The sequence below is a fragment of the Streptomyces qinglanensis genome, assembly GCF_900111245.1.
In the GTDB taxonomy this organism is placed as follows: Bacteria; Actinomycetota; Actinomycetes; order Streptomycetales; family Streptomycetaceae; genus Streptomyces; species Streptomyces qinglanensis.
In genome coordinates, this window is record NZ_FOGO01000019.1 from 56,305 (window position 1) to 113,975 (window position 57,671).

The following is a 57,671-nucleotide window of genomic DNA, read 5'->3' on the forward strand; positions in this document are numbered from 1 at the left end:
CACGACCTCGCCGGCGGCCACCGAATGGACCGGAGTGTTCATCCCCGCGTGGAAGTCGATCCCGGTGTGGCTGCCGGACGACCACATGCCGCCGCCCTGCTGGTAGCCGGTCGAGACATAGGAGCCCTCGACGGGCAGCACGTAGGCGTTGAGCTTCGCGCGCTCGGCCTCCCGGGCCGCCTTGCGCTTGGCCTCGCGCTCCTTCTCCGCCTTCTCGGCAGCAGCCTTGCGCCTGGCCTCGTCGGCCTTCCGCTTGGCCTCCGCCTTCGCCTCGGCGGCCGCCTCCTTGGCCTCGGACTCGGCCTTGGCCTGCTCGGCCCGGAGGGCCTGCGCGGACGCCTGCTCGTCCAGCGTCGCCGAGATCGGGCCGCCGACGGCCTCGCTCACCTCCGCGTTCTGCTGGAGCGGCGCGTGGTTCTGCCCGCCGCTCGCGGCGAAGGCGGGGGAGGCGATGGACCCGACGACGCCCACGGTGGCGAGGCCGGCTATGCCGGCCGCCCCGCCCGCGGTCCTGCGGGTCTTGCTCGGACGCCGGTGCTTGCCGGTGGCACGGGTGAACGCCATAGGGCGGCGTACTCCTTTCCTTCCTTCTCGCCTACCGGGTTAGCTGACGGGTTCGGAGCAGGAAGGTCTCCTACGGACCGCCTCTTGCGAGGCCGTCCGATTCACCCCAATGGGACGTGGGTCCCCGGTCCCCCTCGGCCACTGCCTCGGGGATTCGGCGATCGCGGTCCGTCGGCCGCGGGTGCGGTCACTTCTGACGGACAGCGGCAACGACGCTAATCGGGGCCAACTCCGAGCGGCAAACGCATCCCTGGTTTTGTCACGTACGCCACACTCCAACTCGCCAGCAACCGCGACGAAAGCGGACATCGCAAGGGGCCCGGAAGGAGTAGTTCCTCCGCCCGGGCCCCACTTCCACCCCTGGCACGCGCCCGTCGGCGAGTGCTCAGCCGCCGGTGACCACCTTGACCTCGCCGATGCCCAACTCCCGTACCGGATCGGCGATCTGGGACGCGTCGCCGACGAGCACCGTCACCAGCCGGTCGGCGGGCAGCGCGCTGACGGCCGCCGCCGTGGCCTCCACCGTGCCGGTCTCGGCCAGTTGGGCGTAGAGCCGGCCCTGGAAGTCGTCGGGCAGGTGCTCCTCGACCTGGTCGGCCAGCGTCTCCGCGACGGCCTGGGCCGTCTCGTAGCGCAGCGGAGCGACCCCCACCAGGTTCTGCACGGCCACGTCCCGCTCCTCGTCGGTCAGCCCCTCCGCCGCCAGCGTCCGCAGCACCTGCCACAGATCGGCCAGCGCGGGACCGGTCACGTCGGTGGCGACCGAGCCGCTGATGGCCAGCAGCGCGGCCCCGCTGCCGTCCTCCGCCGAACGCAGCACATGCCCGAACGCGCGGACGCCGTAGGTGTAGCCCTTCTCCTCGCGCAGCACCCGGTCCAGCCGGGAGGTGAGGGTGCCCCCCAAGCAGTAGACGCCCAGCAGTTGCGCGGGCCACACCCGGTCGTGCCGGTCCGCTCCGACCCGCCCGATCAGCAACTGCGTCTGCACCGCACCGGGCCGGTCCACGATGACGACCCGGCCGGTGTCGTCGGCGGTGATCGGCGGCATCGCACGCGAGTCGACCACAGCACCCGTCCAGCCGCCCAGCGTCTCGGCGAGCGCCGCCTCGACGCCGCCGTCGCGGAGCCCGTCCAGATCGCCGACCACCACGGCGGTCGCCGTCGCGGGGCGCACATGGGCCTCGTAGAAGGCGCGTACCGCCGCCGCGTCGATGCGCCGCACCGTCTCCTCGGTGCCCTGCCGGGGCCGCGACATCCGCGCCTCGGCCGGGAACAGCTCGCGGGAGAGCTCCTTGGCCGCGCGGCGGGCGGGATTGGCCAGCTCGTGCGGGATCTCGTCCAGCCGGTTGGCCACCAGCCGCTCGATCTCGCTGTCGGGGAACGCCGGGGCGCGCAGCGCGTCCGCGAGCAGCCCCAGCGCCTTGTGCAACCGCGACACGGGCACCTCGAGCGACACCCGCACACCGGCGTGGTCGGCGTTCGCGTCGAGCGTGGCACCGCAGCGCTCCAGCTCCGCGGCGAACTCCTCCGCCGTGTGCTTGTCCGTGCCCTCGCTCAGCGCCCGGGCCATGATGGTGGCGACACCGTCCAGCCCCTCCGGCTCGGCGTCCAGCGGCGCGCGCAGGTCCACCTCGACGGCGACGACCTCCTGGCCGGGCCGGTGGCAGCTCAGCACCGTCAGCCCGTTGGAGAGCGTGCCGCGCTCGGGGGTGGGGAAGGCCCACGGCTTGGGAGCACCGCCGGCCGGCCGGGGGTGGAACTCCATGCTCTCGCCTGCTGCCGCCGCGATGCCCGCGGGGCTCGTGCTCGCCGGTGTCTCGCTCACTGCCCGGTCTCCTCGTCGTCGTTCGCCAGCGGTTCGTACACGAGCACGGCACGGTTGTCCGCACGCAGCCGCTCCGCCGCCACCTGCCGCACCTCCTCGCGGGTCACGTCCAGGACGCGCCGCACCGCGGTGAGCGCGAGCTGGGGATCGCCGAAGAGCACCGCGTACCGGCACAGTTCGTCGGCCCGGCCGCCGACCGTGCCGAGCCGGTCCAGCCACTCGCGCTCCAGCTGGGCCTGGGCCCGCTCCATCTCCTCCTCGCTGGGCCCCTCCTCGGCGAAGCGGCGCAGCTCCTCGTCCACCGCCACCTGGATGTCGGCGGTCTCCGCGCCGCTGGACGCCTTGATGTCCAGCCAGCCCAGCGAGGGGGCGCCCGCCAGCCGCAGCAGCCCGAAACCGGCCGCCACGGCCGTACGGTCGTGCCGCACCAGCCGGGTGTAGAGCCGGGAGGACTCGCCGCCGCCGAGCGCGGTCAGCGCCAGGTCGGCGGCGTCCGCCTCGCGGGTGCCGTCGTGCGGCAGGCGGTAGCCGTTCATCAGCGCGCGGGAGGGCACGTCCTCCTCGACGACCTCCCGCTGCTCCTCCCCGACCGGGTCCGGGAGCGCACCGTCCCGCGGGGGGCGCTTGCCGTCGTGGCCGGGGATGGAACCGAAGTACTTCTCGATCCAGGCCAGCGTCGTGTCCGGGTCGATGTCGCCGACCACCGAGAGGACGGCGTTGTTGGGCGCGTAGTAGGTGCGGAAGAACTCCCGTGCGTCCTCCAGCGAGGCCGCGTCCAGGTCGGCCATGGAACCGATCGGGGTGTGGTGGTAGGGGTGGCCCTCGGGGTAGACCATGGCCGTCATGCGTTCGAACGCGGTGCCGTAGGGCACGTTGTCGTAGCGCTGGCGGCGCTCGTTCTTGACCACGTCGCGCTGGTTCTCCATGGACTCCTCGTCCAGCGCGGCCAGCAGCGAACCCATCCGGTCCGCCTCCAGCCACAGGGCGAGCTCCAGCTCGTGGGCCGGCATGGTCTCGAAGTAGTTGGTGCGCTCGAAGCTGGTCGTGCCGTTGAGCGAGCCGCCCGCACCCTGCACCAGCTCGAAGTGGCCGTTGCCCTGGACCTGCGCCGAGCCCTGGAACATCAGGTGCTCGAAGAGGTGGGCCAGGCCGGTGCGGCCCTCGGCCTCGTGGCGGGAACCGACGTCGTACCAGAGGCAGACAGCGGCGACGGGGGTCAGATGATCCTCGGAGAGCACCACCCGCAGGCCGTTGGCCAGCCGGTGCTCCGTCGCTGTCAGCCCACCGGTGGCCGGCGGGGGCGTGGCCGTGTGACCCATGGGCGTGGAGTCCCTTCGCTCGCGGGATGTCCCGGCCCGACGCCGGGAACTGCCGCCGCCGCGCGTCTCACGCGACCGGCGGCCCTGTCACTGTATGCAACCACGCCGACAAGGTGCGAAGTTCCCGTACGGTCTACCGAGCGACCGCCCTGTCAGTGCGGCGGTCCACAATGGTCGACCGGGACCCGTCCGGTCGGCCGACCGCAGGGCCCGTACCAGCCACAGCCGACAGCACAAGAGCGACCGCACGAAGCCGAAGGAGCCGCAGCCGCGATGGCCCGCCGCAGTAAAAGCCGTACACCGGCACCGGAGCCGGGAGAGGACTTCGAGGAGCGCATCGTCGACATCGACGTCGTCGACGAGATGCAGGGCTCCTACCTGGAGTATGCGTATTCGGTCATCTACTCGCGCGCGCTCCCCGACGCCCGCGACGGGATGAAGCCCGTGCAGCGCCGGATCCTGTACCAGATGCACGAGATGGGGCTGCGCCCCGACAGGTCGTACGTGAAGTGCGCGCGCGTGGTGGGCGAGGTGATGGGAAAGCTCCACCCGCACGGCGACTCCCCCATCTACGACGCGCTCGTGCGCATGGCGCAGGACTTCTCGATGCGCCTGCCGCTCGTGGACGGGCACGGGAACTTCGGTTCACTGGGCAACGACGACCCGCCGGCGGCGATGCGGTACACCGAGTGCCGCTCCGCGCCGGCCGCGGGACTGATGGTCGAGTCGATCGACGAGGAGACCGTCGACTTCGGCGCCAACTACGACGGCAGCGAGGAGGAGCCCGTCACGCTGCCGGCGGCCTACCCCAACCTGCTGGTCAACGGCTCCTCGGGGATCGCGGTCGGGATGGCGACGAACATGCCCCCGCACAACCTGGGCGAGGTCGTCGCGGCGGCCCGGCATCTGATCAAGCATCCGGGTGCCGACCTGGAGACCCTGATGGGTTTCATCCCCGGTCCCGATCTGCCGACCGGCGGCAAGATCGTCGGCCGGGAGGGCATCAGGGACGCCTACGTCTCCGGACGCGGCACCTTCAAGATCCGGGCGACGGTGTCGATCGAGCAGGTCACCGCCCGGCGCAAGGGCATCGTGGTCACCGAACTGCCGTTCGCCGTCGGTCCCGAGAAGGTCATCTCCAAGATCAAGGACCTGGTCAACGCGAAAAAGCTCCAGGGCATCGCGGACGTCAAGGACCTCACCGACCGCGAGCACGGGCTCCGGCTGGTCATCGAGGTCAAGAACGGCTTCAACCCGGAGGCCGTGCTCTCCCAGCTCTACAAGCTGACGCCGATGGAGGAGTCCTTCGGCATCAACAACGTCGCGCTGGTGGACGGCCAGCCCCTCACCCTCGGCCTCAAGGAGCTGCTGGAGGTCTACGTCGACCACCGCTTCTCCGTGGTGCGCCGGCGCAGCGAGTTCCGGCGCGGCAAGCGGCGCGACCGGCTGCACCTGGTGGAGGGCCTGCTGGTGGCGCTCGTCGACATCGACGAGGTCATCAGAATCATCCGGTCGAGTGAGAACGCCGCCGAGGCAAAGACCTCGCTCATCTCCCGGTTCGGCCTCAGCGAGATCCAGACCCAGTACATCCTGGACACTCCGCTGCGTCGGCTGACCAAGTTCGACCGGATCGAGCTGGAGGACGAGCGGGACCGGCTCAAGGGCGAGATCGAGCAGTTGACGCGCATCCTGGAGTCGGACGCGGAGCTGCGCAAGCTGGTCTCCACGGAGCTCTCCGCCATCGCCAAGAAGTACAGCACGCCGCGCCGCACCGAGCTGCTGGACTCCGCCGAGGCCCCGGTCACCTCCGTTCCGCTGGAGGTCGCCGACGACCCCTGCCGGGTGCTGCTCTCCTCCACCGGCCTGCTCGCCCGCACGGCCAACGGCGAAGCCGAGTTCGGCCAGGCCCCCAAGCGCGTCAAACACGACGTGATCGTCTCCGCCGTGCCCGCCACCACCCGCGGCGAGGTCGGCGCCGTGACCTCGACCGGCCGCCTGCTACGGCTGCAAGTGGTGGACCTGCCCCAGCTCCCGGAGTCGACCACCTCGCCCAACCTGGCGGGCGGGGCGCAGATCTCGGAATTCCTCACCCTGGAGTCCGACGAGACGCTGATCTGCCTGACGACGCTGGACGAGTCCTCTCCCGGCCTGGCGATCGGCACCCAGCAGGGCATCGTCAAGCGCGTGGTCCCCGACTATCCGGCCAACCGCGGTGAGCTGGAGGTCATCACCCTCAAGGAAGGCGACCGCATCGTCGGAGGCGCCGAACTGCGCACCGGTGAGGAGGACCTGGTCTTCATCACCGACGACGCGCAACTGCTGCGCTTCCAGGCCGGCCAGGTGCGCCCGCAGGGCCGCCCCGCGGGCGGGGTCGCGGGCATCAAGCTCGCCCAGGACGTGCAGGTGCTCTTCTTCGGCGCCGTCGACCCGGCCTCCGAGGCGGCGGTGTTCACCGCGGCCGGTGCGGAAGGCACCCTCGACGACTCGCTGAGCACCGCGAAGCTCACCCTGTTCGACCAGTACCCGCGCAAGGGCCGGGCGACGGGCGGCGTGCGCTGCCAGCGCTTCCTCAAGGGCGAGGACCGGCTGCGGCTGGCCTGGGCCGGCACCACACCCGCGCTGGCGGCGACCAAGAGCGGCGCCCCCGCCGAGCTGCCCGAACCCGATCCCCGCAGGGACGGGTCGGGGCTGCCGCTGAAGAAGCCGGTCGCCGCGGTGGCCGGACCCGTGTAGCAGAACGTCCGGCAGTACGGCTTCCGGGAGTGCGGGCTCCCGGGACCGGCTGGTGCGTACCGGGGCCCGGGGCCGGAGGCGAGTGGCGCAGCCACCGGCTCCGGCCCCGGGCCCCGCGCTCTTCCACGGCCGCGTCGCGCCTTCGCAGGCCCGTCCGCCGATCCGTCCTGCACCGTCCGTCCGCCGATCCGTCCTGCACCATCCGTCCTCCGGCGTCCGCCGTCCTCGTTCCGCGCCACGCGCCGGTCCGGGAGGGCGACCCTCACGCTGCGGCTCGGGTCAGCGCTGCGACCCGGATTCCGCCGTGGACAACCTCTGCACTGCCCTGCCCTCCGTGGCACTCAGCTCCTGGGTTCGCACGACGGACAGCAGTTCCAGCCGCTCGGCTCCCGGGCTTCCGGGCGGAGCGCTGAACCACAGCAGGCGTTGGCGTCCGTCCTCGCTGAGGAGGTTGTAACAGTCGAGTTCGATGACGCCGAGCACGGGGTGGACGATCCTCTTGTGGTCCATGCGGCGCACCGCGACGTCGTGGGTGTCCCAGAGGGCCGCGAACTCCTGGCTGCGGCGGCGCAGCACGGCGACCATCTTCGTGACCTCCGGGTCCCGGCCCCGCCGGGCGGCCGCTGCCTGGAGGTCGGCCACGAACACCCGGGAGTGCTGCGGGTGGTCCTCGGGCGGGTAGATGTCGCGCGCCTGCGGGTCGGTGAACCAGCGGTACACGAAGCTCGCCGACGGACCGCGGTGTGCCGGGGAACTGCCGAGCAGGGTCGAGGCCAGGTCGTTCTCCACCAAGGTTTCGTGCAGGTCGGTGATGACGCGCGCGGGAGTGTCGGACAGCCGGTCCAGGAGTCCGAGGAGCGCGGGCTGCACGTGTGCCGATGGTCCGGGTACGGACGGCGGGACCGGCCGTTCGGCCAGGTGGAACAGGTGGGCGCGCTCGTCGCCGTTCAGGCACAGGGTCCGGGCGAGGGCGGCCAGGGTCTGGGCCGAGGGCTGCGCCCCGTTCTTCGTGCTGCCGCGTTCCAGTTCGGTGTAGTAGTCGGCTGACAGTCCCGCCAACTGGGCGACTTCCTCGCGGCGCAGCCCGGGGACGCGCCGCCGCGGGCCCTGGGGGAGACCGACCTCGGCGGGACGGATGCGGTCGCGGCGTGTCCTGAGGAAGGCGCCGAGTTCTGGAAGGTTCACCCCTCCATGGTCGCTCGCCCGCGGGAGCGCAGCCAGGGGATGGCATCCCCTGGGTAACCGCAGCCCTGGCAAGGGCTGGGCGACCGGCCGATCGTGGAGAACCCGGCAGGGCAGCGGCGAAGCCGCGGCCCCACCCCCATCCACCACAGGAGTCAGCCATGCCTGCCCCCACCGCCCTCGGCGGGACCGCTGCCTCGGCGCAGCCCTCCGCCTCGTCCCGTGTCGCGCTCGTCACCGGCGGCTCGCGCGGCATCGGCCGCCGGACCGTCGGCCGGCTGGCCGCCGACGGATACGCCGTCGTGGTCGGCTACGCCGGCAACCGGGACGAGGCCGAGGCAGCCGTGCAGGAGGCCGTCACCAGTGGTGGCCGGGCGACGGCGATACGCGCCGACGTCGCCGACGAACATGCGGTCGCGGCCCTGTTCGACACGGCCGAAGCAGAGTTCGGCGGGGTCGACGTCGTCGTGCACGCGGCCGGGCGGATGCACCTGGCACCGATCGCCGAGCTGGACCTGGCCGACCTGGACGGCCTGCACCGCACCAACATCCGCGGCACGTTCGTCGTCGTGCAGCAGGCCGCCCGCCGGGTGCGCCCCGGCGGTGCGATCGTGACGTTCTCCACGTCCGTGCTGGGGCTCGCCTTCCCCCGCTACGGCGCGTACGCCGCCGGCAAGGGCGCGGTCGAGGCGCTGACGCTGATCCTGGCCCGGGAGCTGCGGGGCCGGGACATCACCGCCAACGCCGTCGCGCCCGGCCCCACGGCCACCGACCTGTTCCTGGACGGGAAGGACGAGGAGACCGTCGCCCGCCTGGCAGCCCAGCCTCCGCTGGAGCGCCTCGGTACCCCGGCCGACATCGCCGAGGTCGTGGCGTTCCTGGCCGCACCGGCCGGCCACTGGATCAACGGACAGGTCGTCCGCGCCAACGGCGGGATCGTCTGAACCGTCCGCGGCCACTCCACCGACTGACGAAAGGCCCTCCGGCGTCACCGGCCCCTGCTGGAAATCCGGGCAGGCGTCTGGCCGCGCTCGTCCTCGGACGCCGATGTGGCCGAGGCCGCTGAAGCCGTCGCGCGCCTGGTCGCGATGGAGCAAAGGCACCCGCCCCCTGCGCACCCGCACAGACCCCAGCCGGGACGGCAGCGAAATCGTCTCCGCGGTCGCCGACCGCGTCCGCGCCGACTTCTTCCGCCGTATCGGACTGGACAGCCTGCTCACCGCAGGCCGCTCCCTGTAACGCCCCGCTGAGAAGAGGAACGACCAGCCATGCCTTTCGCGAACTTCAAGGTCCCCGAGAAGACCCTCACCCCGAAGCAGAAGGAGGAGATCGTCACCCGCACCACCGAGCTGTACGTCGAGCTCTACGGCGAGCGCGCCCGCAACAACACCATGGTGCTGGTCGAAGAGGTCGCCGACGGCGGCTGGGGCATCTCCGGCACCGTGCTGACCCTCGCCCTGCTCGGCGAGGCGGCACCGACCGACACCAGCGACACCAGCGACGCCTGACCGCACCGACCGGCCGTCATTCGGCCATGGCAGCACCTTGGGACCGAGGACCGCCGGGTCGAGCCGCTTGTCCATGCTCAGGCAGTGTGCGGCTGGTGTCTGCCGGGACACCGGCTACCCGGCGAACTCCTGGACGGCGCCGGGCTCGTCGTACGGGCCGGACCCGTCCTCGCCGTACGGGCCGTACGAGTCGGGCTCGGGGTACGAGTAGGGCTCGGGGTACGGGGGCTCGTCGCCTCCGTACCCGCCGTCGTCCTCCGGGGCGCGGTCGACGAAGCGGAGCACTCCCCACAGGGCCTGTTCGTCCGGGGCTTCGGGACCGGCGGTGCAGGCGTGGAGACCGCGGAGCAGCGCCGCACCGTCCACACCGGAGCCGATCAGCACCAGTTCCGTCCCGCGGTGCCCGGACCGTGGCCTGGGCTCGGGTGCGAACCGGAGGAAGCCGCCCACCGCGTGCACCTCGTAGCGGTGCTCGGGGTCCGCCGCGCCGAAATCCACATAGCCCTTGATCCGGTACAGACCCGCGGGCCTGGTGTCCAGGAACTCCAGGAAGCGGCGCGGATCCAGCGCCCGGTCCGCGGCGAACTCCACCGACTCGTAGAGGTCGTGCAGATGGTCGTGGTGGCTGTCGCCGCCCTCGCACGGGCGCCCCGCAGCGGGAGGTCCGTGTCCGGCATCGGAGGGCCCCGCACCGGAGTACCCGTCGTCGTCATCGGTGCCGTACAGCAGCGAGTCGAACGAGAGCTGTTCGACAGGCGGCCGCGCACGCCGCACCCGGTCGAACAGCAGCGCCGGATCGACGCGGCCGAAGGACGCGGGCACGACGGGTGTACCGGGACTGAGGCGGCGCAACTGCGTGTGGAGAGCCTCCCGGTGGTCGTCGGTGACCCGGTCGGCCTTGTTGAGGACGAGCAGGTCCGCCGCGCCGGCGTGGCGCTCCAGTTCGGGATGACGGACCCGGACCGACTCGAACTCGGCCGCGTCGACGACCTCCACGAGACCGCCGTAGACGATGTGCGGGCTCGAGCTGGCCAGCACCATCCGGATCAGCGTCTCCGGTTCGGCCACCCCGCTGGCCTCGATCACGATGACGTCCATCCCGGCGGCGGGCCGCGCGAGCACGTCGAGGACCTCGTCCATGTCGCTGGTGTCCACCGCGCAGCACAGGCAGCCGTCTCCCAGGGAGACCATCGCGTCCACCTGGCCGGAGACCGCCATGGCGTCGATCTCGATGCTTCCGAAATCGTTCACGATCGCGCCGATGCGGGTGCCCCTGGCGGTGCGCAGCAGATGGTTGAGGAGCGTGGTCTTCCCGGAGCCGAGGAATCCGGCCAGCACCACGACCGGGATCCGGCCGCCCACCGCGCCCCGCCGCGCTCCGCTTTCCGTGACGCCCACGCCTGACGAACCTCCTGCCTCCTGCCGCTCCGGCGGCTTCGCGGATCCCCTCCCGCGGCCGCGGAACGCGAGCCGATCGTATCGAAGCGGACTCGGTCGCGCTCTGCGCAGGGCACCCCCGGCCGTCCGGAGCACAGGCCCGAGCGCACGGAGAGACGAGCGCACGGGAACGCGTCCGCGCACGGTACGGCGCCCCAGGTTAGGCTCGCCTGCGTGAGCACGTGTGCGACCGCCTCCCGGGACCTGGCCGAGCCTCTCGCGGGCACGGCGGCGACAGCCCGCACCTGGTTGCTGATCGAGCAGCCGGGCCCCTGGGGAAGGAAGGCGCTGACCCAGAGCCGGCTGGACCCGGACCTCGGGCAGGCGCTCGACGCGGCGGCGAGCGCGCACGGCGGCCGGGTCGCCCTGATCCGCCGTCCCGGACGGCACGCCGAGAGCGCCACCACCGCGCAGCACCGGGTGTTCCTCGCCCGCACGGACCCCGGCGACTCGTGGATCCGTACGACGACGCTCCGGGGCGACGGCTTGGCGGCGCTGCGCGAACTGGACTTCGCGGCGCTGGACACCGCTCCCCCGGGTGCGCGGTCCGCGCCGCGGAACACCGCACTTCCGGGCCCCGGCTGGGAGCCGTACGAGGGCGATCCCCTGGCCCTGGTGTGCACGAACGGCAGGCGCGACCGCTGCTGCGCCCTGCTCGGCAGGCCGCTGGCGGCCGAACTGGTGGCGTCCGGCGGGGCGGACGTCTGGGAGATCACCCATATCGGCGGCCACCGGTTCGCACCGACCCTGCTGGTGCTGCCCTACGGCTACGCGTACGGGCGGCTCACCGCGACGGCGGTGAAGGGCGTGGTGGACGCTGTCCGGGACGGTCTCGTGCTGACGGACGGCTGCCGCGGCCGGTCGGCCTGGGACCGTCCGGGACAGACGGCGGACCTGGCGGTACGTGCGCGCACCGGCGAAGCGGCCGCGCACGCGCTGACCGTGTCCGCGGTACGCCAGGAGCCCGCGCGGCACGGCTGCGAGGAGCAGCGCTGGCAGGTGACCGTCACACACATCGACGGGCGCCGCTGGAACGTGGCGCTGCGCGAGCGCGCCGAGGGCCCTCCCCTTCCGGCGAGCTGCGGCGCCGCACCGGCTGCACCGGTGCGCATGGACGTGGTCCGGTTCGAGGAACTGCCGGCCCCACGCACCACGTGAGGGGCCGGCGGCGACGGCAGAGGCGGACCGGACCGGGACCGTGCCGGTCCGGCCGATCCGGTGCGGCCGTCGGCACGGGTCGGTACCGTCCGGGACGTCCTCCGTCCGGGGGGCCTGCCGCCCGTCCCCGCCCGCCATGAGGTTGCCCGTGACCACCACCGGCATGTCTCCGCCCCGCAGCGACTCCGTCCCGGAACCGCCCGGCCCCCGTCCTCCGGGACGTCCGCGCCCGCTGCGCACCCCCGGCCGGCCCCGGCGGGTCTCGTCCCAGGTGCTGCTCATGCAGTTGGCGGTCGTCACGGGCGTGACGGCCGTGGCGACCGGGCTGTTCCTGGCGCCGTTCAGCGACCAGCTCGACGACCAGGCGTCGCGCCGCGCCCTGGCCATCGCCCAGGCGACCGCGGCGGAGCCGGGGCTGGACGACCTGCTGACCGGCGGCGCGGGCCCGCAGCCGAAGGGCCCGGTCCAGCGCCTCGCCGAGCGCGTCCGCCGGGCCACCGGTGCCAGCTACATCGTCGTACTGGACACCCGGGGTATCCGCTGGTCGCACCCGGAGCCGGACCGCATCGGCCACCGTGTCTCCACCGACCCCGGCCCCGCGCTGGCCGGCCGGGAGGTGCACCACATCGACGAGGGCACGCTGGGCAGATCGGCCCGGGGCAAGGTGCCGCTGCGGAACGCGGCGGGGAAGGTCGTCGGAGCCGTCTCGGTCGGCATCGCCTACGACAGCGTGCGCGACCGCTTCGTCCGCGCCCTGCCCGGTCTGCTCGCCTACGCGGGCGGCGCGCTGGGGGTGGGCGCGCTCGCCGCGCTGCTCGTCTTCCGCAGGCTGCAGAAACGCACCCACGACGTGGCGTTCTCCGACATCACGGCCCTGCTGGCCGAGCGGGAAGCCGTCCTGCACGGCATCCGCGAGGGTGTGGTCGCGCTGGACGCGGCCGGGCGACTGCGGCTGGTCAACGACGAGGCGCAGCGGCTGCTCGACCTGGGCCGGCAGCACCTGGGGATGTCCCCGCACCAAGCCCTGGGCCCCGGTAGGACGGCCGACGTGCTGGCCGGTGAGATTCCGGGGCCGGATCTGCTGACCGTCAGCGGTGGCCGGGTGCTGGTCGCCAACCGGATGCCGACCGACGACGGCGGTGCCGTCGCCACCCTGCGCGACCGGACCGAACTGGAACTCCTCGGCCGGGAACTGGACGGCTCGCAGGGTCTGATCGACGCCCTGCGCGCTCAGGACCACGAGCACGCCAACCGGATGCACATCCTGCTCGGACTGCTGCAACTGGGCCTGGTCGAGGACGCGGTGGACTGTCTGAGCGATGCCGTCGGTGTGCACCGGGCGACGGCCGAGGAGATCTCCGAGCACCTCCGCGACCCGATGCTCGCCGCCCTGCTCGTCGGCAAGGCCACGGTGGCCGCCGAGCGCCGCCTCTCCCTGCGCATCGCGCCCGGCACGCTGCTGCCCGACCGGCTGGTGGACCCTCCGGAGCTGGCCACGGTCCTGGGCAACCTGGTCGACAACGCCCTGGACGCGGCCGCCGGCTCGCCCGGCGGCCGCGTGACGGTGGGGCTCACCCCTGACGAGGGGCCACGCCGGACGGGGCTCACGCTGCGGGTGGCCGACAGCGGCCCCGGTGTCCCCGCCGAGCACCGGGAGGCCGTCTTCGCCGAGGGCTGGTCCACCAAGGAGCCGCCCGCGCACGGCCGCCGGGGGCTCGGGCTCGCGCTCGTCCGGCGGCTCGCCGAACGGCACGGCGGCAGTGCGCGGGTGGGCGAGAGCCCCGACGGCGGTGCCGAGTTCACCGTCGACCTGCCGGAGGCCCTGCATCCGCGGGCGACCGCGGCCGACCGTGGACCGCGCCGGGGCGAGCCGCCCGCCGGATGAGGCAGCCGCGCCCGGCGCGACGCCCTCGACCGGGCGGCGTCAGGAGGGGGATCACACCGCGCCCGCTCCCGTGAGGGAACGCACCTCGGACTCGGCATACCGTGCCGGGTCCGCGTCGCCGCGGGAGAGCAGGGTGCCCAGCCAGCCGGCGAGGAAGCCCAGCGGGATGGAGACGAGGCCGGGGTTCTCCAACGGGAAACAGGCGAAGTCCCGGCCGGGGAACAGGGCCTGCGGGCTGCCCGAGACGACCGGTGAGAACACCACCAGGACAACCGCGGGCAGCAGCCCGCCGTAGACCGACCAGACGGCACCGCGTGTGGTGAACCGCCGCCAGAAGAGGGCGTACAGCAGGACCGGCAGATTGGCCGAGGCCGCGACGGCGAAGGCGAGCCCCACCAGGAACGCCACGTTCAGCTCCTGCGCGAGCAGGCTCAGCCCGATGGCGACGGCCCCGACGGCCACGGCGGCGACGCGGGCGACGGAGACCTCGTCCGTCCGGTTGCCGTCGCCACGCTGCCGCTTCCGGCCGCCGCCACGCTGCCGCGGGAAGGGCGGGGAACCGGCGGGGTCACCCCGCCCGGCGGCGGTACCGGGCCGGGCGAACGACGCGTACAGGTCGTGTGCCGCGGCGGCCGAGGCGGCCAGGGTGATCCCCGCGACCACGGCCAGGATCGTGGCGAACGCGACGGCGGCGACCAGGGCCGTCAGGGCGGCTCCCCCGGTGGAGTCAGCGCCGCCGCCCAGCTCGGCGGAGAGCAGTGGGACGGCCGTGTTCCCCGCTGGGCTCGACCGGCGCACGGCGTCCGGGCCCACCAGCGCGGCCGCGCCGGTGCCGAGCACGATGGTCATCAGGTAGAAGCTCCCGATGAGGCCGATCGCCCACACCACCGACCGGCGGGCCGCCCGCGCGGTCGGCACGGTGTAGAAGCGGGCCAGGATGTGCGGAAGCCCGGCCGTGCCCAGCACGAGCGCCAGGCCGAGGCTGACGAAGTCGAGCCGGGAGGCCCACCCGGCTCCGCCGTAGCGCAGACCGGGGGCGAGGAAGTCCGCGCCGTGGCCGCTGCGTCCGGCAGCACTGGTCAGCAGTTGGGCCAGGTCGCCGCCGAAGCGCAGCAGCACCAGGATGCTGAGCGTGAGCGCACCGCCCATCAGCAGCACCGCCTTGACGATCTGGATCCAGGTCGTCGCCCGCATCCCGCCGCAGATGACGTAGAAGACCATGAGCGCGCCCACACCCAGCACCGTCCAGGTGTGCGCGGCCGCCCCGTGGCTGCCCAGCAGGAGCGCCACCAGGCTGCCCGCGCCCACCATCTGCGCCACCAGGTACAGCACCGAGACCACCACCGAGGAGCACCCCAGCGCGATCCGCACGGGCCGTTCGCGCATCCGTACCGCGACCACGTCGGCGAGGGTGTAGCGCCCGCAGTTGCGCACCAGTTCGGCGACAAGCAGCAGCACGAGCAGCCACGCCACCAGGAAGCCGACGGAGTACAGCATCCCGTCGTAGCCGTAGAGCGCGATCAGTCCGGCTATGCCGAGGAAGGAGGCGGCGGACATGTAGTCACCGGCGAGGGCGAAACCATTCTCCAGAGGGGTGAAGAGGCGACTCCCGGCGTAGAACTCCTCTGCCGAGCCGCGCCGTCTGCTGCCGGCCCAGCTCGTGATGGCCAGGGTGGCGGCCACGACGGCGCTGAACAGCAGCAGCGTCAGGGTCTGATGATGGCCGCTCACCTCGCGGCCTCCCCGGCCGTTCCGGAAGCGGCCCCGCCGGGCCCGGCCGCCGCGACCGCGCTGCGGGCCATGTCCTGGGTCTCCCAGCGCAGTTCGAGCGCGAGCCGGTCCCTGCGCAGTCGGGCGTGGCGCGTGTAGAGCCAGGTCAGCAGGAATGTGGTGGCGAACTGCGCGAGACCGGCGACCATTCCCACGTTCAGCACCCCGGCCACGGATCTCGCCATCAGACCGGGTGCGCAGACCGCGAGCACCACATAGCCGAGATACCACAGCAGGAACGCCGCGCTGACGGGCAGCGCGAAGCGCCGGTAGCGGCGGCGTACCTGCTGGAAGGCGGCACTGCGCTGGACGGTGGGATAGACGCCGTACGCGGCAGGCGGCGCCGGCTCCCGCCGCGGAGGAGGTGGACCGGCCTGCTGGAGCGGGGTACCGGGAGGAGTGCCGTGGACCTCGGCCCCGCCCGTGGCCAGGACGTCGTACCAGGGATCGTCGATGCGCATGCCCCAGAATGCGCGCATCCTGAAGATCACCTTCAGCGCAATCCCACCCCTTCACTCCTTCAGGTGAAACCTGGTTCTGGAGTGCAGGGGTGGGGCGCCGCAGGCCGGTGTGCCCTCGGTACCGGCCGATGTGCCGCCGGTGCCGGCGGGCGTGCTGCCGGTGCCGGCGGGCGTGCTGCCGGTGCCGGCCGGTGTGCTGCCGGTCAGACGTCGATGCGGGAGCGGTCCAGCGTGGAGGCGGAGGAGCTGATGAACTCCCGGCGCGGGGCCACTTCGCTGCCCATCAGCAAGGAGAACGCCTCCTCGGCCGCTTCCAGATCGCTGATGTTGATCCGCCGCAGCGTGCGGTGGCGCGGGTCCATGGTGGTCTCCGCGAGCTGGTCGGCGTCCATCTCGCCCAGGCCCTTGTAGCGCTGGATGGACTCCTTGTAGCGGACCTTCTTCCTCTCCAGCTCCAGCAGCGTCTGGCGCAGCTCGTTGTCCGAATAGGTGTACAGGTACTTGTCCTGCCCCTTCTTCGGGTTGATCAGCTCGATGCGGTGCAGCGGCGGCACCGCGGAGAAGACCCTGCCCTCCTCGACCATCGGCCGCATGTAGCGCTGGAAGAGGGTCAGCAGCAGGCAGCGGATATGGGCGCCGTCCACGTCCGCGTCGGCCAGGAAGATGACCTTGCCGTACCGGGCCTGGTCGATGTCGAAGGTCCGTCCGGACCCGGCTCCTATCACCTGGATGATCGAGGAGCACTCGGCGTTCTTGAGCATGTCGGAGACCGACGACTTCTGCACGTTGAGGATCTTGCCGCGGATGGGCAGCAGCGCCTGGAACTCGGAGTTGCGGGCCACCTTGGCCGTCCCCAGCGCGGAGTCGCCCTCGACGATGAACACCTCGGTGCGGTCGATGTCGTCCGCGCGGCAGTCGGCCAGCTTGGCCGGCAGCGCGGAGGACTCCAGCGCGGTCTTCCTGCGCTGCGCCTCCTTGTGCTGCCGCGCGGCGACCCGGGTGCGGGCCGCGGCGGCGATCTTCTCCAGCACCGCCCGGGCCTGCGCCTTGGCGTCCCTCTTGGAGGAGGTCAGGAACGCCTTCAGCTCCTTGGCCACGACCTGGGTGACGATGCGCGAGGCGGCCGAGGTGCCCAGCACCTCCTTGGTCTGCCCCTCGAACTGGGGCTCCGCCAGCCGGACCGTCACCACGGCGGTCAGCCCCTCCAACGCGTCGTCCTTGACGACGTCGTCGTCGGCGACCTTCAGCAACCGGTGCGTACGCAGCGCCTCGTTGACCGTCTTGGTGACCGAACGCTCGAACCCGGAGACGTGGGTACCGCCCTTGGGGGTGGCGATGATGTTGACGAACGACTTGAGCGTCGTGTCGTACCCCGTCCCCCAGCGCAGCGCGATGTCGACGCCCAGCTCGCGCTGCACCTCGGTGGGGATCATGTGCCCGCGGTCGTCCAGCACCGGCACGGTCTCCTTGAAGGTGCCCTTGCCCTGCAGCCGCAGCCCGTCGCAGACCGCCCGGTCCGGCGCGAGGTACTCGCAGAACTCGCTGATACCGCCGTCGTAGTGGAACGTCTCCTCCGCGACGCCTTCGTCCTCCAGGCGGCGCTCGTCCCGCACGACGATCGTCAGTCCGGGTACCAGGAAGGCCGTCTGGCGGGCCCGCGCGTGCAGCGTCTCCAGTGACAGCTTGGCGTCCTTGAGGAAGATCTGCCGGTCCCCCCAGTAGCGCACCCGGGTCCCCGTACGGGTCTTGGGGACCTTCTTGCCCTTGAGCAGCCCGCTCGAGGGGTCGAACGGCGCGTCGGGCCCGGACTCGGTGAAGATGCCGGGCACACCGCGGCGGAAGCTGATGCTGTGGGTCCTGCCGTGGAGGTCGACCTCGACGTCCAGCCGGGAGGAGAGCGCGTTGACGACCGAGGCGCCCACGCCGTGCAGACCGCCGGAGGCCGCATAGGCACCGCCCCCGAACTTGCCGCCGGCATGCAGCTTGGTCATCACGACCTCGACCCCGGAGAGCCCGGTCTTGGGCTCCACATCCACCGGGATGCCGCGGCCGTTGTCGCCGACCTCGACCGAGCCGTCGTCGTGCAGGGTGACCTCGATGCGGTCGCAGTAGCCGCCCAGGGCTTCGTCGACCGAGTTGTCGATGATCTCCCAGAGGCAGTGCATCAGGCCGCGACTGTCCGTCGAGCCGATGTACATGCCGGGCCGCTTGCGGACGGCCTCGAGCCCCTCCAGAACGAGCAGATGCCGCGCTGTGTAATTGGAACCGCCCTCGCGGTCTGCCCCGGTCAGCAGTGCGGTGGACGGCACGGACATGTCGGCGGTCACGCGGTTCGCTCCTCGCTGAATTCTGCATGAGACGGCTGGGTTGCCGCGTCAGAGGGTACCGAGGCCCAAGAGGGCACGTGGCGTGCGACCCAGCGGACGGAACAGGAGAACTGCCATGCTATCCCACGTTCGATATCCTGTTCGATAAGAGCTCGGGTGCCGTACACATCACGTTCCCATCGAGGCATGAACCATTTAGGCTCCGGGCACGTCCTCCACAACGCCGGGTTGAACGGCTCGGAGTCGGAGGACGACACAACGCCACGAAACAGACCTGCCAGCGCCACTGGCAGAGCCGGCCACCACCCACCGTCACAGACCGAACGACAGACCGAACACATCGACGGACCACCGACGGAAAGCCCCCAACCCCTGCAATACGGCCCATTCGCCGCCACCCGGCAACAATCCGGCCTCCCGGCCAAAAAAGTTCGGGAATGAAGGCCAGTGCGGGAACGTTTTCGGCCTGGTTGGATGTTGACCCTGGTACGACAGCTCGTCGAGCTAGAGAAGAGGCGACGTGACTACAGTTCTGACCCCCGCGACTCCGCTGACGGCAGCCGACCGCTGTGACCGGTGCAACGCTCAGGCGTACCTGCGCGTTGTCCTCGTGAGCGGCGGAGAGCTGCTGTTCTGCGCCCACCATGGCCGCAAGTTCGAGCCGGAGCTCAAGAAGATCGCCGCGGAGATACAGGACGAGACGGAGAAGCTCACCGCGACTCCCGCGACCGCAGGCGAAGACGAACGCTGACCTGCTGAACCGACGCTTCGCGTCCACGTCCGAAACGACGCTTCGCGTCCACGTCCGGAACGACGCTTCGCGTCCACGTCCGACGAGCTTCCCCGGCGCAGGCCGGATCCGGCGGACGGTCCTCCCGACCTTCGGGAGGACCGTCCGCCCTCGTCATTCGCGGCCCCGGACCCGACGGGAGCACCCACAGCACCGCCGCGTGACGCCTGCCCCTCCTGCGTGACGCCTGCCCACGTCGCGTGAGCCCTGTCCACCCGCCTCCGGTCAACGACACAGCGTGCCGCTCTCGTCCGGACGGGTGACAAGGTCGGCGCCCGGCCGAGGTGCGCCACCGCTCGCGGGCCTCGCGCCCCGTCACCTCGCCCGCTCCGGCCCCCGGGCCCGGAGCCCCGCGGGAGCGCGCCTCGCGGCCCCTTCAGCTCCCGGCTGGGGCAGGGGCGCCGTCCTGGTCCCCGATGAAGGATCCGACCGCGGAGATCCGCGTATAGACGCCCGGACGTCCCGCCTGACCACAGCCGATCCCCCACGAGACGAGTCCCACGAGCTTGCCCCGGGCGACCAGCGGACCCCCGCTGTCCCCCTGGCAGGCGTCCTTGCCGCCCTGCTTCAACCCGGCACACATCATGGTCGCCGGGTCGTAGGTTCCGTCCAGGGAACCGGGATAGGCCCGTCGGCAGTCCGCATCCGGCAGGACGTTCACCCGTGCGGCGTGCAGGGTGGTCGCGTAATCCGCACGGCCGGTGGTGTCGCCCCAGCCGTAGACCGAGGCCGGTGTGCCGGCCCGGTAGCCGGGATCACCTTCCTGGGCCAACGGAAGGACGGACTCCCGCGGCACGGAGGACGCCAGGTGCAGCACCGCGATGTCGCCTCTGTTGGATGTCGGGTCGTAGTCCGGGTTGACCCTCGACGACTCGACTGCGATCTCCTTGCCCGCCGTGCTCGTCAGATCCCCGCGCCCGGTGATCACGCGCAGGTCGTCGACCTGGGAGGAGTCGGCCCCCAACACCTCACGGCTGAGGCAGTGCGCCGCCGTGACCGCCGTGCGCGGTCCGACCAGAGCGCCACCGCAGAACTGGCCGGAGCGCCGCGGCCCGAACCGGGCCCGGCTGGAGAGCGCCACCACCCACGGATGCGCCTCGGCACTCACCGGGGAGCCTCCGATGACGACCTTGCCGGGACTCGCGTCGTGGGCGGGGGACTGCGCGACGGACTGCGGAGCCACCGAAGCGAGCAGCACCGCTATGAGCGCTGCCCCCAGGACGAGGGGGCGACTTCCGGGACGCCCCCCGACGCGGCGGGCTCCTGTTCGCTTACAGCGCATCGATCGCATGAGACCGGCCTCCTGACCGTACGGAACTCTCTGGCTACCCAGGGTGTTCCGGGTGCACGCGACTCGCATCCCGGGAGACCCGGGACGAGCGCTGAACATTCATACAGGTGAGCGGACGCCGCGCCCGGCTCGACAGGCGCCGGACCGGCACTGCGGGGTCTTCACCGGCGTTGCAGGTTCTGCGCTGCCGGGCGCGCGCCGCCGGATCTGCGCCACCGGCGCGGCGGACACCGCCTGGCGGGACGGGGGGGGGGAGCTCACGGATGGAGCCCGGCAGCACTGAGGCCGGTGAACCCCTGATTCGGGTTCACCGGCCTCGTGTTCCGCCGTATCCGGTCCTACCGCCGCGACCGGATCTCCGTGCTTCTGTGATTCCGTGATTCCGTGCTTGCGGCAACGGGTGGTTCCCGCGATGCGGACCGCCCGTGGACGCCCCGGTCGGCGGCTGCGCCGTCGGTCCGCAGCCGTCCGCCGGTCCAGCAGTCCGTCAGTCCAGGTAGTCGCGCAGGACCTGGGACCTGGAGGGGTGTCGCAGCTTGGACATGGTCTTCGACTCGATCTGCCGGATACGCTCCCGCGTGACGCCGTAGACCTTGCCGATCTCGTCGAGCGTCTTGGGCTGGCCGTCGGTCAGACCGAAACGCATCGAGACGACGCCCGCCTCGCGCTCGCTGAGCGTGTCGAGCACAGAGTGCAGCTGCTCCTGCAGGAGCGTGAAGCTGACCGCGTCCGCCGGGACGACCGCCTCGGAGTCCTCGATCAGATCGCCGAACTCGCTGTCCCCGTCCTCGCCCAGCGGAGTGTGCAGCGAGATCGGCTCCCGGCCGTACTTCTGGACCTCGACGACCTTCTCGGGCGTCATGTCCAGCTCCTTGGCCAGCTCCTCCGGGGTGGGCTCGCGGCCCAGGTCCTGGAGCATCTGGCGCTGCACACGGGCGAGCTTGTTGATGACCTCGACCATGTGCACCGGGATCCGGATGGTGCGGGCCTGATCGGCCATGGCGCGGGTGATGGCCTGGCGGATCCACCACGTCGCGTACGTCGAGAACTTGTAGCCCTTGGTGTAGTCGAACTTCTCGACCGCACGGATCAGACCCAGGTTGCCCTCCTGGATCAGGTCCAGGAACAGCATCCCGCGGCCCGTGTAGCGCTTGGCCAGCGAGACCACCAGACGGAGGTTGGCCTCCAGCAGGTGGTTCTTGGCGCGGCGCCCGTCCTCGGCGATGATCTCCAGCTCCCGCTGGAGCTTGGGGGCCAGCTTCTCCTCGACGGCCAGCTTGTCCTCCGCGAAGAGACCGGCCTCGATCCGCTTGGCGAGTTCGACCTCCTGCTCCGCGTTGAGGAGCGGCACCTTGCCGATCTGCTTGAGGTAGTCCTTGACCGGGTCGGCCGTGGCGCCCGCGGCGGCGACCTGCTGGGCCGGCGCGTCGTCCTCGTCATCGTCGGAGATGACGAAGCCCTCGTTCTCGTTCTTGATCTCCGCGGCAGGACCGTCCTCAGGGCCCGGCTTGCCGGCGGGCTTGGGAGCGATGTCCTCCACCAGCTCCTCGTCGCCCTCCAGGAGTTCGTCGACGACGTCGGACTTCTTGGCCGCGGTCTTCTTGGGCGCGGCCGCCTTCTTGGCTGCGGTCTTCTTCGCCGCGGTCTTCTTGGCGGCAGCCTTCTTCGCAGGCTTCGGCGCGACGTCCTCCCCGGCGGCACCCTGTTCCGGGGCGGCAGCCGCGACAGGAGCCGAGGCAGCAGCCGGGGCAACCGGAGCCGCACTCGCCGGAGCGGCCTTCTTGGCCGGTGCGGGCTTGGCAGCGACCGTCTTGGTGGCGGTGCGCTTGGGCTGGGTCTTCGCTGCGACGCTCTTGCGGGTGCGCTTGGGCGCCTCGGCTGCACTCACCATCAGCGTCACACCCTCCTCGTCGAGGATCTGGTTGAGGCTGCGCAGAACGTTCTTCCACTGGGTTGGCGGAATCTGGTCAGCCTCGAAGGCCCGGCGCACGTCGTCGCCGGCGATCTGCCCCTCAGCCTTCCCTCGCTCGATGAGCGCCATCACGGACTCGGATTCGGCGATCTCCGCGGGGAGAGTACGGGATGTGCTGGCCGACACGAACAACCTCTCGGAACGATGGAAACGGCGGGCCGCCGGCGGAGATGAACCGACGGCGCGGGCGGAGCAGTGGAGAAATATCGGGCACGAACAAGAGCCCCGGACGGAGCGCCCGTATTCCCTCCTCCGCTGTCACCTCTTGAGTCATCGCAGGGGAACGGGAAGCGTTACGCCCAATTCACGTGGCCCGAGTCACACCGCATACACCTCATACGTGTGAACATCTGGATGAAAAGGTTACCCCGACGCACTGCCGTGTCCCGTACGGGACCGTGCGACTGCGCCCCCGGGCCCGGAACCGGGCCGCGGACGGGCAGCGGACGAGCTCGAACGGGCACTGACGGACAGGGAACGACTCCCCGAACGGGCCCGGACGGACAGGACCGCGCACACGGAGACCTCATGAATCCGACACGTGATCCACTCCAGATCTCCGCACGGGGGTGCGGACGTCCGGTCCGGCAGCGTCACCCGGCATCGGCCGTTCCGGCGCTCGGCGCCGCGCCCCGGAAGCGAGCCCGGACGGCACCTCCCGGCAGTACCGCCGGAGCACCGTCCCGCAGCGCGTCCCGCAGGCGTCCGAGGGGCCGATGGACGCGAGAGCAGCGCCCGCGCTCCACGGCCGGCCTTCTCGGGCAGGACACCTTGCCGGTTTCCGGTGGATCCGCGATCCGTGCTTCCGGCAGCCGGAGCCGTCCGACCGAGCCGTACCGGGTCGGCCGGAACGGACCGGAACGGAACGACGGGGTCTGGCGGGAGCAGCCTGGGACGGGCGGGACGCACTGCGGCCGCCGGTGCGTGCAGGCCCGTTGCGCATCCGCGAAGGGACTGGCGTCGTGCCGCGGCCCGTCGGCCTACGGCACGACGGGCTCCCTCGTGCACGCGCCCCGCCGGACCTCGGCACACGGTCGTGCGGACCGACGAGCGGCCGAGCCGGGCTGCGGACGGGAGCCGGTCGGGACGCCCCGAACGGATCGGCACGAAGCTCCGGCACCAGGTCCGGATCGGCACCCGGACGGACCTGCACGGAAGCCACCACCCCGACCCCGCGCGCAGTTGGCCGGGCCCGGCGTTCGGCACAACGGGATGTTCCTGGCAGGAACCGGGACCACTGCACGAACGAGGACGCCGTACGGCTCCGGAGCCGCAGGCCGCGACGAGCCGGAGCCGACGAGAGACACCGACGTGCCTGACCCGGGGGGACCGCGTCGGGGTCGCGGGGCCGATGGCACGGGGCCCAGGAAACGAGCTGCCCGCCGAGGGAGGTGCGACCCGGCCGGAGACGTGGGGACAGTGGACGGCGACCGGCGGTCTCGCCCGCGCGTCGGAGCAGCCCCGCCGACCGGGCAGACTGCTCCGGGCCGGGTGGCGTCGACGGGGTGAAGGGCGCACCACGGTGCGGAGCACCGGGCGGGCGCTTGGGGGCTCGACACCGGGTGGTCGGCCCCGAGCGCGCCCGCACCGGTCAGTGCTCGCGCGGGGCGGGCACCACATGGTCCGCCCCGCCGGGGGCACCGGCACCGCCAGGCTGACCCGGCTGCCCCGCCCCGGCGGGCACCCCATGGGTTCCCGGCTGTGCGGCCTGCGCCGGCTGCGCGGACTGGCCGGAAGCGGCTTGAGCGGGCGCACCCTGCGCGGGCTGCGCGGCGGCCACGGATTCGGCGTTCCCGCCCAGGACCTGGCGCATGGCGGACTCGGCGACAGCCGCTTCACCCGAGACGAGCGCGTCGACGACCCGGCGGTGGTGGGTGACGGTGTCCTCGGTCGGGTGGTCACAGCAGGCGGTCGGACCGCCCGACACCTGCAACGCGGAGGAGACGATGCCGGAGAGGTGCTCCAGCATCCGGTTGCCTGCCGCCTGCAGGATGAGCCCGTGGAACTCCGCGTCGGCGCGGGAGAAGGTGAGGGTGTCGCCCTGCGTGTGCGCGTGCCCCATGATCTCCACCATGTCGCCGAGGCGCTGATGGACGTCGTCGTGGCTCTCTCCGGCTGCGAGCCGGGCAGCGAGGGGCTCGATGGCCCAGCGCAGCTCGCACAGCTCGCGCCGCTGGCCCTCGCGCTGGGGGCCGAAGGCCCGCCACTCGATGATGTCGGGGTCGAGCAGGTTCCAGTCGCTGACGGGCCGGACCCGGGTGCCGACGTTGGGGCGCGCGCTCACCAGGCCCTTGGCCTCGAGGACGCGCAGCGATTCGCGCACGACCGTACGCGAGACCTCGAACCGCTGGCCGATCTCCTCGGGGACGAGCGGGCGGTCCGCGCCCAGGTCCCCCGAGACGATCATCTGGCCGAGCTGCTGGACGAGTTGGCCGTGCAGGCCCCTGCCTCGGCTACCGGACGCACGTCGGCCCACTCGGTTCATGTCTGCCTCGGAACCCTCCCACGCAGAGGCGTTGGTTGTCGTACGCGCCGTTCCCGTCGACTCGGCGTATGCGTAGCGGTCCAGCTCGCCCGGTCCTGCGAGGCCGGTGTCGACGGGGCGAGCCGCGGTCATCATGGAGTGCGCAAGGGTAGTCACGACCACTTGTGTCGGCCTAGGCCAGCGCGGTCTTGAGGGCTTTGGTGAAAAGCACACGAAAGGGTGATCGTTGACTGCCATGCAATTGACGCCTTATCGGAAAGAACGGACCACATCACTGGTGGTCAGAGCCATCCACGGGCCCTCGGTGCCGGATTGGCCCTCTTGACGAACGAACGCCTGCCGGATCGGCGCGCTTTCCGGCCCTGAGCGCCCCAACCCCGGCTCCGCGCACGGCCGTCGCCCCCCGGGGCTACCGCTGCCGCGGCCGACCGCGCAGGGAGGTGAGGGCGTACAGGCAGAACAGCACCGTGACGGACAACGCGAGGGCTCGACCGACCGGTTGCGCCACCACTCCCATGGCCACGGCACCCGACTGCTCAGCCGCCGACGGCCAGGGAAGGAGCATCGTCGAACGCAGCCGGTCCGAAAGCCCCTCGAACGACGCGCCCCCGGGACCGGCTGCGGCGCTCCAGACCAGCGGCGCCACCAGTGTCGGCACGGCCGCAACAGCAGCCACGCCCAGCACAGTCGACCGGAAGACCCCGGCAGCCAGCAGCCCCGCCCAGGCGCAACCGACGCAGAGTGCGAGCAGAGCCAGAGTCTGGACCCCCACCGAGGGGGCCTGCTCCCCGACCCCGGAGCCGCCCGGAACGGAGAGGCCGGCGAGGTCCGCGATGTCGAATGCGTGAGCGGGAAAAGCGGCGGCCAGTCTGTCCGGGCCGTAGAGCAGGCTCAGTGCCACCGCATTGCACAGTACGGTCGCCAGGCACAGAGCAACCGCCGTACCGGCCGTCACCCCGAGCTTGGCCACCAGCAGGCCGAGCCTGCGCGGCACCGGGACATGCGCCGGAACCAGCGCCGGGTAGCGGAACTCCTGGCCGAACGCCAACGCTCCCAGCAGTCCCGCGACGACGGCCGCCGGCGGCACCAGGAACGGCGACCCCGGAGGCCACCCCGTCAGCAGCTTCAGCCCGGGCGCGGTGCCCGTCGCGGGGACCGCCGGAATTCCGGCGGTCCCCGCCGTCACCACGGAGATGACCAGTCCCGACACCAGCGCCGCCAGGATCAGCACCCACGGCGTGCGTACGCCGAACAGCCGCATCAGTTCGTACCGGAGCGGCGCCACCGGACCCGGCCTGCGCACGACAGCCGACAGCGGGAGCACCCTCCCGCCGGCGGGGGCCGCATGCGCGGAGCCGGCCGATGCGGAGCGCCCCGAGGGGCCCGAGGGACCGTTTCCGGGGGAACGCAGTCCGGCCCCGGTCGCTGACGTCTTCCCGGCCTTCGGCCCCGCGGCGGTACCCGAGCCCCGGTCCGCACCGTCCGACGCCGAGAGCAGGCTCGCGGCCGTTCTCGGCCCCTGGTCCTGGACTGCTGCGGCAGGGTTCCGCTCCCCCGGCGCCGCGGGCTCGGCCCCTTGTGCGGGAGCGCGCGGCTCCGTCCGGGCTGACTCGTCGGCCGCCGGTACCTGCCGCTCCTCCGGGGCCGGGGCGGGTGCCGAGGTGGAGTCCGGGGAGGGGGCCGGTGCCTGGTCCGTGCCGGACTGCGCGGGACCTCCGCGGGAAGGCCCGGAACCCCGGTGTACCCGCCGGCTCCGCTCACCGGCGGTACCCGCGACGGCCTCCGCGTCGTCGTGTCCCGCCGGAACCAGAGCTCCTTCCTGGACCGCGGTGTCCTCGGCCGCCGGTGCCCGCTCCCCCGCGTTCCGTCCCGGCACGGCCGGACCGACTTCGGCGGCGTCTTCTCCCGCCTCCGCCTCCCGCCTCCCGGCGGACTGCGTTCCGGACCCGGCACCCGCGCGCGGACCGGCCGGCGACTCGCCTTCCGCGTCCGCCCCGTCCCTCCCCACCGCGGGACCGCCCGGCTTGTAGCTGCCGGGCGCGGGAACGGAGGCATGCCCCGCAGAACCGGCACCTTCCTCCTCGTCGTGCGCCGCGGCCTCTTCGGATTCCGCCCGACCCCCGTGATCCCCGCGGCAGGTCTCCGCGTCTGCCCCGTCCGCTGGCTTCTCCGCTCCCGTGGCTGCAGCCCCCGCACTTTCCGCTTCCGGCTGCGCAGCTCGTCCGTCCGCCCTGTGCAGTGGTCCTGGTCCGGAGCGGTCTCCCACGTCCCCGACCTCTTCGGCGAGCAGGTGCACGAGGATGCCGTGCCGGTAGGCGGACTCCCCCACGGCCGCGCAGTCGCTCCCGTAGACCGAAACCCGGCTGCCGCCCTCGCACACCACCTCCATCGCTCCGCGCCCGGCGCCCGCCCGCTCCCCACTGCGTGCCTCTTGGGACAGCACTGCGGCGAACCGCTCCGCGTGCGGTGTCCTGACCGCCACCCGGGGGCGGAGCCGGGTCCGTGAGAAGTCCGCCGCGGTCTGGTCCGCCACGAGTCGGCCCCGGTCCAGGGACACCACCCGATCCGCCGTCCGCGCGGTCTGTCTGGGGTCGCGGGAGGTGGCCAGCACCAGTCCGCCCTGCCGCACATATCCGCGCAGCAGCCCGGTCAGCCAGGTGGCTTCCCGTGGCGAAAGCCCCCGCGTCGGCTCGTCCAGTACGAGGGTGTGCGGGTCGCCCAGCAGCGCCGCCGCCATCCCGAGCCTGCGGTCCATACCGAGCGAGAAGTCGCCGAGCCGCTGATCGGCCAGCCCACTCAGTCCGACCAGGTCCAGTACTTCGTCAGCTCTGTCGAGCGGTACTCCGGCCACCGCGGTGAGCATCCGGAGCTGCCCCCGAGCGGTGCGGGCCGGGTGAGCGGGGACATCACCGAGCAGGACACCGATCTCCCGGGCAGGGTGCGGGATCCGCTGCACCGGCCGCCCGCGGAAGAGGCCCACGCCCCGTCCTGGAACGAGCTGGAGCAACAGCCGCAGCGCTTCGCTCTTGCCCGAACCGGCCGGGCCCAGCAGCACAGTGACCTCACCGGGGCGCGCCTCGAAGGTGAGGTCGTCGACTTGCGGCGGACGCTTGCGCCGGACCGTGCTGGTGAGTCCGATGGCCTGAATCATCGCTTCTCCCGCAGAACGCGTGGCAGACGCACCTCTGCACGATAACGCGACATTTCCTACTTTCCGGGTAGCCGCTCGGCGCACTCCCGACCGGAAGTACGGTCCGTACGGTCCGTACGGTCCGTACGGTCCGTACGGACCCGGCGTACCGTTCGGTCTCAGACTTCCGGTCGCAGCATCGGCGGGTTGAGCAGCGTCGCCCCTCCGGCGCGGAACAGCTGGGCCGGTCGCCCTCCTTGCCGGGTCGTCGTCCCACCGGTCGGCACCAGGAACCCCGGGGTGCCCGTCACCTTGCGATGGAAGTTCCGGGGGTCGAGCGCCACACCCCAGACGGCTTCGTAGACCCGTCGCAGCTCCCCCACCGTGAACTCGGCCGGACAGAAGGCGGTGGCGAGCGAGGAGTACTCGATCTTGGATCGGGCTCTCTCCACTCCGTCCCGCAGGATCTCGCCATGGTCGAACGCGAGCGGTACGTGCTGCTCCTCCGCTTCCCGGTCGGCCCCGTCCGCCGCTTCGAGAAGGGCGTCCGTCGCCGCCCACCGGGCACTGCGCGCGTCTCCGCCCGCGATGGGCGAGGGAAGGTCCGGCGCGAGGACGAGGTACGCGACACTGACCACCCGCATCCTCGGATCCCGCTGCGGCGCGCCGTAGGTGGCGAGCTGCTCGAGGTGTGCGCCCGCGTCCTGGTCCTCGAGCGCCTGCGAGCGCAGGCCCGTCTCCTCGGTGAGTTCCCGCCCCGCAGCCGACTCCAAGTCCTCGTCGTCCCGCACGAACCCACCCGGCAGCGCCCACCTGCCCTGGTACGGAGGCTCCCCGCGGCGCACGACAAGCGCGTACAACGCGTCCTTGCGGACGGTGAGCACCACAAGGTCGACGGTGACAGCAAAGGGCGGGAAGGCCGACGGGTCGTAGGGCATGGCGCGATCATAGTCGTCTCCTTGACGATAAACAGTCCGTTCCGAGGCAGCACCCGCACCTCCTTCGCCTTTCGCGGGGTCGAACGGAACCGCCGCTCAGCAGGTGGCGTCCTCCGCCTCTCCGTCGGGCGGCCCGTCCTCGTCGTCCCCGAGTTCCGTCTCTCCTCCGTTCCTGAGACAGCGCCGTACCAGCTCGGGATCGAGCCCCTCGTTGCAGGCGTGGTGAAGCAGCTGGGCGAAGAGGTAGTCGGGGTCGGTCCGCAGGGCCAGTCCCAGAGCCACGCGGGCGGTCGGGACGTCTCCCGACTTCCAGGCGACCCAGCCGGCCAGCGCGATCAGCGGCACCCCGTGTCCCGAGTAGGGCCCCGCGCAGCGCCGGGCAAGCGCTCGCCAGAGTCGCAGCGCATGGGCGGAGTCCGCACCGTCCGTCCACGCGGCAACCTGGTCACGGGTCTCCCGGTCCTGGATGGCGAGGATCACCGAGGCGCACTCGTCGTGGCCGAGCAGTCCGTCGTCCTGCGCGTCCTGGGCGGAGATCTGCGTCGCCGTATCGGGCAACCGCCGCTGGAAGCGCTCCAGCAGCCGTCCCAGGAGCGCCAGGGTCTCGGCGCGCACCTGCTGACGTCCCTCCTCGAAGAGCATCCGCCCGGTGAGTTCGGCATCGGCGCCCTCCAGGACACGGATCTGCTCCTCCGCGAACGGCGGTCCCAGCGCCGCCAGTCGCTTCTCCATGTCGCGGAGTGAGCCGTGCATGGGCATTCCGGCGTACGCGGCGGCGGCAGCCATGGGCGAGGTACCGGAGCGCTCGATGGCGACGCCCTCGGGCGGGCAGCAGCCCGAGTCGGGGCAGCAGTAGGAGAAATACCTCCCTTCCGAGAGGCACAACGCCTCGTACACGGGCATCTCGAGATCACCGCAGGCCCGCCGCAGATGCTGCACGAGAGGGCGCAGCCGTTCCATGACCTCCCTGCCGGTGCGCTCTGTGCCCGGTTCCCGGCACAGGAACAGCAGGGCTCCGTCAGGACGGGCGTCCCGGGCCCGTGAGCTGGAGTCGAGACATTCGGCGAGTTGCGCGGCGAAGGCGGCCCAGCCGCTGTCGGCGTCGGGGAGGCCGACCCTCAGACGCCCGCCGAACCGCCCCCGCTCGCCGTGGAGGGCGACGACGACGAGGGAGTCGTCCGGATAGAAGCCGAGCAGGTAGGGAAGCGCTTCGGCGAGTTCGGCGGGACTCCGCAGAGAAACGCTCGGTTGTGCGGAGAGGGGGGTCCGCTGCGAGGGAGCGGTGGGTTCGCTGCCGCGGGATTCGCGGTCGTGCTGTGTCATGCCTCGACGGTGCCGTCGCTGCGGGAATTCCGGCCGCCGGTTGTCCACAGCCGAGACGACTCACATGGTTGTCATATCGGTGGCGGGTTTTCCACAGACCGGATTCCACACATGTCCGCGGCATCGGGTTGCATGGACGCATGAGTGATACGAAGCTGCGGCAGGCCGCCGACGCGGTGCTCGCCGATCTCGTCGGCGACCGCGAGGGGACGGCCCGGCTGCGCACGGACCAGTGGCGGGCCATCGAGGCACTGGTCGCGGAGCGGAGGAGAGCGCTGGTCGTGCAGCGCACCGGCTGGGGGAAGTCGGCGGTCTACTTCGTCGCGACCGCGCTGCTGCGCAGGCAAGGCGCAGGTCCGACGGTGATCGTCTCGCCGCTGCTGGCACTGATGCGCAACCAGGTGGAGGCAGCCTCCCGGGCCGGGATCCAGGCCCGGACGATCAATTCCGCGAACCCGGAGGAGTGGCGGACCATCGAGTCCGAGATCGCCGACGGACGGGTCGACGTGCTGCTGGTCAGCCCGGAGCGCCTCAACAATCCGGATTTTCGCGATCATGTGCTGCCCAGCCTCACCGCGTCCACCGGTCTGCTCGTCGTGGACGAGGCGCACTGCATCTCCGACTGGGGCCACGATTTCCGTCCGGACTACCGGCGACTGCGGACCATACTCGCCGAGCTGCCTGCGGGCGTCCCGGTGCTGGCGACGACCGCCACGGCCAATGCGCGGGTCACGGCCGACGTCGCCGAGCAACTCGGTACCGGCAGGGCGGCGGACGACGGCACGGACCCGGGCGCGTCCCCCGCATTGGTGCTGCGCGGCTCCCTGGACAGGGAGAGCCTGAGCCTCGGTGTCCTGCGGCTGCCCGACGCCCCGCACCGTCTGGCCTGGCTGGGGCAGCACCTGAAGTCCCTGCCGGGGTCGGGCATCATCTACACCCTCACCGTGGCGGCCGCCGAGGAGGTGACGGCCTTCCTCCGCCAGTGCGGACACGAGGTGGCCTCCTATACGGGCCGCCAGGAGAACGCCGACCGCGAAGCGGCCGAGGCCGATCTCCTCGCCAACCGGGTCAAGGCGCTGGTGGCGACATCAGCTCTGGGCATGGGCTTCGACAAGCCGGATCTGGGCTTCGTGGTCCACCTGGGCTCGCCGTCCTCTCCCATCGCCTACTACCAGCAGGTCGGCCGTGCGGGCCGCGGTGTCGAGCATGCGGAGGTGCTGCTGCTCCCCGGCCAGGAGGACGAAGCGATCTGGCGCTACTTCGCCTCGCTGGCCTTCCCTCCGGAGGAGCAGGTGCGGCGGACCCTGGATGTTCTGGCGGCCTCCGAGGCTCCGATGTCGCTGCCTGCTCTGGAGCCCCGGGTGGAGCTGCGTCGCTCCCGCTTGGAGGTGATGCTGAAGGTGCTCGATGTGGACGGCGCGGTGCAGCGGGTCAAGGGAGGCTGGGTCGCCACAGGCCGGCCCTGGCGCTACGAGGCCGAGCGCTACGAGTGGGTCGAGCGGCAGCGGCAGGCCGAACAGCGGGCGATGCGTCACTACACCGAGACGACCGACTGCAGGATGGAGTATCTGCGGCGGGAGCTCGACGACGAGTCGGCGGCACCATGCGGACGGTGCGACAACTGCGCCGGCAGCAGATTCAGCCCGGACGTCGACGAATCGCTCGTGGTAGCTGCTCGAGGCGAACTGAACAGGCCCGGAGTGCGGATCGAGCCGCGGAAGATGTGGCCCACCGGAATGCAGGCTGCCGGCCTGGATCTCAAGGGGCGGATCCCCCAGCAGCAGCAGGCGTCACCCGGCAGGGCCCTGGGACGTCTCTCGGACATCGGCTGGGGAAACCGGCTGCGGCCCCTGCTGGCCGAACAGGGAAGCGACGGCCCGGTCCCGGAGGATGTGCTGCGTGGCGCGGTGACAGTCCTCTCGGTCTGGGCCAAGGGGCCTGACGGCTGGTCCTCAGGAGGTGACAGGGAGAGAGCGGAGCGGCCGGCCGGCATCGTGGCGGTCGATTCCCGGACCCGCCCGCAGTTGGTGCGGTCCTTCGCGGAACGGATCGCGGACATCGGCCGGATTCCGCTGCTCGGTGCGATCGCCTGCACGGACGAGTTCGGGATGCTGAACGGCGCGCGCACCAACGGCGCCCAGCGGCTGCGCGCCGTCCACGAGGCGCTGACGCTGCCCCCGGAGCTGGCGGAGTCCCTCGCTGCCCTGGAGGGGCCGGTCCTGCTGGTGGACGACTACACGGCCACGGGGTGGACGATCGCGGTGGCCGCGCGGATGCTCCGCCAGGCGGGTGCCGAGGAAGTGCTGCCGCTGGTCCTCGCCACCCAGAACTGACCGGACGGACCGACCGGACGGAACGGGGTGGGCCGACCCGGCCGACGGCCCGCCACACGCTCCGTCGGCCCGAGGCGGTGCGGAGCAGCAGTTCGGGCGCGGGGCCGGTCGCTCCGGGCACCGGCCGGCCCCAGCGGCACCGGGCAGGCTGCACACTCGCCGCGGCTGCCCCTCGGGCCGGGCGGCGCCGTGGCGAGGACAGAAGTCACAACAGTGCGCGTACGCGCTCGGGATCACCGCAGACGATGAGCTGTTCGGTTGCCTTCTCCAGGGCGGCGGGCAGCGCCGCGGTCGCCTCGGAGTCGGTGCCGCCGTTGACAGCGAGGAGCACGATGGCGCGCTGGGCGGTACGGGCGACAGCGGAGGCGTGGGCGCAGAAGACGTCCTCCGCGTCGGCCAGTTGGCGCCAGTAGGACTCCTCACCGAAGGAGAGCTCGTGCTCCGCCCACGGATGCTGACCGCCGGTGGTCAGCAGCAGGATCTCGCCGGGCACCCTGCCGTCGTCGAGAAGCTTGTCGACCGTCTCGTCGGCGACCTCGACCGCCGTCGCGTCGGTGGCCGCGACCAGATGGATCCGGGCCGTGGCCGCCGGGGCGGGGGACTTGGTCGGGGTGGGCGGCTTGCCGCCCGGTTGGGGGCCGCCGGGGCGGCCCGGTGTGTTGGGGCCCTTGCTGTCGGTGCGCGGCGGCGCGGGGCGCGGCGCCGGCCGGGGGCCGGGAACCGGGGCTGCGGTGCGGGATGCCTGCGGAGTTCGGGATGCTCCCGCTGAGGCGCGGGGGCCCGGGACGCTCTCGTAAATCTGTGGCTCCTCGGGAGTGAGAGGCATGAGGTGTTGTCTATCAAATGACGGAAACAGGCGTATCAGCGGGTACCGGTTACGCGGTTGTTCCCGCGAGGGAGATCCAGTACTTCGTGACGCGCCAGTCGTGTTGTGCCGGGTCAGAAGAGGCCGATCTGTTCTGTGGGCTCGCTCCGGTTGCGCTTGAGGTGTTTCCAGCGGGTCAGGGCATCCATATAGGCCCACGACAGCCGGTGGTAGGGGGTGGGACCACTGTTTTCCAATGCGGCCCGGTGGACGGGTGAGGGATACCCGGCATTGTCCTCGAATGCGAACTCGGCGTGCTCCGGGGCGAGTCCGGCCATGAGGGCGTCGCGGCGCACCTTGGCGATGACCGAAGCGGCCGCGACAGCGACGCACGACTGGTCGCCCTTGATCACGGTCCGCACCCGCCACGGCGCTCCGAGGTAGTCGTGCTTGCCGTCGAGGATCACAGCGTCGGGGCGTTCGGGCAGGCCGTCCAGGGCTCGGACGGCGGCGAGCCGAAGGGCAGCCGTCATGCCCTGCGCGTCGATCTCCTCCGGGGTGGAGTGACCGAGCGAATAGGCGCTGACCCAACTGACGAGTTCTTCGGCGAGCTCGCTGCGGCGGGGCTCGGGGACGAGTTTGGAATCGGTGAGACCGGCGGGAGGGCGGCGCAGACCCGTGATCGCGGCGCAGACCGTGACGGGTCCCGCCCAGGCTCCACGGCCGACCTCGTCCACTCCGGCGACGATTTTGGCGCCGGTGGTGGCGCGGAGCGAACGCTCGACGCGATGGGTTGGAGACTCGTACGGCATGGCAATAACCAGCGTATCCGCTGCGGGGGCCGTGAGTTCAGGGGAGTCCGACAAAGTTGGCCCCGAACCCGGAAAGAGTCCGGAAACCGGCGCCGGTGATCGCGGATGGCGGTGAACCGGTGACGGAGAGTCCACGAAACCAGGAGCGGAGCCTCGCGGCTTCCGGTCCGGGTGGGCATCCGGCCCGCCGCAGCGGGCAGCCGGGATCAGCGCACCGCCTCCAGCAGCCAGGAGGGGAACTGCTCGGTACGCTCGTGCCACTCCCGGGGAGGAGCCGCGCCAGGACCGGCGGCCGCCACGATCCCGCCGACGATCGCGCACGTGGTGTCCACATCGCCACCGGCGCTCGCGGTCGCCCAGAGCGCTGCCCGGAAGTCCCCCAGGTTCCGGGCAGCGGCCCAGAGCGCGAAGGGGACCGTGTCCTGCGTGCTGGTGCGCCGACCACAGCCGAGAACCGCCGCGACCGTGCCCACGTCGGCGTAGTCGAGCAGATCGACGGCGCGGCGCAGCCCCGCCTGCACGGCGCTGCGGGGAACGAGCTCCTGGACCCGGGCCAGCAGACGCTCGGCGGTCAGCGGCGTCGGTGCGGGCTCGCCGCTGACCGGGGCCGCCGTGGGTGCCGCACCGAAGTCCGTACCGCGGGCGCCTCCCGGCGCGGCGGGAAGGCCGAGCTCCGCACCGGCGACGAGGGCGGCCGCCGCGGCGACCGCTCGGGTACCCGCGACGGCCTCGGGGTGCCGGTGGGTGACCTCGGCTGAGCGTACGGCTTCGTCGGCCGCCCGCTCCGGGTCATCGGAGAACCAGGCGCCCAGGGGCGCGACCCGCATGGCGCCGCCGTTCCCCCAGGAGCCCTGGCCGTCGAAGAGGGAGGCCGCCAACTCCCTCCAGTCCCCGTTCTCCTGGCGGATGAGGCGCAGCATCCGGTTCACCGCGGGGCCGTAGCCACGGTCGAAGTCGTGGCGCCGGGCGAAGGAGGCGGCCAGCGCGTCCTGGTCGGTGCGGCCGTGCGCCGCGAGCACGGCGACCACGGAGGCGGCCATCTCCGTGTCGTCGGTCCACTGCCAGTTCCCGGGGGGCAGTTCCCGGCGACGCAGGTAGGAGAGGTTGGCGGGCACGAAGAACTGGGAGCCCAGTGCGTCGCCCACGGCCAGGCCGCGCAGGGCGGCAAGGGCGCGGGAGAGCCGCTCGGCGCGGTTGGGGTCGGATGGGTCGGATCGGAGTGCACTCATGTCCCGACGATGTTAGCGGCGGCTTCCGTAGGGCCGGGGGTCCTGCCAGCGCTCGAAGGGCCGGTCGAGGTGATAGCGGCCTTCGGGGCCGAGGAGGAGGGCACGGGTCTCGCCGTTGCGCGGATTGGAGAGGCATTCGAACTCCTCCACCGTCCAGTGGAACCAGCGCATGCAGAACAACCGCATCGTGAGGCCGTGCGTGACCAGCAGGACGTTCGGCGGGTTGTCAGGCGCTTCGAAGCTGCGCCACAGGCTCTCCAGGAAGGCTCCGGCCCGGTCGTAGACGTCGGCGCCGGACTCGCCCTGGGCGAAGCGGTAGAAGAAGTGCCCGTAGGCGTCGCGGTACTTCTTCTGCTGGCGGACGTCGTCCCGGTCCTGCCAGTTCCCCCAGTCCTGCTCGCGCAGTCTGGGCTCCTCGCGCACCCGGAGCTGGGCCGGACCGATCCCGAGCGCGGCGAGCGTCTCCCGCGTGCGGCGGTAGGGGGACACGAAGGCGGAGACACACTCCTCGCCGAAGATCTCGCGGAGCCGCCTGCCCGCCTCCTCCGCCTGCCGCCGACCGCGCTCGGTCAGTGGCAGTGCGTGATCGGGTACACGTTCGTAGATGCTGTCGTCGGCGTTTCCCTCCGACTCTCCGTGGCGGAGCAGGATGATTCGGCGAGGACGTGCCATGGGCTCCACCCTAGGTCAGACGGTCCACGACGGCTCCAGGTCGATGACGTCGCCGGTGACGCGGGCGAGGTCGGCCCCGGTCCGGGCGCGCAGAGCCAGCCGCTCCACACGCTCCACTCGATACTTTCCGTATTCGGCGGCGGAGTTCCACATCGACAGGACCAGGAACTCGTCCTCCGTGTTCGCCTGCGCGAAGACACCGCGCAGCATGCCCGGCGAACCTGCCATCGCCGGGTTCCACACCTTCTCCTGCATGAGCATGTAGTGCTCGATCCGGTCGGGTCGCACCCGGCAGTGGGCCACTCGCAGCAGATCCGCGTCGGTGAAGACCGGGCGGAAGCCGGTCTTCACGTCGAAACGGTAGTCGAAGAGCCTGACCTGCATCTCTGTGTAGGTGCCGAGCTGGGAGGCATGCAGTCGGTCGTGCGAGCGCGCCATGAAGGAATCGTAGAAAGCCCGGCTCTCCCAGAAACCGAAGAGGTGCACGACTCCGTCCCGGGACCGGCTCCATCCGCCGCCCTGCCCCCGGAAGCCGGGTTCGCCGAGCAGCCCCGCCCATTTCCGCTGTGCCCGCGCGAATCCCGGGCGGTCGACGACCGTGCAGCGCATCCACTTGACCAGCACCGCGCTATCGTACGGCCATCCCGGTGAACCCTCGGACCGGTCTAGCGCGCACATATGCACCGCACTGACGTGCGACGACGCTCCCTGGGGCATCCGGCCCGCGGCGCCCTGGCGGAACGGAAGGGTCCCGGCCGGCGGGTTCGCCACCGTGGGGCACGAGGGGTGCGGCGCCCGGCAGCCGTACGCCCCTCCTCCTGATGCGTGCACGTCCTCCCGATGCGTGCACGCGCCCCGGCGGCCTGTCGACGGCACGCGACAGCGACGGGGCGGCGGCACGGGGCAGTGGCATCCGCGCGCCGTTACGGCAGAAGCCGGGACAGCGGAGAGGGAGCCGGCCCGGGGCCGGCTCCCTCTCTCACATCCGGATCGACGCTCTCAGCAGCGGATCCCGCAGGATCCTCCGAAAGCGGACCCGCTCGCTGTCAGCTGCAACCGCTGGTCGAGCCGCAGCCCTCGCACAGGTAGCAGCTACCCGCGCGGCGCATCTTGGTGCCGCAGGAGAAGCACAGCGGGGCGTCGGCATTGAGGCCGAGCTGCATCTCCATCAGCTCCGTGGAGTTGTGTGCCTCGCGCGGCGCCGGGGCGGCGGCCTCCGGCTCGGTGGCCGTGCGCTGCTCGTCCTTGCTGTCCTTGGCCTCCTCGGCGGACGCCGCGTGCTCGGCCTTGGGGGCCGACTGGGCCAGGGCGTCCGCGTCGAACTCGTCCTCGGTCGCCTCGTAGGAACCCGTCTCCAGGTGGCGCTGGCGCTCGGCAGCCGAGTGGATACCCAGGGCGGAGCGGGTCTCGAAGGGGAGGAAGTCCAGCGCCAGACGGCGGAAGATGTAGTCGACGATCGACTGGGCCATCCGCACATCGGTGTCGTCGGTCATACCGGCCGGTTCGAAGCGCATGTTGGTGAACTTCGAGACGTAGGTCTCCAGCGGGACCCCGTACTGCAGGCCGACGGAGACGGCGATGGAGAAGGCGTCCATCATGCCCGCCAGGGTGGAACCCTGCTTGGACATCTTGAGGAAGACCTCACCGAGACCGTCGTCCGGGTAGGAGTTGGCCGTCATGTAGCCCTCGGCGCCGCCCACCGTGAAGGAGGTGGTGATGCCGGGGCGGCCCTTGGGCAGCCGGCGGCGGACCGGGCGGTACTCGACGACCTTCTCCGGCTCGGGTGCCTCCGCCTTCTTCTCCTCCTTGGCCTTCGCCGACAGCGGCTGGCCGACCTTGCTGTTCTCGACGTAGACGGCGAGCGCCTTGGTACCGAGCTTCCACCCCTGGAGGTAGATCTCCTCGACGTCCTCGACGGTGCTGCTCGCGGGCATGTTGACCGTCTTGGAGATGGCACCGGACAGGAACGGCTGCGCCGCGGCCATCATCCGGACGTGCCCCATCGGGGAGATGGACCGCTCGCCCATGGCGCAGTCGAAGACCTCGTAGTGCTCCGGCTTGAGGCCGGGCGCGTCCACGACGTTGCCGTGCTCGGCGATGTGCTCGACGATCGCCTCGACCTGCTCGGGCTGGTAGCCGAGGCGCTTGAGGGCCTTGGGGACCGTGTTGTTCACGATCTGCATCGAGCCGCCACCGACGAGCTTCTTGAACTTGACCAGGGCCAGATCGGGCTCGACGCCGGTGGTGTCGCAGTCCATCATGAGGCCGATGGTGCCGGTGGGGGCCAGTACCGATGCCTGCGCATTGCGGAAGCCGTTCTTCTTCCCGAGCCGCTGCACGTCCTGCCACGCCTCGGTGGCCGCGGCCCACACCGGGCTGTCCAGGTCGTCCGTGCGCGGAGCTGCGTCGTTGGCGTCGCTGTGCTGCTTCATGACGCCCCGGTGCGCCTCGGCGTTGCGGGCGTACCCCTCGTAGGGGCCGACCACCGCGGCGAGCTCGGCCGAGCGCTTGTACGAGGTGCCGGTCATCAGGGAGGTGATGGAACCGGCCAGTGCGCGGCCGCCGTCGCTGTCGTAGGCGTGTCCGGTGGCCATCAGCAGCGCACCGAGGTTGGCGTAGCCGATGCCCAGCTGGCGGAAGGCACGGGTGGTCTCGCCGATCTTCTCGGTGGGGAAGTCGGCGAAGCAGATGGAGATGTCCATCGCCGTGATGACCAGCTCGGTCACCTTCGCGAAGCGCTCCGCGTCGAAGGACTGGTTGCCCTGGTCGTCGTCGCGAAGGAACTTCATGAGGTTGAGCGAGGCCAGGTTGCACGAGGAGTTGTCCAGGTGCATGTACTCGCTGCACGGGTTGGAGGCGGTGATCCGGCCCGTCTCCGGCGAGGTGTGCCAGCGGTTGATCGTGTCGTCGTACTGGATACCGGGGTCGGCACAGACGTGGGCGGCCTCGGCCATCTTGTGGAAGAGCTTCTTCGCGTCCACCTCCTCGACGACCTCACCGGTCATCCGGGCCCGCAGCGCGAAGTTGGAACCGGACTCGACGGCCTTCATGAACTCGTCGTTGACCCGGACCGAGTTGTTGGCGTTCTGGTATTGGACGGAGGCGATGTCGTCGCCGCCCAGGTCCATGTCGAAGCCCGCGTCGCGCAGGGCGCGGATCTTCTCCTCCTCCTTGACCTTGGTGTCGATGAACGCCTCGACATCCGGGTGGTCGACGTCGAGGACGACCATCTTGGCGGCGCGGCGGGTCGCACCGCCCGACTTGATCGTCCCGGCGGAGGCGTCGGCACCGCGCATGAAGGAGACGGGCCCCGAGGCGTTGCCGCCGGAGGAGAGGAGTTCCTTGGAGGAGCGGATACGGGAGAGGTTCAGGCCGGCTCCGGAACCGCCCTTGAAGATCATGCCCTCTTCCTTGTACCAGTCGAGGATCGACTCCATGGAGTCGTCGACGGACAGGATGAAGCAGGCGCTGACCTGCTGGGGTTGCTTCGTCCCGACGTTGAACCACACCGGGGAGTTGAACGCGAAGATCTGGTGCAGCACGGCATAGGCGAGCTCGTGCTCGAAGATCTCCGCGTCCGCGGGGGAGTCGAAGTACCCGTGCTCCTCACCGGCCGCCCGATAGGTCTTCACCACGCGGTCGATGAGCTGCTTGAGGCTGCTCTCCCGCTGAGGGGTCCCCACCGCGCCGCGGAAGTACTTGCTCGTAACAATGTTGACCGCATTCACCGACCAGAAGTCGGGGAATTCGACGCCACGCTGCTCGAAGTTGATCGAGCCGTCGCGCCAGTTGGTCATGACGACGTCGCGGCGCTCCCAGTTCACCTCGTCGTACGGGTGCACTCCGGGGGTCGTGTGGACGCGCTCGATACGCAGTCCGCTCTTCGCCTTGCCGCCCTTTGCGCGGGAGCCGCGTGCCGGGCCGCTCGTCGTCTCTGTCATTCCGCCTCCCTGTGTGGGGCATAACGCCCCAACATGCCCCGGTTCTTCCCCGAGAACTGTGCCTGTCTGATGACCCGGACACAGTGCGTGTCCGGGCCAGGTCTCTGCGTGGACCGAGGGTGCACCCCGGCCTGCGGGCCCGCGCCGCTGAGCGGCCCGCCGTTCAGTCGGCGGCGGCAGCGGCGGAGGCACCCTCGCCCCCGCGCGCCCGTCCCGCCCGGGATCCCGCCCCCGGGTCTCCCTCGCCGGCGGGCGGCGGCACCTCGGGCAGCACCCGCGCCTCTCCCCCGGCTGCACGCCCCCTGCCCGCCCGGGCGCCCCCCTCGGCGCCCTCGCACTCGTCGGCGGCTCCGTCTCCCTGGACCCCGGGGGCGAGCGACTGCACCTCGCGCAGTTCGGCTATGGCGGCCTCGAAGTCCTCCAGCGACTCGAATGCCTTGTAGACCGAGGCGAAGCGCAGATAGGCGACGAGATCGAGGTCCTGGAGCGGGCCGAGTATGGCGAGCCCGACGTCGTGCGTGGACAACTCCGCGCTCCCGGTGGCCCGGACGGCCTCCTCGACCCGCTGCCCGAGCTGGGCCAGCGCGTCCTCGGTCACGGGGCGCCCCTGGCACGCCTTGCGCACCCCCGCGATCACCTTGTCCCTGCTGAAGGGCTCGGTGACACCGCTCCGCTTGATCACCGTGAGTGACGCGTTTTCGACGGTGGTGAAGCGCCTGGAGCAGTGAGGGCATTGGCGCCGACGCCTGATGGCAGCTCCGTCGTCCGCCGTACGGCTGTCGACCACACGGCTGTCGGGGTGCCGGCAGAAGGGGCAATGCATCGTCTCCACCCTCCCAGGGCCCGCAGAGCCCTCACCGTGCATAACTGATCACGTCGCGGCACCCCCGTCACAGGGGCCCCTCGACTGGCCTCCAGCATAGGCGACATCCCCACGCCCTGAGCACCCGGGGACACAACTTCTGGTGGCGCGCGCTCATCAAACCACTAGATCTGGTGGCCGAGAGGCAAGGCGGTCACGACGCGTGTCGCTGTCCGGCACAGCCCACGACCCTACGCGAAGCAGGCCGCCGGACAGCCCCTGGGGCGCGCCTGCGAGACTGTCCCGGACAACAGCGGCGCACCGCGTGCCGGAGCGGCGGCGCGAACGGACGAGCGGCGACGCGAAGAGTGACCGCAACGGGACCCGGCATCGCCGCGCCGCGAGGGCAGGAGTTCACCGAGAGCAGCGATTACGGACAGCGACAGACGGCGGCGGGAAACGGCTGGAAATCGCCACGCCGCGACCCGGCCGGGCCACCCGTCCCGGCGCCGCGGCGGCGGACCCGGCCGGGAGCACCGACTGCCAGGCGCGGCGCGGGTGCATACCGCTGGCGCGGCTGGACCCCGGGCACGCGGGAGATCTGCGAGCATTCCGAAACGACCGCCGCCCGAGCCGAGCCGGATGTCGCGCCCCATACACCCATCGAGCGGTAGAAGTCAGGTGAACTGCGGATTTTCACTCGAACGTGTGTTTGGCGCAACCTTTCGAAACCAACTACCGTTGTCCAGCTAGGGAGAACTTCTCGAGAGGGGCCGACGTGACCACGACCGCAGACAGCGCCACCATCACCTCCCAGAACCGTGCAGCTCAGGCAACAGCTCAGCCGATCGACGACATTCAGCCGGTGAATGAAGCCATGAACGCGGAGATTCAGGATGGCCAACAGGCTAAGCGTTCGCTTCCAGGACGACCTCCAGGCATCCGCGCGGACAGTTCGGGGCTCACCGATCGGCAGCGCCGGGTGATCGAGGTGATCCGCGATTCGGTGCAGCGGCGCGGCTACCCGCCGTCCATGCGCGAGATCGGTCAGGCTGTCGGACTCTCCAGCACCTCCTCGGTGGCGCACCAACTGATGGCCCTGGAGCGGAAGGGCTTCCTGCGCCGCGACCCGCACCGCCCCCGCGCCTACGAGGTGCGCGGCTCCGACGCGCCGAGCAGTACGCAGGCGGCCGCCGACACCACCGGCAAACCGTCCGCCTCCTACGTCCCGCTGGTGGGCCGTATCGCCGCGGGCGGCCCGATCCTCGCCGAGGAATCGGTCGAAGACGTCTTCCCGCTGCCGCGCCAACTGGTCGGCGACGGTGAGCTCTTCGTCCTGAAGGTCATCGGCGACTCCATGGTCGAGGCCGCGATCTGCGACGGCGACTGGGTCACCGTCCGGCGCCAGCCCGTCGCGGAGAACGGCGACATCGTCGCCGCGATGCTGGACGGCGAGGCCACCGTGAAGCGCTTCAAGCGCGAGGACGGGCACGTGTGGCTGCTGCCGCACAACTCCTCGTACCAGCCCATCCCGGGCGACGACGCCACGATCCTCGGCAAGGTCGTCGCCGTCCTCCGCAGGGTCTGAGCGCTGCCCCGGCGTTCGACCGACAGGCAGCGAGACGGCCGCATGCTCGCGGGCCGCGCCTGCTCGCCGCCGACCGAAGGCTACGGGCCGCTGGTTCCCTGCACCCCGGGACCGGCGGCCCGCCGTCGTACCGGAAGCCGCAGAGCGCCGCTGAAGCGGCGCCAGAACTCCGGCCTCGCTCCCACCCCCGCACTCGTGCAGCCCGCGCAGCCCGTGCAGCCCGCGCAGCCCGCGCAGCCCGCGCAGCCCGCGCAGCCCGCGGGCACGTCTACCCCTTCTTTGCTGCCTCGTCGATGGCCGAGAGGGAGCGGCGGACCTGGTTGCGGTCCGTCGTGTACCAGAAGTCGGGCATGGAGGTCCGCAGAAAGCCGCCGTAGCGCGCTCGCTGCAGCCGCGGATCCAGCACCGCGACCACACCCCGATCCCCCGTCGCGCGGACGAGCCGGCCGGCGCCCTGGGCCATCAGCAGCGCCGCATGTGTGGCCGCCACCGCCATGAAGCCGTTGCCGCCGGACTCCTCCACCGCCTTCTGCCGGGCGCTCATCAGCGGATCGTCCGGGCGCGGGAACGGCACCCTGTCCATCACCACCAGTTGGCAGTTCGGCCCCGGGACGTCCACGCCCTGCCACAGCGACAGCGTGCCGAACAGACAGGTCTCCGCGTCGTCCGCGAAGCGTCTGATGAGTTCGCCGAGCGTCTCCTCCCCCTGGAGCAGGATGGGGAGCCCCAGCCTGCCGCGCAGTTCCTCCGCGGCGGCCCGCGCACCCCGCATGGAGGAGAAGAGCCCCAGGGTGCGCCCGCCCGCCGCTTCCACCAGCTCCGCGAGCTCGTCGAGCATGTCGCTGCGCTGGACGTCCCGGCCGGGGGGATTCAGATGTCCGGCGACGTAGAGGATGCCCTGCCTGCGGTAGTCGAACGGGGAGCCGACGTCCAGCCCGCTCCACACGGGCATCGCGTCGTCCTCGCTCTTCCCTTCTCCGTCGGTCCCCCTGATCCCCTCCGGCGCGAGGCCGAGTGAGGCACCGACGCCGTTGAAGTCCCCGCCCAGTTTGAGCGTGGCGGAGGTCAGAATGACGGAGCGGTCGGTGAAGAGCTTCTCGCGCAGCAACCCGGAGACGGACAGCGGCGCCACCCGCAGCGACGCCCCGTACCGCTCGTGCCGCTCGTACCACAGGACATCGAACTCGGAGTGCTCCAGGATGCGTTCGGCCACGTCGTGGATGTTCTCGATCGCCGCCTTGGCCTGCTTGCGGACCGCGTCCTCGTCCTGGACCGAGGAGTCACGTGTGTTGCCCAGTGCGCTGAGACAGCTCCGCCCGGCGTCGCGCAGCGCCATCAGGGCGTACTCCAGGTCTTCCGGGACGGCCTCCAGCCGGCCCGGCAGGGCGAGCTCCATCAGCCGTTCGAAGGTCTCGGAGGCGGTCTGGAGCTGATCGGCCGCCTTCTCGTCCACCAGCTTGGCGACACGGCGCACCGCGCGGCTGACGCTGCCCGGAGTGAGCTCGCCGGTGGCCACACCCGTGACCCGGGAGACCAGCTCGTGCGCCTCGTCGACGATGAGCACCTCGTGGCCGGGGAGCACGGGGGCGCCCTCGATGGCGTCGATGGCCAGCAGCGCGTGGTTGGTGACGATCACGTCGGCGAGCTTGGCCCGCTCCCGGGCGGCCTCCGCGAAGCATTCGGCACCGTACGCGCACTTGGAAGCGCCGAGGCACTCGCGGGAAGAGACCGAGACCTGGCCCCAGGCGCGGTCGGAGACGCCGGGCTTGAGGTCGTCCCGGTCGCCCGTCTCCGTCTCGTCCGACCAGTCGCGCAGCCGCAGCAGGTCCTTGCCGAGCTTGGAGGTGGGGGTCGCGCTCTCGAAGGGGTCGAAGAGGCCGTCCTCCTCTTCCTGCGGCACTCCCTCATGGAGCCGGTGCAGGCACAGGTAGTTCGACCGCCCCTTGAGCATGGCGAACTCCGGGCGGCGCCGCAGCAGCGGATGGAGCGCCTCGACGGTGCGTGGCAGGTCGCGCTCGACCAGTTGCCGCTGCAGCGCGAGCGTGGCGGTGGCCACCACGACCCGCTCCCCGTGGGCGAGTGCGGGGACCAGGTAGCCGAGGGATTTCCCGGTGCCGGTGCCCGCCTGTACGAGGAGGTGGCGGCCGTCTTCGACAGCCTCGGCCACTGCCTCGGCCATGGCGGCCTGACCTGGGCGTTCCGTGCCTTTGACGGCGGTGACTGCGGCCTGGAGGAGTTCGGTGACGGCGGGCTTGCTCATAGACCCGACACCTTACGCGGCACCACTGACACTCCGCTCGGCTGCTTCCCTGTGCGCACGATTCCTTCCGGCCACGACCGGATCGGCCCGAGCGGGAGCGCTCCGTGTCCGCATGGGCACGCCCGGTCCGGTCGGCGAGGGAGTGGTTCCGTCCTCAGTGCAGCGGATTGCGCACCGTCCCGTGCACGGCCGCGTGCGGACGCTCGGACCTGTCGCGGTAGCCGTCGGTGTGCAGCCGGTTGCGGTTGAGGCAGAGACGTTCGATGCGCGGGGTCAGCAGATCGAACGTCTCGAACCGGGGTTTCAGCACCGGGAAGCGCGCGTGGTAGCGGTCGATCTCGGCACGTACGAGTGACCAGAAGTCGCGCTCGCTGACCCCGAGCTGGACCTCGCACAGCGGGGCGAGGTAGCGGAAGACCCCCACGAAGAGCGCGGAGTGAATGAACTGCGTCAGGAACATGGGCGGTTCGCTCAGCAGGACCCCCCGGACGTCCCCCGGCATGGAGTCGAGCTCGGGAACCGGCTCGGCGCTGACGTTGACGTCGTCCACGAAGTCCTTCATCGCCAGCCGGGTCGGGACGTCGCGCTCGTCGAAGACGACGATGGCGTTCTCCCCGTGCGGGGAGAACACCGTGCCGTAGCGGTAGAGGAAGTGCAGCAGCGGCGGCAGCAGCGCCGCGAACAGGTGCCTGAGCCAGGTCCGGGGCTCCAGGCCCGAGCGCGCCACCAGTTCCGCTGTGAGGGAGTTGCCGTCCGCGTCGGTGTGGATCAGGGAGGCGAGCGTGCGCGCCCGCTCGTCGGGGTCGAGCAGCGGGGCGAGGGGTTCGCGCCAGATGCAGCCGAGGAGTTCGCGGTACTGGTAGGGCACGTCGCCGAGCGGCTCGTACACCGGGTGCGGGACTCCCACCGAGGCGACCTCGCCCAGCAGAATCACCCGGCACTCCTCGGCGAGGAACGGATCCTGGTCCCGCAGTCCCTGCACCCAGCCGGTGACGGACGGCGCGGCGAGCGTGCGGTCGGTCGGCAGACCGCGCCAGACGAGCGTGTTGAGAATGGCGAGCGGCAGCTTGACGGTGTGCCGGTCGGGCCTGCTGACGTTGAGGAACGTACGGATGGACTGCTGGGGCAGCCGCATGTCCCCGTCCGTCGGCAGCGGAAGGATCTCCTGCGCCGCCACCTGCGCGGCGAACAGAGGCACGACGGTCTCGTCCCACTGCCAGGGGTGCACCGGCATGCAGAGGTAGTCCTGGGGCGCCAGTCCGCGCGAGGTCAGCCGCTCCCGGAACGCGGTACGTGTCTCCTCGCCCAGCTCGCGCGCGTACAGCTCCCCCGCGTCGGCGAGCCGCGGTGTGCCGCGGTACTGCGCCAGCCGCCGGTGCACGGCGAGCCAGGGCAGCGGATGCGCCGTGCGGGCCTCGGGCGCCCAGTCCGCGGCGTCGCGGCCGGAGAAGCCGAGCCGTCCCTTGTTGGCCACCAGCCAGGGGTGTCCCGTCATGTGCCCCTCCAGCTCGGCGTACCCCAGCGAGGCGAGGGTGCCGGCGGGCAGTTCGGAGGACAGCAGTCCGGCGTCCGCGGTGAGTGTGGCGGTCAGCTCGCGGAGGTAGTGGCCGGCCGTCTCACCGCTGAGACCCAGCAGGGACCTGGCCCGGGAGAGGAAGCTCAGCGGGTCCGGGGCCGGCTCGAGCGAGGAGGCGTCGACGCTCCAGTGCCCGTAGGCGCCGCGGCGGGCCCGGAAGCGGACGGTGAGCTCCTCGTCCACCCGGAGGGCGTAGCAGCCGGGCACGCCACCGGGCGCGGACTGCGGCTGCAGGATCTCCTCGTAGGAGAACTCGGCGATCAGCTTGGCCAGCAGCCGCCGGGAGGCACGGGCCCAGTGCTCCGGCCCTCTCCCGAGGCCGGCGGGGACGGATAGCGGGGCTACGTCATGTGCGGAGGACGAGGAGGAGGTTCGGGACACAGAGGTTGCTCCTTGCGGGAGGCGTGGATTCAGATGGCGGTGGCCGCGCGGCACCCGGCAGCGGCCACCGGGTCAGAACGCGTGGCGCGGCTCGCGGTCCCGCACCATCAGGGCGGCGCGCTTGCCGGGGAGCTCGACCTCGGCACTGCGCCGGAACCCGGCACCGAGGAACGCGGCGAGCGAGGGGGCGTTGCGCACGTCGGGCTCCGCCAGGACACGCGTGCACCGGGGGCGCTGCGCCAGCACGAGGTCGGCGACCGTGCGCAGCAGCAGTGTGCCCAGGCCCCGTCCGCGGTGCGCGGCGCCGCCGACGAGCAGGTGCACCCCGGTGTCGTGCGGCCGCACCCGGCAGTGCCGGGCGAGGGGGTCGAGGTCGGCGCGGTAGAGCTCCCAGTAGCTCATGGGCACACCGTCGAGGACGCCGAGAAAGGGGGCGCTGCGCCCGTCCCCGTCCAACTGGGGCCGCACATGTGCCTCGGTCACCCGCTCGGGCCCGGCCAGCTCCCAGAAGGCCGCCACCACCGGGTCGTTCATCCAGCCGGTGAGCAGCGGCAGGTCACCGGGGAGCCCGACCGGCACGAGCCGGAAGAGGCCGGCCGCGGTCGGGACCGGGGGCCAGCTTCCGGGAGCGTCCAGCAGATCCGCGGGTGGGACGGCGGCACCTGCTGCTGCGTCGGTGGGCGCCGGAGGTGCACCGGCAGCGGCGCGGGACGGCTCGGCAGCGGTCCGGCCCGATGCGGCCACGGCGCGCTGCGGCCGCGGGTGACCGGCGCGGTGTTCGTCGGGGTTCCGGCCGGCGGTGGTGAGGGGATCGTCGCTGCGGGTGCCGGAGCCGGGCGCCGCCGGTTCCGCGTCGGCGGTACCGGCAGGCGGCGCGGAGTCCGGCTGAGGGTGCGGCATGACGACGTCTCCTCTCCTGCGGGGGCCGGAGGCCAGGGGGTCAGGGGGCTAGTGGGTTGTCGAGGGTGACGTAGACGGACTGGGTGTCGACCGGACCGACGAGTTCGTCCAGGCCGTGCAATCGGGTGAGCAGGTTCGCCTTGCAGCGCAGCGTCGGGGAATCGAGGAGCAGCGCGGGCAGCGGAGAGGCGGGGTCCTGGCGTGCCGCGTCCTGCAGAAAGCGACGGAGCGCCGCGAGCAGCACCGTTTCGTCTGCGAGCTGCTGGGCACCGAATGCGCCGATGAGGCCGAGGATGTTGTTGATGCCCAGGTAGTAGGCGAAGCGTTCGTCGGTGACGTCGTCCGCGACGAAGGTGTCGCTCTCCACTCCGAGTTCCAGGCCGGGCAACTGGCGGGTGAGTGCGTCCCGGCGCGACGTGCGGAAGTAGTACCCCTGGTTGTCCCGATAGCGTCCGCCCGTGGGCCAGCCGTGTGCGTCCAGCAGTACGAGGGTGTTCTGCTGGTGGGCCTCCAGGGCGATGCCCCCGTGTGCGTCCAGCCAGAGGATGGGCCCCACCACGGTGTCCAGATAGCGCAGGAACCACTCGGCGGCCACCGCGCCCACCGGCCGCCTGGTGCGCCGGGCGAGCGCGTGCACCACGGCTCCGAGCCGGGAGAGCAGCGCTCCGGACGAGGCGGGGGATCCGGGGACGGGCTGGGCGGGGACGGGCGCGGTCAGTCCGGCGAGGCAGACGGCGTCCTCGCCCGCGCCGAAGGGGTTGTGCCGTACGACGGTGTCGAAACCGGGCACGCGCCCCTCACCGGGGACGTCGACACCGAGCCAGGCGGGGTCCCGCACGATGTCGAAGGAGGGATGAGCGGCGCGCCAGGCGCTGCCGAGCCCGCCGCGCAGCAGCCGGTGCATCTCCACGCCGCGCAGCAGTTCCTTGCGGAGGTTCTCGCGGCGCGAGTTGGTGATGCGCAGCCCCACCGAGAGCTTGAGCATCGCGCTGCTGTCCGGCCGGAAGACGGTGCGCACCGAGGAGGTGGGGCTCCAGCACTCCCCCGTCCGGCCCAGGTCGTGCAGGAGTCCGACATCCAGCAGGGCCCGGACCACGCGGCTGTGCTGCACCTCCCGGGCCTGCCACGGATGCAGGGGCACCGGTACGCATTCCTCGGGGAGGCGGCCGGCCAGTGCGCGCCCGCTCAGGCGGAGTGCGAGCTGGGTGACCGGTACGGGCTTGCCGCGGTCGGTCCAGGCGGAGTCCCCCGCGAGCACCGAGCGGTGCACGGCCATCCAGTGCAGCGGGAAGCTGCCGCGCAGTTCGGGCGAGTAGGCGCCCTCCTCTGCGTCGGAGAGGCCCTCGCGGCTCTTGGGGGTGGGGTGCAGGGGATGGCCGAAGAGCAGCGCCTGCTCGCCGTCGAGGAACGGGCCGGTGCCGGGCGGGGGCGCGGGGTGGTCACGCCTGTGGGCGAGGAACCGGGCGGTGCGCTGGACGGAGTCGGCGACGCGGCCCACGAGTGCGGCGTTCTCCCCGGCTCCCGCATCCTCGGCTGCGTCCTCGGCTGCGTCCTCGGCTGCGTGCTCGGCCGAGCCGGGGTGCCGGCCGGCGTGCGCGGCCTCGCGTCCGATCAGGGCGGCGACCGCGACGGCCTGCAGCGGAGCGGCGGCATCCGGTGCGCCCTCCAGGTGCGGCGGGTCGAAACGGTGCCAGCCGACCGGCGACCAGTGCCGTACCGGAACCAGCAGCGCGGTGCCGCTGGCGGACAGCGGGATGCGCAGCACTCCGTTCCGCGGGGCCTCGGGGGCGGTTTCGCGGACCCAGCAGCGCAGCAGGTTCTCCACCGCGGCCGCGTCGGCCGCCGCACGGGGATCCGGGTGTTCCAGCGGATCACGCCGCGGCGTGCACGCGTGGTGCTGCGGGGGCTCCTGGTCGGACGGCGCGAGACGGCGCTCCTGCTGGGGGACCATCGGCTCGATCAGGTCGGCGAGCCTCCGACGGACCGGTTCCGTCGGCTCGTCGGCTCCGGAGCGCGCGTTCACTGAAGTCTCCTCCGCTGGTGTCGACCGGGCGCGCCGGGCAGCGAGCCACTGTCCCCCGTACGTACCAACGAGGTGCACGGCCCCCGATCACGGCCTGCGGAAAGTTCCCTCCACGGTCGCCGTGGAATGCGGAGCACTCGGGGGCGCGCGTGGAGGTCGTGCGCCCCGGGGAACCACGGACCCTGCTGTGCCCGTCCCGAACACCACCGGGCATAGTGGGGGCCGCCCTCACCCGGCGAGGTGCATGACAAGTCAACAGGCACGAGATCCACTTCAGGGGGAGTTCAGCGATGCCATCGATAGCCAGGTCCGCGCGGCGCCGACCGGCGCTGGCCGCGGCAGCGGTCGCCGCCGTGCTGGCGGTCACCGCAACCGCCTGCGGCCCGGAGGACGACAACGCCGACGCCAAGGCCGACTCGGCCGCCTCGCAGGAGGCGAGCCGCGACGCCAAGAAGGACCTGGGGCTCCCCGACGACCTCCCGAAGGACCTCCCGACCTCCCTGGACGACCTGGACGCCTGGAAGAACGGCGCCTGGAAGAACTGGGACCGGGACAAGTGGCTCAAGGAAGCCAAGGAGTTCTTCAATCCGATCATCGACGACCTGTGGGACCCGGACCGCATGAAGGACGCGGACGGGAACGACCGCGAGGTCGACGACTCGGACATCGACGACGGCCCGAGCGGCGGCAGCGACGGCACCGGTGAGGACGAGGGTGTCACCGACCCGAAGCCCGAGGCGGTCGAGGCCGCCGCGGTCAAGACGCCCTACACCAAGGACGATCTGCCCGTCGGCAAGGTGTTCATGGACACGCCGAAGGGGGCCATGGTCTGCTCCGGCTCCGTGCTGAAGGACCCGCGCCACCCGGGCAAGTCCAACCTGGTCGCCACCGCGGGGCACTGTGTGCACGGCGGGGCGGGCAAGGGCTGGTACCGCAACGTGATCTTCGTGCCCGACTACAACCCCACCGGGCTGTCGAACAAGCAGCTCGCCACCGCGTCGCAGAGCCAGGTGGCGCCCGACGGCATCTGGTGGGCCAAGCGCGCCCGTACGACCAAGCACTGGATCCAGAACGGCGCCGAGCGCGGTGGCAAGGGCGCCCAGCAGGACTTCGCCGTGCTCCAGGTGCAGCCCGAGGACAAGAGCAGCGCCTCGCTGGAGGAGAAGGCCGGTGGCGCGCTGCAGGCCACCTTCACCACGCCGCAGGTCAAGTCCATCAAGAGCCTCGGCGCCGTGGGCTACCCGGCCGCACCGCCCTTCGACGGCTCGCGGATGTACCGCTGCGACGACAAGCCGGGCCGGCTGACCATCGACCCGCAGCAGCCCTCGATGTACCGCATCGGCTGCACCATGACGGCGGGTTCGTCCGGCGGCCCCTGGCTGGACTCCTCGGGCACCCGGCTGCTCTCGGTGACCTCCATCGGCCCGATCACGGCCGACTGGCTGGCCGGTGCCCGCCTCGGCAAGGAGGCCAAGGCCGTCTTCGACACGGTCAGCAAGGAGGGCTGAGCGCCGATGCGGCTCGGAGAACGCCGTGCGCGCCAGGCGCACCTCTCGTACGGATGCTCAGGGGGACCTCGGATCATGCCACGCATACGCAGGGCCGGACGCGGCCGTCCGGTCCTCGCCACCGCGGCGCTCACGGCGACGCTCGCCCTCACCGCCACCGCCTGCTCGAGCGGCGACGACTCGGACAAGAAGGCGGATGCCAAGCCCGCCGCTTCCGATTCCGCTCAGGGTGACGGCGGCGGGAAGGACAGGATCGGCCTCCCCGACAAGCTGCCCAAGGACCTGCCCACGTCGATGAAGGACCTCGACGGGTGGAAGAAGGGCGCCTGGAAGGACTGGGACAAGGACCAGTGGGTGCGTGAGGCCGAGGACTTCGCCAACCCCTACATCAAGGGCCACTGGGACCTGGGGCGGATGAAGAAGGCCGAGGACAACGAGAAGAACGTCCCGAAGGACCTCGAGAGCACCTCGGGCGCCGCGAACACGGCGGAACCGCGCCCGGTCAAGGCGCAGGCCGTGAAGACCCCGTACACCCGGAACGCGGCCCCTGCCGGCAAGGTCTTCATGGACACCCCGGAGGGCCCGATGGTCTGCTCCGGCACGGTCGTCAAGGACCCGCGCCACCCGGGCAAGTCCAATCTGGTCGCCACCGCCGGGCACTGCGTCCACTCCGGCAGGAGCGGCGGCTGGCTGCGCAACATCACCTTCATCCCGGCCTTCAACGACAAGGGCCGCTCCATGCCGGCGGTCAACAGCGCCCCGCCGCAGGAGGTCGCACCGTACGGCCAATGGTGGGTGAAGTGGGCCCAGACCAGCAACTACTGGATCCAGAAGGGCGCCAAGTCCGGCGGCGGCGGCTCCCAGCAGGACTTCGCGGTGCTGCGCGTGGAGCCGGTGAACAAGTCGGGCAAGTCGCTGGAGGAGACCGTCGGCAACGCCATCAAGGTCAACTTCCACGCGCCCTCGTCCTCCCGGATCAAGGGAGTCAGCAACTACGGCTACCCGGCGGCTCCGCCCTTCGACGGAGCCAGGATGTACTCCTGCACCGACCGCCCGGGCGCGCTGACGATCGACCCGCAGCAGCCCGCGCTGTACCGCATCGGCTGCACCATGACGGGCGGTTCCTCCGGCGGTGCCTGGCTGATCAAGGGCTCCGGCGGCAAGCCCGAGCTGATCTCGGTCAACTCCATCGGCCCGCACCCGGCCACCTGGCTGGCGGGGCCGCGGCTGGGCGCGACCGCCAAGGCGGTCTTCGACGCCGCAAGCAAGAAGGGCTGACCCTGCCGGGCGCGCCGGTCCCGGCGCGCCCGGCGCACATCGGACGAGGGCCGTCCCTCCCGGTCTCCGGGAGGGACGGCCCTCGTCGTTCTGCTGCGGTGCGCCCTGCTACGGCCGGGCGGCCAGCGGCTGGAACCCGCGCAGCTCCGCGGCGAGCTCCTCGTGCACCCGTGCCTGGAGCAGAGTGCCCTGCTCGACGTGCTCCTCGGAGAGGACCTCACCCTGGGAGTGCACCCGGGAGACCAGCTTGCCCTCGGTGTAGGGAAGCAGCACCTCGAGCTCCACGGACGGGTGCGGCAGCTCGTCGTCGATCAGCTCCCGCAGTTCGTCGACGCCCTGCCCGGTGCGGGCGGAGACGACCAGGGCGTGCTTCTCGGCGCGCAGCAGCCGCTGCAGGACCAGCGGGTCGGCGGCATCCGCCTTGTTGACGACCACGATCTCCGGCACCTCGGCAGCGCCCACCTCGCGGATGACCTCGCGCACGGCGGCCAGCTGCTCCTCCGGTGCGGGGTGTGCCCCGTCCACCACGTGCAGGATCAGGTCGGCGTCGCCGACCTCCTCCATGGTGGAGCGGAACGCCTCCACCAGGTGGTGCGGAAGGTGCCGGACGAAACCGACCGTGTCGGCCAGCGTGTAGGCCCTGCCGGTGGGGGTCTCCGCCTTGCGCACCGTCGGGTCCAGAGTGGCGAACAGCGCGTTCTCCACCAGTACTCCGGCGCCGGTGAGGCGGTTGAGCAGCGAGGACTTGCCCGCGTTGGTGTATCCGGCGATGGCCACCGAAGGCACCTTGTTGCGCCGCCGGTCCTGCCGCTGCACGTCGCGGCCGGTCTTCATCTCCGCGATCTCCCGGCGCATCTTGGCCATCTTCTCGCGGATCCGCCGCCGGTCGGTCTCGATCTTGGTCTCACCGGGACCACGGGTGGCCATACCGCCACCCGCCGAGCCGGAGCCACCGCCACCCATCTGCCGCGACAGCGACTGGCCCCAGCCCCGCAGCCTGGGCAGCATGTAGTTCATCTGGGCCAGGGCCACCTGCGCCTTGCCCTCCCGGGACTTGGCGTGCTGGGCGAAGATGTCCAGGATCAGTGCCGTGCGGTCCACGACCTTGACCTTGACGACGTCTTCGAGGTGGATGAGCTGGCCGGGAGTGAGTTCGCCGTCGCACACCACGGTGTCGGCGCCGGTCTCCAGGACGATGTCCCGCAGCTCCGCGGCCTTGCCGGAGCCGATGTAGGTGGCCGCGTCAGGCTTGTCCCGGCGCTGGACGACCCCGTCGAGCACCAGCGCGCCCGCGGTCTCGGCGAGCGCTGCCAGCTCGGCGAGCGAGTTCTCCGCATCGTCCGCCGTGCCGGATGTCCAGACGCCGACCAGCACCACACGCTCCAGGCGCAGCTGCCGGTACTCGACCTCTGTGACGTCCTCCAGCTCGGTGGAGAGACCGGCCACGCGGCGCAGTGCCGCACGCTCCGAGCGGTCGAGCTGCTCTCCGTCACGGTTTTCGTCCAGCTCGTGACCGAGAGCGACGTCCTCTTCCATCAGGGCGCCGGCTCGGCGGTTCGTCTTGGCGGTGCGCTGGCCGTTCTGTGGAAGGGAAGAGGAGTGGGTCAAGTGGATCCTTAGGTCGGCGGACTGTTGCGTACGGAACAACGCCGCAGCGGCGGGGAAGATTCCCGGTGCGAGCCGGCCCCTGGGGCCGCTGGCGCCGCGCCGCGCGGCCACAAGGATGGTCGCACGGCGCAGCGACGGCGTCACCCGTATTTGCCGCCACTCCCCCGGCCCGGCCGCCGGGGCCCGGGCGGGCGGCGCTACCGTCGGCTCGCGCGCGCCCGCTCCAGAGACCTCGCCGTGCCGACGCCCGCCTTTCCGGCCGGGCGCTCCGGTGGTGGCTGCTGTTTCCAGTCCGGGTGCCCGGGCATGGGCGGGGTGGTCTTTCCGTACAGCCACTTCTTCAGGAACGCGCTCTGGTCCCGGCCGGACACCTCGCCGGCCAGCGCGACGAAGTCAGCGGTGTCGGCACTGGAGTCGCGGTACCGGCGGGGCCAGGCACGCTGCAGCCGGGCGAACGCCTGCTCGCCGATGTGTTCCCGCAGCGCGTACAGCACCACGGCGGCGCCGTTGTAGACGATCGGGGTGAAGAGCTCGATCTTCCCGCTCTGGCGGGGCGGGAGGAGGGCCGCGGGCGGCCCGTAGCGCTCGCGCCAGGTGTCGGACTGCTCGTAGGAGGCCCGCACCCGCTTCTCCAACGGGATGCCGCCGCGCTTCTCCGCGTAGGCCCATTCGTGCCAGGTCGCGTGCCCCTCGTTGAGCCACAGGTCGGTCCAGCGGTGCGGGGAGACGCTGTCGCCGTACCACTGGTGCGCCAGTTCGTGCACCATCAGTGACTCCCGGTACCAGTCCGGGACCTGCCGGGAGGAGAGCAGGTTCTGCTCGAAGAGCGAAAGGGTCTGTGTCTCCAGCGCGAACCCGAAGTCCGCGGCGGCGGCCAGCACCCCGTAGGTCTCGAACGGGTACGTACCCGCGCGCCGCTCCATCCAGGCGATCTGCCGGGAGGTCTCGTTCAGCACCGGCTCCAGCGCCTTGCGCTGCTGGGCGGGGACGACGTGCCGCAGGGCCAGCCCGTGCGGCCCCGTGGAGCGCACGACAGCGGAGCGGCCGATCGACACCTGCGCCAGTTCGGTGGCCATCGGGTGCCCCGAGCGGTACGTCCAGACCGTCTCCCGCGCCGCCCGGGTGCGGCCGGCGGGCAGCCCGCCCGCCACCACGGTCAGCCCGCGCGGAGCCCGCACCCGGAAGGTGAACATGGCCTTGTCCGACGGATGGTCGTTGGAGGGGAACACCCGGTGTGCCGCGTCGGCCTGGTTGGCCATGGCGAGGCCGTCCGCGGTACGCACCCAGCCGCCGTTCTTCCGGGTGGGGTCGCTGGTGTGGCGGATCTCGACATGCAGCCAGGAACCGCGACGCAGCGGCGTCTCCGGGGCGACCACCAGGTCCTCGCCCGCCCGCGCGTACTCCGCGGGCCGTCCGTTGACGTGCACGGACCGTACGTCGCCCGCGGCGAAGTCCAGGTTGAACCGTTCCATCGGCCCGGTGGTGACCTGTGCGTCGATCACGGTGCGGGCGTTGAGCGGCTTGCTGTTGTCACCGCTGTAGTCGAAGGAGATGTCGTAGCTGCGGACGTCGTAGCCGGGGTTGCCGAGCTGCGGGAAGAGGTGGTCGCCGATGCCGACCGGCCTGGGGGCCGGAAGGGCCGCACCGACCAGGGCGAGCGCGGTCGCCGCGACCGTGCCGGCGACGGCGCAGCGCCGTCCGGCCGATGCGCGGGTGAGGGCTGTGAGGGCCATGCAGGATCGCTACCAGCGAGCGGGCCGGTTGCCGCCCGGCTCCCGCCGTCTCCACCCGAAAGGGGACGTGCCGGGCCTCCGCCCGCGCGGCCCGGTGGCTGTCCGAGCGGACGGCGCGTCAGTTCGCTGCGGTCCGGCGGACGGAGCGGTTGACGTCGTAGACGCCCGGCACCTGCCGCATGGCGCGCATCAGCGCGGGCAGCCCGGCGGCGTCGGGGAGTTGCAGGGTGTAGGTGTGGCGTACGCGCTGCTCGCTCGGGGGCTCGACATCTGCCGAGACGACGGAGGCACCTTCGGCGGCGATGGTCTCGGTGAGATCCGCGAGCAGATGCGGGCGCCCGAACGCCTCGGCCCGCAGAGTGACCCGGCAGCCCGCATCGCCCTGCTCCCAGCGCACCGGCAGGGTGAGACGCCCCGCGGAGGCCATCCGGGCCACCGACCGGCAGCTCTCCCGGTGCACGGTGACGGCGCCGCCGCGTACCGGGAATCCGGTGACCGCGTCCGTCGGCACGGGTGTGCAGCAGCGGGCGAGCCGCACCGGCGTACCGGGGTGGCCGGGGACGACGGGGATGTTCTCGCCGTACTCGACCGGCTGCTCCCCGTGCTCGACCGTCGGGTGCGCTGCGTTCTGCCGTGCGTCCTGCGGTGTGTGCCGCGCCGGACGGTGCTCGGGGTGCCGCGCTCCGCGGTGTTCCCCGCGTTCCCCGTGGTGCGGGGGCCGCCGCTCTCCCTGCGGCGCCTCGGAGGCTGCCGCGGCGTGTTCGCGCCGCGGGGCGTCCCGGCCGGTGTCGGCCGCGCTCTCGTGCGGGTCGGGGTCGGCGCGGCCGGGTGCGGCGAGCCATCCGCGGATGGCGAGCCGCGCCGCGGGCGTGCGCACATGTTCGAGCCACTCCGGTGCCGGGCCCGAGGGACTGCCGTGGCCGGGCTCCAGGAAGAGCTGGAGCGCGTCGCCGTCCCGCAGCACAGTGGTGAGAGCCACCAGCCGGCCGTTGACGCGGGCTCCGATGCACCGGTGCGCGGCCTCCCCCAGTCGGGCGTAGGCGGCATCCACGCAGGTCGCACCGGCCGGCAGCGGCAGCGCACCCCCAGCAGGCCCCTCCCCGCCGGGTGCGGCGCAGTAGACGGTGATCTCCAGGTCCTGCGCCAGCTCGTCACGCAGTTCCTGCCAGAAGGTGTTCGGGTCGGAAGCGTGGCTCTGCCACTCCAGCAGGCGGGAGAGCCATCCGGGACGGGTGGGATCGGTCCGCTCCCCTGCCCCGTCGGCCGGCGCCGCTCCGCCGCCGTCCGGCTCGGCGGGGTCGGGCACCTCGGCGGTGGCGTGCGGGTCGCCGAGCGCGATGACCCCGGTCTCGGCCACCCGGTGCATGCGGCGGGTGCGGACGAGCACCTCGGCCACGTCGCCGTCCTCGTCGGCGATGGCAGTGTGCAGCGACTGGTAGAGGTTGAACTTGGGCGCCGCGATGAAGTCCTTGAACTCCGAGACGAGCGGAGCGAAACAGGTGTGCAGCTCGCCCAGCACGGCGTAGCAGTCCGCGTCCTCGTCCACGAGGACCAGCAGGCGCGCGAAGTCGCAGTCGCCCAACTGGCCGCGTTTGAGCCGCAGCCGGTGCACGGAGACGGTGTGCCGGGGGCGGATGAGCACCTGGGCGGCGATCCCCGCCTCGCGCAGCGTGCGGCGCACCCGGGAGGCGAAGGCGGTGAGCGGGTCGGGGCGGGTGTGCCGCTCCTGGATCAACTCGCGTGTCGCCGCGTGCTCTTCCGGATGGAGCACGGCGAAGACGAGGTCCTCCAACTCGCTCTTGAGCGCCTGGATCCCGAGCCGTTCCGCGAGCGGGATCAGCACGTCCCTGGTCACCTGGGCGATCCGGACCTGTTTCTCACGGCGCATCACGCCGAGGGTGCGCATGTTGTGCAGCCGGTCGGCGAGCTTGATCGACATGACCCGTACGTCGTTGCCGGTGGCGACGAGCATCTTGCGGAAGGTCTCCGGCTCGGCGGCCGAACCGTGGTCGACCTTCTCCAGCTTGGTGACCCCGTCGACGAGGTAGCAGACCTGGTCCCCGAACTCGCCCCGCACCTGTTCGAGCGTCACAGCGGTGTCCTCGACGGTGTCGTGCAGCAGCG

Annotated in this window: 39 protein-coding genes and 1 riboswitch (2 of these 40 only partly in view); of the genes, 11 read left to right on the forward strand and 28 right to left on the reverse strand. The window is 71.7% G+C overall.

Annotated elements, in window-relative coordinates; genetic code table 11:
- From BMX65_RS29125 to BMX65_RS29135, 3 genes are all read right to left on the reverse strand, one after another.
- Positions 1-564, reverse strand: partial view of a M23 family metallopeptidase gene (locus BMX65_RS29125; protein WP_075003350.1) — the 5' portion only. 258 nt of this gene lie to the left of the window's left edge; the window shows 564 of its 822 coding nt (coding positions 1-564); the start codon lies at positions 562-564; its stop codon lies beyond the left edge, outside the window.
- 14 nt (positions 565-578) lie between these two features.
- Positions 579-734: riboswitch (cyclic di-AMP (ydaO/yuaA leader) on the reverse strand.
- A gap of 215 nt (positions 735-949) precedes the next feature.
- Positions 950-2,329, reverse strand: coding sequence for a M16 family metallopeptidase (locus BMX65_RS29130; protein ID WP_075003419.1), 1,380 nt, complete (start codon positions 2,327-2,329; stop codon positions 950-952).
- 56 nt (positions 2,330-2,385) lie between these two features.
- Positions 2,386-3,708 carry a M16 family metallopeptidase gene (locus BMX65_RS29135; protein ID WP_075003351.1) on the reverse strand — a complete coding sequence of 441 codons (1,323 nt, stop codon included), beginning with the start codon at positions 3,706-3,708 and terminating at the stop codon, positions 2,386-2,388.
- 273 nt (positions 3,709-3,981) lie between these two features.
- On the opposite strand from BMX65_RS29135, the gene BMX65_RS29140 reads away from it, so the two are divergent.
- Complete coding sequence (locus BMX65_RS29140; RefSeq protein ID WP_075003352.1) at positions 3,982-6,441, forward strand: DNA gyrase/topoisomerase IV subunit A; 2,460 nt, start codon at positions 3,982-3,984, stop codon at positions 6,439-6,441.
- A 279-nt stretch (positions 6,442-6,720) separates the two neighbouring features.
- Here the strand turns inward: BMX65_RS29140 and BMX65_RS29145 are convergent, their stop codons facing one another.
- Positions 6,721-7,626 carry a helix-turn-helix transcriptional regulator gene (locus BMX65_RS29145; protein WP_075003353.1) on the reverse strand — a complete coding sequence of 302 codons (906 nt, stop codon included), beginning with the start codon at positions 7,624-7,626 and terminating at the stop codon, positions 6,721-6,723.
- A 158-nt stretch (positions 7,627-7,784) separates the two neighbouring features.
- On the opposite strand from BMX65_RS29145, the gene BMX65_RS29150 reads away from it, so the two are divergent.
- From BMX65_RS29150 to BMX65_RS29160, 3 genes are all read left to right on the forward strand, one after another.
- A complete protein-coding gene (locus tag BMX65_RS29150; protein WP_075003354.1) occupies positions 7,785-8,567 on the forward strand; it encodes an SDR family oxidoreductase in 783 nt (260 codons plus the stop codon).
- A gap of 103 nt (positions 8,568-8,670) precedes the next feature.
- The gene (locus BMX65_RS33200) at positions 8,671-8,862 is read left to right on the forward strand and encodes a short-chain dehydrogenase/reductase (protein WP_075003355.1); all 192 of its coding nucleotides are present in this window, start codon (positions 8,671-8,673) and stop codon (positions 8,860-8,862) included.
- 29 nt (positions 8,863-8,891) lie between these two features.
- The gene (locus tag BMX65_RS29160) at positions 8,892-9,131 is read left to right on the forward strand and encodes a tautomerase family protein (protein ID WP_075003356.1); all 240 of its coding nucleotides are present in this window, start codon (positions 8,892-8,894) and stop codon (positions 9,129-9,131) included.
- Between the two features lie 114 nt (positions 9,132-9,245).
- Here the strand turns inward: BMX65_RS29160 and BMX65_RS29165 are convergent, their stop codons facing one another.
- Positions 9,246-10,529 carry a CobW family GTP-binding protein gene (locus BMX65_RS29165; RefSeq protein WP_075003357.1) on the reverse strand — a complete coding sequence of 428 codons (1,284 nt, stop codon included), beginning with the start codon at positions 10,527-10,529 and terminating at the stop codon, positions 9,246-9,248.
- Positions 10,530-10,742: 213 nt separating this feature from the next.
- On the opposite strand from BMX65_RS29165, the gene BMX65_RS29170 reads away from it, so the two are divergent.
- Together BMX65_RS29170 and BMX65_RS29175 are read left to right on the forward strand one after the other, a co-directional pair.
- Positions 10,743-11,726: a ferredoxin family protein gene (locus BMX65_RS29170; RefSeq protein ID WP_075003358.1), complete on the forward strand. Its 984-nt coding sequence runs from the start codon at positions 10,743-10,745 to the stop codon at positions 11,724-11,726.
- Positions 11,727-11,889: 163 nt separating this feature from the next.
- Positions 11,890-13,611 carry an ATP-binding protein gene (locus BMX65_RS29175; protein WP_420856809.1) on the forward strand — a complete coding sequence of 574 codons (1,722 nt, stop codon included), beginning with the start codon at positions 11,890-11,892 and terminating at the stop codon, positions 13,609-13,611.
- A 51-nt stretch (positions 13,612-13,662) separates the two neighbouring features.
- On the opposite strand, the gene BMX65_RS29180 is transcribed toward BMX65_RS29175, so the two are convergent.
- From BMX65_RS29180 to BMX65_RS29190, 3 genes are all read right to left on the reverse strand, one after another.
- The gene (locus BMX65_RS29180) at positions 13,663-15,342 is read right to left on the reverse strand and encodes a solute symporter family protein (protein WP_075003359.1); all 1,680 of its coding nucleotides are present in this window, start codon (positions 15,340-15,342) and stop codon (positions 13,663-13,665) included.
- Positions 15,339-15,860 (reverse strand): DUF485 domain-containing protein, encoded by a 522-nt coding sequence (locus BMX65_RS29185; protein WP_239501935.1) that lies wholly within the window; start codon positions 15,858-15,860, stop codon positions 15,339-15,341. Before BMX65_RS29185 ends, BMX65_RS29180 begins: the two co-directional genes overlap by 4 nt.
- Before the next feature lie 185 nt (positions 15,861-16,045).
- Complete coding sequence (locus tag BMX65_RS29190; RefSeq protein ID WP_075003360.1) at positions 16,046-18,169, reverse strand: DNA gyrase/topoisomerase IV subunit B; 2,124 nt, start codon at positions 18,167-18,169, stop codon at positions 16,046-16,048.
- A 520-nt stretch (positions 18,170-18,689) separates the two neighbouring features.
- On the opposite strand from BMX65_RS29190, the gene BMX65_RS29195 reads away from it, so the two are divergent.
- Positions 18,690-18,920, forward strand: coding sequence for a DUF7455 domain-containing protein (locus tag BMX65_RS29195; protein ID WP_075003361.1), 231 nt, complete (start codon positions 18,690-18,692; stop codon positions 18,918-18,920).
- 415 nt (positions 18,921-19,335) lie between these two features.
- Here the strand turns inward: BMX65_RS29195 and BMX65_RS29200 are convergent, their stop codons facing one another.
- From BMX65_RS29200 to BMX65_RS29225, 6 genes are all read right to left on the reverse strand, one after another.
- Complete coding sequence (locus tag BMX65_RS29200) at positions 19,336-20,250, reverse strand: S1 family peptidase (protein ID WP_177214376.1); 915 nt, start codon at positions 20,248-20,250, stop codon at positions 19,336-19,338.
- 487 nt (positions 20,251-20,737) lie between these two features.
- Positions 20,738-22,348: an RNA polymerase sigma factor gene (locus BMX65_RS29205; RefSeq protein WP_075003362.1), complete on the reverse strand. Its 1,611-nt coding sequence runs from the start codon at positions 22,346-22,348 to the stop codon at positions 20,738-20,740.
- 1,465 nt (positions 22,349-23,813) lie between these two features.
- Positions 23,814-24,842: a FadR/GntR family transcriptional regulator gene (locus BMX65_RS29210; protein WP_239501966.1), complete on the reverse strand. Its 1,029-nt coding sequence runs from the start codon at positions 24,840-24,842 to the stop codon at positions 23,814-23,816.
- A gap of 274 nt (positions 24,843-25,116) precedes the next feature.
- Positions 25,117-27,858: an ATP-binding cassette domain-containing protein gene (locus BMX65_RS29215; protein WP_075003363.1), complete on the reverse strand. Its 2,742-nt coding sequence runs from the start codon at positions 27,856-27,858 to the stop codon at positions 25,117-25,119.
- Positions 27,859-28,016: 158 nt separating this feature from the next.
- Positions 28,017-28,775 (reverse strand): NUDIX hydrolase, encoded by a 759-nt coding sequence (locus BMX65_RS29220; protein WP_075003364.1) that lies wholly within the window; start codon positions 28,773-28,775, stop codon positions 28,017-28,019.
- Between the two features lie 96 nt (positions 28,776-28,871).
- Positions 28,872-30,098, reverse strand: a complete 1,227-nt coding sequence (locus BMX65_RS29225) for a DUF4192 domain-containing protein (RefSeq protein WP_075003365.1) — start codon at positions 30,096-30,098, stop codon at positions 28,872-28,874.
- Positions 30,099-30,238: 140 nt separating this feature from the next.
- On the opposite strand from BMX65_RS29225, the gene BMX65_RS29230 reads away from it, so the two are divergent.
- Complete coding sequence (locus tag BMX65_RS29230; RefSeq protein WP_075003366.1) at positions 30,239-32,431, forward strand: RecQ family ATP-dependent DNA helicase; 2,193 nt, start codon at positions 30,239-30,241, stop codon at positions 32,429-32,431.
- Between the two features lie 205 nt (positions 32,432-32,636).
- Here BMX65_RS29230 and BMX65_RS33110 read toward each other — a convergent pair whose 3' ends face one another.
- From BMX65_RS33110 to nrdR, 7 genes are all read right to left on the reverse strand, one after another.
- Positions 32,637-33,257, reverse strand: coding sequence for a hypothetical protein (locus tag BMX65_RS33110; RefSeq protein WP_075003367.1), 621 nt, complete (start codon positions 33,255-33,257; stop codon positions 32,637-32,639).
- Positions 33,258-33,370: 113 nt separating this feature from the next.
- Complete coding sequence (locus BMX65_RS29240; RefSeq protein WP_075003368.1) at positions 33,371-34,048, reverse strand: ribonuclease HII; 678 nt, start codon at positions 34,046-34,048, stop codon at positions 33,371-33,373.
- 206 nt (positions 34,049-34,254) lie between these two features.
- Positions 34,255-35,277 (reverse strand): ADP-ribosylglycohydrolase family protein, encoded by a 1,023-nt coding sequence (locus BMX65_RS29245; RefSeq protein WP_075003369.1) that lies wholly within the window; start codon positions 35,275-35,277, stop codon positions 34,255-34,257.
- 12 nt (positions 35,278-35,289) lie between these two features.
- Positions 35,290-35,949 carry a histidine phosphatase family protein gene (locus BMX65_RS29250; protein WP_075003370.1) on the reverse strand — a complete coding sequence of 220 codons (660 nt, stop codon included), beginning with the start codon at positions 35,947-35,949 and terminating at the stop codon, positions 35,290-35,292.
- A gap of 15 nt (positions 35,950-35,964) precedes the next feature.
- Positions 35,965-36,573: a YdbC family protein gene (locus BMX65_RS29255; protein ID WP_075003371.1), complete on the reverse strand. Its 609-nt coding sequence runs from the start codon at positions 36,571-36,573 to the stop codon at positions 35,965-35,967.
- Positions 36,574-36,995: 422 nt separating this feature from the next.
- Positions 36,996-39,890 (reverse strand): vitamin B12-dependent ribonucleotide reductase, encoded by a 2,895-nt coding sequence (locus BMX65_RS29260; RefSeq protein ID WP_075003372.1) that lies wholly within the window; start codon positions 39,888-39,890, stop codon positions 36,996-36,998.
- Positions 39,891-40,053: 163 nt separating this feature from the next.
- Positions 40,054-40,713: a transcriptional regulator NrdR gene (gene nrdR / locus BMX65_RS29265; protein WP_075003373.1), complete on the reverse strand. Its 660-nt coding sequence runs from the start codon at positions 40,711-40,713 to the stop codon at positions 40,054-40,056.
- Positions 40,714-41,470: 757 nt separating this feature from the next.
- On the opposite strand from nrdR, the gene lexA reads away from it, so the two are divergent.
- Complete coding sequence (gene lexA / locus BMX65_RS29270) at positions 41,471-42,280, forward strand: transcriptional repressor LexA (RefSeq protein ID WP_075003374.1); 810 nt, start codon at positions 41,471-41,473, stop codon at positions 42,278-42,280.
- A 268-nt stretch (positions 42,281-42,548) separates the two neighbouring features.
- On the opposite strand, the gene BMX65_RS29275 is transcribed toward lexA, so the two are convergent.
- The 4 genes from BMX65_RS29275 to BMX65_RS29290 form a co-directional block, all read right to left on the reverse strand.
- On the reverse strand, positions 42,549-44,540 hold the full coding sequence (locus BMX65_RS29275) for an ATP-dependent DNA helicase (RefSeq protein WP_075003375.1): 1,992 nt from the start codon (positions 44,538-44,540) through the stop codon (positions 42,549-42,551).
- A gap of 154 nt (positions 44,541-44,694) precedes the next feature.
- The gene (locus BMX65_RS29280; protein WP_079172138.1) at positions 44,695-46,497 is read right to left on the reverse strand and encodes an IucA/IucC family protein; all 1,803 of its coding nucleotides are present in this window, start codon (positions 46,495-46,497) and stop codon (positions 44,695-44,697) included.
- Positions 46,498-46,569: 72 nt separating this feature from the next.
- Entirely contained in the window at positions 46,570-47,397 is an 828-nt protein-coding gene (locus BMX65_RS29285; RefSeq protein ID WP_177214377.1) for a GNAT family N-acetyltransferase, read from the reverse strand.
- Between the two features lie 40 nt (positions 47,398-47,437).
- Positions 47,438-49,420: an IucA/IucC family protein gene (locus BMX65_RS29290; protein WP_075003376.1), complete on the reverse strand. Its 1,983-nt coding sequence runs from the start codon at positions 49,418-49,420 to the stop codon at positions 47,438-47,440.
- Positions 49,421-49,710: 290 nt separating this feature from the next.
- Here BMX65_RS29290 and BMX65_RS29295 point away from each other — a divergent pair, with 290 nt between their 5' ends.
- Together BMX65_RS29295 and BMX65_RS29300 are read left to right on the forward strand one after the other, a co-directional pair.
- Complete coding sequence (locus tag BMX65_RS29295) at positions 49,711-50,928, forward strand: trypsin-like serine peptidase (RefSeq protein ID WP_075003377.1); 1,218 nt, start codon at positions 49,711-49,713, stop codon at positions 50,926-50,928.
- Positions 50,929-51,003: 75 nt separating this feature from the next.
- Positions 51,004-52,206: a trypsin-like serine peptidase gene (locus BMX65_RS29300; RefSeq protein WP_075003378.1), complete on the forward strand. Its 1,203-nt coding sequence runs from the start codon at positions 51,004-51,006 to the stop codon at positions 52,204-52,206.
- A 108-nt stretch (positions 52,207-52,314) separates the two neighbouring features.
- Here BMX65_RS29300 and hflX read toward each other — a convergent pair whose 3' ends face one another.
- The 3 genes from hflX to BMX65_RS29315 all read right to left on the reverse strand — a co-directional run.
- A complete protein-coding gene (hflX, locus tag BMX65_RS29305) occupies positions 52,315-53,814 on the reverse strand; it encodes a GTPase HflX (protein WP_075003379.1) in 1,500 nt (499 codons plus the stop codon).
- Between the two features lie 197 nt (positions 53,815-54,011).
- The gene (locus tag BMX65_RS29310) at positions 54,012-55,547 is read right to left on the reverse strand and encodes a M1 family metallopeptidase (RefSeq protein WP_075003380.1); all 1,536 of its coding nucleotides are present in this window, start codon (positions 55,545-55,547) and stop codon (positions 54,012-54,014) included.
- Positions 55,548-55,665: 118 nt separating this feature from the next.
- Positions 55,666-57,671, reverse strand: the 3' portion of a protein-coding gene (locus BMX65_RS29315) for a RelA/SpoT family protein (RefSeq protein WP_075003381.1). It continues 277 nt past the right edge of the window; only the last 2,006 of its 2,283 coding nucleotides appear in the window; the start codon falls outside the window, past its right edge; it ends in the stop codon at positions 55,666-55,668.

What these genes read in the sequence shown, in the direction of transcription:
- BMX65_RS29130 (WP_075003419.1), bottom strand. Translation starts at nt 2,329, where the DNA reads ATGGAGTTCCACCCCCGGCCGGCCGGCGGTGCTCCCAAGCCGTGGGCC.
- BMX65_RS29135 (WP_075003351.1), bottom strand. Translation starts at nt 3,708, where the DNA reads ATGGGTCACACGGCCACGCCCCCGCCGGCCACCGGTGGGCTGACAGCG.
- BMX65_RS29140 (WP_075003352.1), top strand. Translation starts at nt 3,982, where the DNA reads ATGGCCCGCCGCAGTAAAAGCCGTACACCGGCACCGGAGCCGGGAGAG.
- BMX65_RS29150 (WP_075003354.1), top strand. Translation starts at nt 7,785, where the DNA reads ATGCCTGCCCCCACCGCCCTCGGCGGGACCGCTGCCTCGGCGCAGCCC.
- BMX65_RS33200 (WP_075003355.1), top strand. Translation starts at nt 8,671, where the DNA reads ATGTGGCCGAGGCCGCTGAAGCCGTCGCGCGCCTGGTCGCGATGGAGC.
- BMX65_RS29160 (WP_075003356.1), top strand. Translation starts at nt 8,892, where the DNA reads ATGCCTTTCGCGAACTTCAAGGTCCCCGAGAAGACCCTCACCCCGAAG.
- BMX65_RS29175 (WP_420856809.1), top strand. Translation starts at nt 11,890, where the DNA reads ATGTCTCCGCCCCGCAGCGACTCCGTCCCGGAACCGCCCGGCCCCCGT.
- BMX65_RS29185 (WP_239501935.1), bottom strand. Translation starts at nt 15,860, where the DNA reads ATGCGCGCATTCTGGGGCATGCGCATCGACGATCCCTGGTACGACGTC.
- BMX65_RS29200 (WP_177214376.1), bottom strand. Translation starts at nt 20,250, where the DNA reads ATGCGATCGATGCGCTGTAAGCGAACAGGAGCCCGCCGCGTCGGGGGG.
- BMX65_RS29210 (WP_239501966.1), bottom strand. Translation starts at nt 24,842, where the DNA reads ATGATGACCGCGGCTCGCCCCGTCGACACCGGCCTCGCAGGACCGGGC.
- BMX65_RS29215 (WP_075003363.1), bottom strand. Translation starts at nt 27,858, where the DNA reads ATGATTCAGGCCATCGGACTCACCAGCACGGTCCGGCGCAAGCGTCCG.
- BMX65_RS29220 (WP_075003364.1), bottom strand. Translation starts at nt 28,775, where the DNA reads ATGCCCTACGACCCGTCGGCCTTCCCGCCCTTTGCTGTCACCGTCGAC.
- BMX65_RS29225 (WP_075003365.1), bottom strand. Translation starts at nt 30,098, where the DNA reads ATGACACAGCACGACCGCGAATCCCGCGGCAGCGAACCCACCGCTCCC.
- BMX65_RS29230 (WP_075003366.1), top strand. Translation starts at nt 30,239, where the DNA reads ATGAGTGATACGAAGCTGCGGCAGGCCGCCGACGCGGTGCTCGCCGAT.
- BMX65_RS33110 (WP_075003367.1), bottom strand. Translation starts at nt 33,257, where the DNA reads ATGCCTCTCACTCCCGAGGAGCCACAGATTTACGAGAGCGTCCCGGGC.
- BMX65_RS29240 (WP_075003368.1), bottom strand. Translation starts at nt 34,048, where the DNA reads ATGCCGTACGAGTCTCCAACCCATCGCGTCGAGCGTTCGCTCCGCGCC.
- BMX65_RS29245 (WP_075003369.1), bottom strand. Translation starts at nt 35,277, where the DNA reads ATGAGTGCACTCCGATCCGACCCATCCGACCCCAACCGCGCCGAGCGG.
- BMX65_RS29250 (WP_075003370.1), bottom strand. Translation starts at nt 35,949, where the DNA reads ATGGCACGTCCTCGCCGAATCATCCTGCTCCGCCACGGAGAGTCGGAG.
- BMX65_RS29260 (WP_075003372.1), bottom strand. Translation starts at nt 39,890, where the DNA reads ATGACAGAGACGACGAGCGGCCCGGCACGCGGCTCCCGCGCAAAGGGC.
- nrdR (WP_075003373.1), bottom strand. Translation starts at nt 40,713, where the DNA reads ATGCATTGCCCCTTCTGCCGGCACCCCGACAGCCGTGTGGTCGACAGC.
- BMX65_RS29275 (WP_075003375.1), bottom strand. Translation starts at nt 44,540, where the DNA reads ATGAGCAAGCCCGCCGTCACCGAACTCCTCCAGGCCGCAGTCACCGCC.
- BMX65_RS29285 (WP_177214377.1), bottom strand. Translation starts at nt 47,397, where the DNA reads ATGCCGCACCCTCAGCCGGACTCCGCGCCGCCTGCCGGTACCGCCGAC.
- BMX65_RS29295 (WP_075003377.1), top strand. Translation starts at nt 49,711, where the DNA reads ATGCCATCGATAGCCAGGTCCGCGCGGCGCCGACCGGCGCTGGCCGCG.
- BMX65_RS29300 (WP_075003378.1), top strand. Translation starts at nt 51,004, where the DNA reads ATGCCACGCATACGCAGGGCCGGACGCGGCCGTCCGGTCCTCGCCACC.
- BMX65_RS29310 (WP_075003380.1), bottom strand. Translation starts at nt 55,547, where the DNA reads ATGGCCCTCACAGCCCTCACCCGCGCATCGGCCGGACGGCGCTGCGCC.